Consider the following 57036-nt stretch of genomic DNA (forward strand, 5'->3'; position numbering starts at 1 on the left):
ACGAGCACGCGCGAGAGCAGTCCGCCGGAAGCGGGCTTCTCGCCGAGGCTCGGGGCGGTCCGGGGCGGTTCGCTGCGGACGCCGCCCGTGCACAGGATCAGCGCCCCCGCGAGCACGGCGCAGGCACCGAAGGCGTACGCGTAGTCGCCGGGACCCAGCCAGGCGACGAGCGCGGGGCCGAGCACCGCGCCGATGCCGAAGTGGGCGTTCAGGACGTTCAGCATGGCCGTCGACCGGTCGCCGAAACCGACCGCGAACAACTGGTTGAGGCCGTAGTCGATGCCGCCGAAGCCGAGCCCGCCGAGGAAGGCGGCGGCGAGGGCGAACGGCCAGTTCGGGGCGAACGCGAAGCCCGCGCCGCCCACCGCCATCAGGGCGTAACTCGCAGCGAGCAGAGCTCTGTTGGAGATACGGGAGTGGATCGCGTTGAACGTCAGGACGCCCGCGACACCGCCGGTGAAGTGCAGGCTCAGACCGAGGCCCGCGACGGAGGGAGTCAGGCCGTACTCCTCGCGCAGGCCCGGGACGGCCGGGCCGTAGAGCGCCTGGAGCATGCCGATGAGAACGAATCCGACGCACGACGCGACCGCGGCCGGTCGGCTGAAAAGCCGACCGGCCGCAGTCTTCGTGAGGGTGTCAGTCATGAATCTCCGAGAAGACGAACGTGAATTCCGTGGGAGCGGCCCGCAGTTGGTACTGGGGCAGCGCGCCCGGACCGCAGGACTGCGAGCCGATGCCCTGCTGGCCGTGGTCGAGGTTGACCCACACCGTGTCGCCCGCCGACAGGTCGGTCTGGTGCTCGGCGGTGTCGAGCTGCTCCGACGTCCAGCGGCGCGCGGTGAACCAGAACTCCGGCTCGCCCTCGACCCGCAGCCCGCCGATCTCCGCCCAGCGGACGTCGGGGCGTGCGCCGTTCTCCTGCGGACGGACGTACGGCGTCTGCAGCGCGTCCACCGTCGACTCCCAACGCCCCACCATCGAGGCCGCCTTGGTGTCCGGATAGCCCTCACCGGGTCCGCCGCCGAACCACTTCACATGGTTCGCCGAGCCCGCGAGACCGAGTCGGATCCCGAGCCGGGGCAGGGGCAGCGTCCAGTCGCCCTCGGGCGCCACGGACACGGTGAGCCGCAGCCGCGTCCCGTCGGACGTCCACCGGTACACCGTGCGCAGGCCCACCTCCCGGGCGGCGGGCGCCACCCGGGTCCGTACCGTCAGCGCGTCCTCGTCCAACTCCACCGCTTCCAGGCGGTGTTGCATGCGGTGCAGACCCAGCTCGCGCCAGAGCGGGCCGTACCGCAGATCGGGCTGCCACGCCGTGCCGTTGTCGTTGTCGGTCGGCGCCCGCCACACGTCCAGGCGCAGCCCGGTGACGTCGACCCCGCCGATCGTCCGCAGCGCACCGGTACGGGCGTCGAAGGCGGCCGGGCCCAGGGTGATCTGCCGCTCACCGAGCACCGGAGCGTCACTCTGCTTCACCGGCGTCGACGGGCGTGGTGAAACAGGGAGTTGAGCCCACGCCACCACATGTCCCTGTGGCCCCCACGCGGCCTCGGCCGCGAGCAGCGCCCGCACGGTCCACCGCGTCTCGCCGCCCCGCGTGTCCGCGGTGGGCGGCGGAAGCTTCACGTCCGCGGACTCGCCCGGGAGGAGCGGGGGCACGGACAGCGCGCCCGTCTCGACGGTCTCGCCGTCGACGTCGTAGGACCACTCGAAGGCCAGCGCGGACAGGTCGGCGAAATCGTACGCGTTCGTCACCCGTACGGTCCCGTCCGAACCGGCACCGTCGATCCGGACCGGCTCGATGACCCTCTTGTACTCGACGAGACCCGGCGACGGCGTCCGGTCCGGGAACAGCAGCCCGTCGCAGACGAAGTTCCCGTCGTGCAGCTCCTCGCCGAAGTCGCCGCCGTACGCGAACCCGTAGCGCTCGTCCTGGATGCCGTGGTCGATCCACTCCCAGATGAAGCCGCCCTGGATACGGTCGTACGACTCGAAGAGGTGCTGGTAGTCGGCGATCCCGCCGGGGCCGTTGCCCATGGCGTGCCCGTACTCGCAGAGGATGAAGGGGAGCCCGCGTCGCCTGTGGGTGCCTCCGTCCTGGCCCCGGCCGATCCGCTCGACCTCGGCGTGGTCGGCGTACATCCGTGAATAGACGTCCGTGTCCCGGCAGTCGATGTCGCCCTCGTAGTGGATGAGCCGCGAGGCGTCCCGGCCGCGGATCCACTCGGCCATGGCGGTGAGCCCGCGTCCGGTGCCGGCCTCGTTGCCGAGGGACCAGATGACGATCGACGGATGGTTCTTGTCGCGCTCGACCATGCGGGCCGCGCGGTCGAGCAGGGCCGGGGTCCAGCGGTCGTCGTCGACGGGATTGTCCCGCCAGTCCTGCTCGACGAAGCCGTGGGTCTCCAGGTCGCACTCGTCGATGACCCACAGGCCGTACTCGTCGCACAGGTCGAGGAAGGCGGGGTGCGGCGGGTAGTGCGAGGTGCGGACGGCGTTGATGTTGTGCCGCTTCATCAGCAGCACGTCCTCGCGCATGGTCTCCAGGTCGAGCGCGCGGCCCCGCTCGGGGTGCCACTCGTGCCGGTTGACGCCCTTGAAGAGGATCGCCTGGCCGTTGACCTTGATCAGCCCGTCCTCGAGCACGACCGTGCGGAAACCGATCCGCAGCGGCACGCGCTCGCCCTCCGTGGCCAGCACACCGTCGTACAGCCGCGGTATCTCGGCACTCCACGCCTCGACCGGCACGGTGACGGACTCGCCGGTCGCGACATCGATGTCCAGGGCGGGCACGGTGACCCGCCCGTCGACGTCGGAGTCGACGCGCAGGGTCCCCAGCCCTTCGGCAGGGTCGTACGAGGCGTGCACGAAGAAGTCGAGCACGCCGCCCGCCGGGCGGTGCAGCAGCGTGACGTCCCGGAAGATGCCGGGCAGCCACCACTGGTCCTGATCCTCCAGGTACGAGCCCGCCGACCACTGGTGGACGCGGACCGCGAGCACATTCCCGCTCGGTTGCAACAGATGGCCCACCGCGAACTCGTGCGGCAGCCGGGAGCCCTTGAACTCGCCGATGTCCGTGCCGTTCAGCCAGACGCGGGCACAGGACTCGACACCGTCGAAGCGGAGCACCGTGCCGCCGTCCGAGGGCCAGTCGGACGGCAGATCGAAGGTGTGCAGATGGTCGCCGGTCGGGTTCTCGGTCGGTACCCGGGGCGGGTCGACGGGGAACGGGTAGAGGTGGTTGGTGTAGATCGGTGCGCCATGACCCTGCAGCACCCAGTGACCGGGGACCGAGACCTCGGCCCAGTCCCCGGCGTCGTACCCCGCAGCCGCGAAGGAGTCGTCCTCGGCGTCCGCGGTGGGAGACAGACGCAAGCGCCAACTGCCGTTCAGTGACAAGGTTCTGGCATCGGAAGACGCGTACCGGGCGCGCGGCGGAAGCGCCCCGCTGCCGGGCGAGACGTCCTCGACATAGTCAATGGCGGTAGGTGCACGGAAAGACATCGGTCTCCTGTCGGCCCTTGAGGTGACTCAGCCCTTGATGCCCGTCTGCGCGATCCCCTGCACCAGCCAGCGCTGGAGGAAGAGGAACACGAACAGCAGGGGCAGGATGGAAATGGCCGTGGCCATGAAGATCAGGTGGTAGTTGACGGTCTGGTTGGTCATGTAGTTCGAGAGCGCGACCTGGACGGTCCACGCGCTCGGGTCCTGGCCGATGACCAGCGGCCACAGGAAGGAGTTCCAGCCGTTGATGAAGGTGATGGTCGCCATCGCCGCGAAGAAGTTCAGCGAGTTCGGCACCACGACACGCCAGTACGCGCCCCAGTAGCCGAGCCCGTCCACCCGCGCCGCCTCCTCCAGCTCCTTGGGGAACCCCAGGAAGTACTGCCGGAAGAGGAAGCAGGTGAAACCACTGAAGAGGCCCGGGATGATCAGACCGCGATAGGAGTCGATCCAGCCCAGGGACGAGACCAGCACGAAACCCGGCACGAAGGTGACGGCGGTCGGCACCATCAGGGTGAACAGGACCCCGTAGAAGATCTTGTTGGCGTGCTTGTACGGGATGCGGGCCAGGCCGTATCCGGCGAGCGAGCAGACCAGCAGGGTGCCGACGGTGTGCAGGACGCCGACGATCAGCGAGTTCACCATCGACTGGCCGAAGTCGGTCGTCGTGTCCTTGAACGGCTCGGTGATGTTGCCCCACTGGATGTCCGTGGGGAAGAGCGCCCAGTCCTCACCGGTGATCTCGGCGTCGGTGGAGAAGGCGTTGCGGAGCATGACGTAGAACGGGATCAGGAAGAGGAAGGCGGCGACGCCGGTGGCGGCGTACAGGCCGGCGGAGCTCATGACCCCCCGGCCGCGTCCGGCGCGGGGCGGTCGTCCGGCCGGGGCGGTTTTTGTCACCTCAGGTGCGGTCGTGGTCACTTGGACTCCTCACCCCTTCCAAAGCCCATGATCTTGCCCTGGAACAGGGTGATGACGACGATCAGCAGGGTCAGGATCACCGCGCCCGCGCTGCCCGCCCCGTAGTCCTGGCTGTCACCGAGGGCGGTGTAGTACAACTCGACGAGCGGTGGCCGTCCCCAGGTGGTCTTCGACAGCAGGTTGAAGAACTCGTCGAAGGCCTGGTAGGCGGCGATCAGCAGCAGCAGGATCACCGCCGTCGAGGTCGCGCGCAGTTGCGGCAGCGTGATGTGCCAGAAGGTCTGCCACCCCGGCTTGGCGCCGTCGATCGCGGCGGCCTCGTACAGCTCGCCGGGGATGTTCTGCAGTGCGGCGAGGAACAGGATCATGTAGAAACCGGACTGCAGCCACAGGCGCGCGGAGACGATGACCAGCCAGTACCACGGCGGATCGGGGTTGGCGAGCCAGGCGATGTTCTCGACGCCGAACCAGCCCAGCACGGTGTTCGCCAGGCCGAAGCGGACACCGTTGAAGAGGGACATCTTCCAGATGAGGGAGGCGGCGACATAGCTGCAGGCGGTCGGCAGGAAGAAGACCGACCGGAAGAACGCCCGCATGAACCGGAGCCGGTTCACCATCAGGGCCAGCCCGAGCGACAGCGCCCAGGTGGTGGGCACGATGATCGCGGCGAAGACGGTGAAGGTGCCGAGGGCGCCGGTGAAGTTGTCGTTCTCCAGCATGAACCGGTAGTTGTCGAAACCGACGAACGTGCTGGGTGTGACGGTGAAGCGGGCCTCGAAGAAGCTGAGCCAGACGCTCCAGCCGATCGGGACGTAGACGAAGATCAGCAGGCCGATGAGGAACGGCCCGGTGAAGAGCCAGAAGTTGAAGGTGCCGCTGCCCCGCAGCCCCCGCCGTGGCTTGGCCGGGGAGGCCTTCGCCGGGGCGGGGTGCGCGAGGTCGCGCGAGGTGGTCGTCGACATGTCGTGATCCGTCCGGCGACTATCCGAAGAGTTTCTTCAGCTCGGTGTTGACCGCCTTGTCGCACGTGTCGAGCGCGGCTTCCGGGTCACCGTCCTTGCGGACGGAGTCGGCGAACATATCCTCCGTCGCCTTGATCATGGCCTGGGTCCAGCCGATGTTGTCGAAGTGCCCGTAGTCGCTGAAGAGCTTGACGCCCTCGGCCGGCAGACCCGACTTGAGCTTCTCGGCGGACTCGGCGATCGAGGTGCGTGGCGGGATGTGGAAGCCGTAGGAGAGGGCCCAGTCCTCCTGGTACTCCTTCTGGTCGAGCCACAGCCACTTCACGTACTCCTTGGCCTCGTCGACCTTGTTGCCCTTGGCGTTGACGAACATCGACCAGCCGCCGTTGTAGACCGAGGGCTTGCCGGCGTCGCCGACCTTCGGGAAGGGGAAGATGCCGAGGTCGTCGCCGAGCGCCTGCTGCATCACCGGCATCGCCCACATGCCGCAGAACTGGATGGCCGTGAGGCCCTGGGTGAATGCGGACGGGTCCCAGTAGTCGGCCGGGGCGTCGAGGAGGAGGTCACCGCTGGTGAACAGCTTGCGCATCGCCTTGAGGCCCTCGACGACACCGTCCGTGTGATAGGCGGGTTGGTTCTTCTCGTCGAGGGTGTCGGCGCCGGCCGCCCAGATCATCGGGCGGATGACCGCCTGCAGCGTGTTGCCGAGGTAGAGGCCCTTGACCTTGTCCGTGGTGAGCTTGGCGGCGGCCTCGATCAGCTCGTCGAGCGTCTGCGGCACGCCGACGCCGGCCGCCTCCAGCATCGACTTGCGGTAGAAGAAGAACTGCGGGTCGTCGATCATCCGGACGCCGTATATCTTCCCGTCCACCGTGTGCGAGGCGATGTCGGCCTGGTTGAAGTCGTCCTTGACCGGATCGATGATGTCCGTCAGATCGGCCACCTGACCGCTCTTGATGAGCTGGATCTGCGGGTGGAACTCGAAGAGGTCGGGCGCGTTCTTGGTGAGCAGGCTCGCGAACAGCTTGCTCTCGAAGTTCGCGCCGGTGATCCACTGCGTGGTGACGTCGGCCTTGTCGTAGGCCGCCGCGTACTTCTTGATCGCCTGCTCGGTGCCCGTCTCGCCGTAGGCGTGGAAGTACTGGACGAGGCCGTTGCCCGAACCGCCACCACTGCGGCCGTTGTTGCTGCCGCACGCGGCGAGCGGGCCCAGTGCGGCCAGGCCCGCGGCGGCCCTCAGTACGGATCGACGGTCCCAGTTGTTGCTCATCGCCGACATGTTGACGTCCTTGTCTCGAGTACGGCTACGGCTCGAATTCGCTGTGCGGAGCGGGACGTTAACCTTCGGCTAAGGCTTCGGCAAGGGGTTGGACGAAGTCTGTTCGAAGCGTTGCTTCCGGTTCGGGGGGCCGAACGGTGCGGTGGGCGGGCGGGCTGCCCGGAGGGCTCACCAGCCCCCTCAGGGGGCTGACGTCACTGCCGTCATGAAGCTGGTGCGGTACGGCTCTTCGCGGCCGTGGTGCGCTTGGCGGGCCTCTGCCCGACCGGCTGGAGCGCCCCTTCCAGGGCGAACGTCGCGGCTCCGAGGCAGACCGGATCGGTCGGAATGGGGGAGAGGACGATCTCGGTGGCGGCCAGCGGACGCCTCAGCGCGTGCCGGGCGACCGCCTCGCGCACCTCATGGAGCAGCGGTTCGCCGAGCGTGGCGGCGACCCAGCTGCTGAGTACGACGACTTCGGGGTTGAGGAGGTTGACGAGGTCCGCGATGCCGGCGCCGAGGTAACGGGCGGTGTCCCGCACCACCTTGAGCGCCACCGGGTCGTGTGCGGCGACAGCGCGGGACAGCGCGTCGATCGTGGCGGTCTGGTCCTCGGGGTGCAGCAGCGGGCTCTCCGGGCTCGACTCGCGCAGGTTCAGCATGATTCCGGGCGCCCCGACATACGTCTCCACGCAGCCGTGATTGCCGCAGTGGCACGGCCGCCCGTCCAGCACCAGCGTCGTATGGCCCCACTCGCCCGCGCTGTTGCTGACCCCGCGATGCAGCCCGCCGCCGAGCGCGAGCCCGGCGCCGACCCCTGTGCCCAGATTGACGACGACGGCGTCCCCGCGTCCGCGGGCCGCGCCGAACCACAGCTCGGCCACCGCGCAGGCGCGCAGCGGATTGTCGAGGTAGAGCGGGTAGGCGATGTGCTCGGCGAGCAGATCCAGCAGCGGCACGTCGTGCCAGTCCCAGTTCGGCGCGTACTCGGAGATCCCGGTGTCGCGGTCCACCTGGCCGGGGACGCTGACGCCCACACCGAGCACGCGGGCGCCCTCGATCCCGGCCTGCGCGACCACCGAGCCGACGGCGGCGGCGACATGCCCGACGACCTGCTCCGGGCGGCTCTCGCCGGGGCGCATGTCCTCGGCGGCGCGGGCGAGCACGTTCAATGCGAGGTCGAACAGCTCCACGCGTACGTACGTCTCCGCGATGTCGACGCCGATCAACGCGCCCCCCGACGCGTTGACGGCCACGAGGCCCCGCGGGCGGCCACCCGCGGAGTCCTCGAACCCGACCTCGGTCAGCATCCCGAGCTCGAGCAGCTCTCCGACGAGCGTGGCGACCGTGGCGAGGCTGAGCCCGGTGGCGGCCGCCAACTCCTGCCGGGAGGTGGGCGACGCGGCGATGATCTGGCGCAGCACCCCATAGCGGTTCGCGGTGCGGATGTCGCGTGATGTGCGCTTCACGGGCCTTGCCACCTCGATTCTCCGAACCGCCGCGGGCCAGGGGCGGCTCGTTGCCGAACCGCGGCCATGACGAAGCTCGTCGGCCCCGGCGCGGCGCAAGGCTATGGCCTGGGACGGACATTCGACAAGGGGTTAGGAAATGGGCTGGAGAAAGCCTGTAATCGCCACTCGGTCGCTCACTCGATCGCCCACTCAGTTGTTCACTCAGCTGTTCACTCAGTTGGTCACGAAGGTGTTCACGAAGGCGTTGGTGAACTTGTGCGTCGGGTCAAGGGAGTCGACCAGTGTCCTGAAATCGCCCAGCCGCGGGTAGCGCCCGCGCAGCACCGCCGGCGCGGCCGTGAACACCTTGCCCCAGTGCGGCCGGGGATCGAACGGGTCCAGCGCCTCCTCGACCCGCCGCACCACCGGCAGTACGGCCGCCGTGTCCTCCACCCAGGTGAAGTGCAGGGCCACGGTGTCCCGCCCGTACGAGGGGCTCAGCCACTGGCTGTCGGCGGCCACCGTGCGCACCTCGCAGATCTGCAGCAACGGCGCGATGGTCTCGCGGATCGCGTCGAGGGCCTGGAGCGCCGCCAGGGCGTGCGGTCGCGGCAGCAGATACTCGGATTGCAGCTCGGCCCCGCTGCTCGGCGTGAACTCGGCCCGGAAGTGCGGCAGCCGCTCGTGCCAGGGGCCGGGGACGCCGAACTGTCGGGTGCAGTTCTCGGCGGGCATCCCGGGCACGGGGTGCATCGCCTCGGTGGCCGGCGCGGCCCATGGGAAATCGGCCGGCGGCTGGTCGGTGCGCCGCTTGAGCCATACCTGCCGGAAGCCGGGGCGCCCCCAGTCGGTGAAGAGACTCACGCTGTACGCCGTCGCCGCCACCGTCTCGAAGTCCAGCCCCGCCAGCGGGAGTTCGGTGAAGACGTGCTGGCTCACCTCGAAGTCGGGTTCCAGGTCGAGGGTGAGCGCGGTGACGACGCCCAGAGCGCCGAGGGAGGTCACGGCCCCGTCGAAGCGCTCGTCGCCCCGGGCGATCGTCACGGTCGAGCCGTCCGCCGTGACCAGCTCGACCTCGCGGACGGCCGAGGCGAGCGAACCGTTGCCGATTCCCGACCCGTGCGTGCCGGTCGCCACCGAGCCCGCCACGGAGATGTGCGGGAGGGACGCCATGTTGTGCAGGGCGAAACCGCGCTCGTGCACCCGGCGGGCCAGTTCCGCGTACCGGACGCCGCCCGCGACCCGTACCGTACGGGCCGTCGTGTCGACGTCGACGGTCGGCGGCAGCGCGGTCAGCGAGAGCAGGACGCCGTCCTCGCCCGGCTCGGCGATGGCGTTGAACGAATGCCCGCTGCCCAGGACGCGTACCCGCGCGCTGTCCGCGACCAGCGCCGCGAGCGCGTCGAGCGACTGCGGGCGGTGCAGCTCCTTGGCGGTGTACGTGATGTTGCCGGCCCAGTTGGTCAGGGTCTCTGTCATCCCTGTGATCCCTCCACGGGAAGTTTCCGTCGGCGGCCGTGCGGTGGCCCCCGCTGGAAACTACCTCGCCGGGCCGGCCGCCCCATCAGCGCGTCCATTGACCCTCTCGCGAGGCGGCAGCTAGCGTAGAAACCGGTTGCTATCGCGGTTGCCGTCACCGTGGAGAACGGTTGCTGCCAACGGACTCACCGAGCCGGAAGGTCACCTCCTTGCCCGAGCGCCCCGTGGCGATGTTCGCCATGACCGCCGAGAACGTGCCGCAGATCTTTCCGCCGGTGACACTGGCCCGGCTGCGTGACTTCGTGGACATCGATCCCGCTCTGGTGGCCGAGGACTTCACGGACGCACGGGTCCGTGACGCCCTCGCCGAGGCGGAGATCCTGATCACCGGCTGGGGCTGTCCCGCGCTGGACGCCGCGACTCTGGACGCGGCGCCGAAGCTGCGTGCCGTGCTGCACGCCGCGGGCTCGGTCAAGAGCTTCACCACGCCCGCGGTCTGGGAGCGCGGGATCGCCGTGTCGTCGGCGGCCGGGGCCAACGCGCTGCCTGTCGCCGAGTACACGCTCGCCATGATCCTGCTCGCCGGCAAGGACCTCTTCGCCCATCGCGACCTGCTGCGCACCCGGCGCGCCTTCCCTCACGAGGGGATCGTCCCCGGCATCGGCAACTTCGGGCGCCGCGTCGGCATCGTCGGGGCCTCCCGCATCGGCCGTCGGCTCATCGAACTGCTGCGGCCCTTCGACCTCGAGGTGAGCCTCGCCGACCCGTACGTCGACGAGGCGGGGGCCGGCGCGCTCGGGGTCTCCCTGCTGTCGCTCGACGATCTGCTGCGCACCAGTGACATCGTCACCGTCCACGCTCCGGCGACGGCGGAGACCCGGCACCTGATCGGGCGCCGTGAACTCGCCCGGATGGCCGGTGGATCGGTGCTCATCAACACCGCGCGCGGCTCGCTCGTCGACCATGGTGCGCTCATCGAGGAGCTGCGGGCCGGGCGGATCAGTGCGATTCTCGATGTCACCGAGCCTGAGCCGCTGCCGGCGGACTCTCCGCTCTACGACCTTCCGAACGCCTTCATCACCCCGCACCTCGCGGGCTCCCAGGGTAACGAGGTCGCTCGGCTCGGGCTGACGGTCGTGGACGAGATCGAACGGTTGCTGACCGGGAGGGAGTTGGCCTACCGGGTCGATCGCGAGGAGCTGGATCGGGCCGCTTGACCGTCGCGTTGGGGGTGTCGCGTGGGGTTTTTCGCCCCCGCCGCCCCTACCCGTCCCATCCTCCTGGGGCTTCGCCCTGGACTCCGCCAAGGGGCTTCGCCCTGGACTCCGCCAAGGGGCTTCGCCCCGGACCCCGCCAAGGGGCTCCGCCCCGGACCCCGCCAAGGGGCTCCGCTCTAGAGTCCCGCCGCGCAGATCGGGGACGAGCACGCGGTGCCGCCAGTAGGGGAGCGTGGGATCCCAGTCCCCGCCGCTGCCACCCCAGCCATGGACGAGGAGGAGGGTGGGGGCCGTGCCGGGGTGGTCCGTGTGAGGGAGACGTACCGGTGTCGTGGTCATGGGCGGGACTCTGGAGCGACGCCCGTGGCGGGCGCGGATGTGGGCCCCAAGGCGCGGCGCGTGGGGCCCCGGCACAGCTGACGCGCAGGCAGAGGCATACCGTGAGGAGTCGAACAAGGAGCCTGAAAGCCCGCGATGAAACGGGGCGAGCAGGGACGAGTCGGGAGCGAGGAGATCGGGATGGGCGGCAGCCGCACCGCGCTGGTCGAGGATTTGATGGAGCGGTTCCCGCATGTGCCGCGAGAAGCGGTTTTCAAGGAGGACCTGCTCCGCGGCGGTGTGGCCTTCGACGCATCGGCGCTGAGCGACAACGAGAACGGTGACGTCAAGCCGAAGTCGTACTTCATCTTCTCCTTCGACCACGGCACCCTGCCCGAGCTGGGCGAGGCGGCCCTGAGGCGCCCGCCCGAGGAGATCATCCTCACGGGCGGCCCGTACGACCTACGGCGGACCGTGGTGTCCGTGCGGGTCAATCCGGCGTCGCCGTACCGGGTGGCCGCCGACGAGGACGGGATGCTCGGGCTCTATCTCGACGGGAAGCGGATCTCCGACGTCGGCGTGCCCCCGATGCCCGAGTACTACCGGCACACCCTCTCCAACGGGAAGTCCGTGATGGAGGTGGCCCCGACCATTCAATGGGGGTACCTCATCTACCTCACCGTCTTCCGCGTCTGCCAGTACTTCGGGGCCAAGGAGGAGTGCCAGTACTGCGACATCAACCACAACTGGCGCCAGCACAAGGCGGCGGGCCGTCCGTACACCGGTGTGAAGGACGTCGACGAGGTCCTCGAAGCGCTGGAGATCATCGACCGGTACGACACCGCCAAGTCGTCCACCGCCTACACCCTCACCGGCGGCGCGATCACCAAGACGGTCGCCGGGCGCGACGAGGCCGACTTCTACGGGCACTACGCCAAGGCCATCGAGGAGCGCTTCCCCGGGCGGTGGATCGGGAAGGTCGTCGCACAGGCGCTGCCGCGGGACGACGTGCAGCGGTTCAAGGACTACGGCGTGCAGATCTACCACCCCAACTTTGAAGTGTGGGACCGCCGGCTCTTCGAGCTGTACTGCCCCGGCAAGGAGCGCTACGTCGGCCGCGACGAGTGGCACAAGCGCATCCTCGACTCGGCGGAGATCTTCGGCGCCCGCAATGTCATCCCGAACTTCGTGGCGGGCGTGGAGATGGCCGAGCCCTTCGGCTTCACCACGGTCGACGAGGCCATCGCCTCCACCACCGAGGGGCTGCGCTTCTTCATGTCGCACGGCATCACGCCCCGCTTCACCACCTGGTGCCCGGAGCCGACGACCCCGCTCGGCAAGGCCAACCCGCAGGGTGCGCCGCTGGAGTACCACATCCGGCTGCTGGAGGCCTACCGGTCCACCATGGAGGACTTCGGGCTCTCCTCGCCGCCCGGATACGGTCCGCCCGGACCGGGCCGAGCGGTCTTCTCCGTGAGCTCCTTCATGGACAGTCTCCCGGCACGGGAGTCCGCGGACGAGCCGTCCCGCCCGTAGAAGCGAAGGTCGCGTAAAGGTCGGCGGCGATCGATACTTCTCGGCGTCGCGTACGTACAGCATGAGGGGCGCCCGGAGCCGGGCGGAGGCACGATGGCGCAACCGCTTACCGCATCATTTGAATAGCTCGCTTGTCAGTTGTGTAAGAACCGTGAAAAGCTCGGGCCTCCGTCGTTGAGACGGCACTCAACTCCCTTGTTCCAAAGGCGAGTTGACATTGACATTGCTTGACGTTGCACATGGAAGCAGTTGATGCAGGAGCCCCCCATGCCTGACCTGCCGACCCCCCAGAACGCCGCCGAGGCCGCACTGCTCTCGGAGTGTTGGGACGCGGTCCTGTCCTACGCAGATCTCTGCACGTCCGGTTCGGCCGCGGCGACGCAGCTGGCGACCGAGGCGTTCACGCACGGCATCCAAGAGGCGCGCGCGGCCACATCCGGAGAGAAGAGTACGGGGCGCAGGATGCTGCGGCTGCCCCGGATACCCCTGCTGCTGACCTCGGTTCGGACCGCGGCCGCCGCCTGGGAGACACACGGGCAGGGCCATCGGCTCGACCCGGACCTGCGGCTGTGGCTCAACTCCGACAAGGCCGAGCGTTACACCGGGCCGCCGCTGAACCGCCCGCTCGCGCTGCGCGGCCTGCGGGACATGCAGGAGCCCGACGCGGCGCTGCTGTGGCTCGCCGAGGTCGAGTCCCTGCCACTGCCCGCGGTGGCCCGACGGCTCGGCCTCGATCCGGCGGCCACGTCCGCGGAACTCGCCCAGGTGCGGGCGCTGTTCCGGGACCGCTGCCACCGCAACCACCTCGACACGCCGATGGATGCCAACTGCCGCAGCTACGCGCGGCTCCTCGACGCGGTCACCCGCTCGCCCGGCGCCGAGACACCCGAGGACCTCTCGCGGCATCTCGCCCGGTGCGTGCAGTGCGCGGAGGCTGCCGCGTGTCTGCGGCTGCACGGCGGCGGACTGCCGGCGGCGCTCTCGGGTGGCGTGATCGGCTGGGGCGGCCTCGCGTACCTGGAGCGGCGCCGCCGGGCCGCCGAGGCGGGGCTGGCCGGCGGACGTACGGACGCGACCCTGGACACGGGCCTGGCCGAGGGCAGGGTGGTCCGGCCCCGGATCGGCCGGACCGGGATCCTGGTCGCGGCGGTCATCGTGTCCGCGCTGGCGCTGACGGTCTCGCTGATGCCCTTCGGGGCGAAGGACGGGGGCGCCACCGCGGGCGGCGAATCCGCGGACCCGCTGCCCGTGGTGGACCCGGGAGTCATTTTCCCGTCGGGTGTGGCGGGGTCGACCCAGACCGCGGACTCGACGTCACGGCCGGAGGTGAGCTCCGATCCGGAAGCCCAGGGCGAGTCCTCGTCACCCGCCGACAAGACAAGTGAGTCGGGTGAGTCGGATGAGCCGGGTGAGCCGGGTGAGTCGGGTGAGCCGGGGAAGGGCGCGGAGAGCGGGTCGGCGGTCTGTCAGGTGAAGTACGAGATCGTCAACGAGTGGCCGGACGGCTTCCAGGCCAACGTCACCGTCACCTCCACCAAGGCCCTCGACACCTGGCGCCTCGGCTGGACCTTCACGGACGGCCAGCGGGTCGGCCAGATGTGGGACGGCACCTTCGCCCAGGACGAAGCCGACGTCACGGCCACCGCCGCCGACTACAACAAGGCCGTCGCCGCGAAGGGCACGTTCGCCTTCGGCTTCCTCGCCTCATGGCAGGGCTCCAACTCGTCTCCGCGCAACTTCACGCTGAACAGCGCCAGTTGCAAGAGCGGATGACGTGACCGTGCGGACGGTGCCGGGCCGGAAAATCATGTGCGGATCAGGAATCGGCTTGACGGGCTGAGAACCATGAGCGATCAGCACGACGACGTCCCCGGCTCCGCCGCCGACCCCCGGCCGACGGACTGGATCACCACGCCCGTCACGGCGGGCCTCCTGCGCGGTGCGCTCGACCTGGAGCGCACCGAGCACGGGGGCTGCCGCACCGGCTGCCCGCCCGGGCCCGCGCACAGTGCGCCGACGGGCAGCCGGCCATGGCGGAGGCCCAGCCCTCGGGCGTGCGGCTGGTCTTCCGCACAGGCAGCCCGTTCGCCTTCGAGTGCGCCTGAGCAGGGCATCGACGCGATGGGGGTCCCCCCTGTTCGAGCGAAGCCGAGAACTTGGGGGAGTCGGCAACCGACGACAACGCCGCAGATCGGCGTGCCAGAACCCGCGTCTCCGGCATGATCCGCCGGACAGGCCCTAACCCTCGACGAACGTGACCGTCTCGGCGAGCGGCGCCCGGCCCGTACGGCTGTAACCCACCGTGACGTCCTCGAACCCGATGGACATGCCGCAGAAGAGGAGCAGCTCGTCCGGGGGTGACAGGACCTCCGCGACGGTCTTGTGATACTTCGCCCATGCCATCTGTGCGCAACTGTGCAGCCCTTCGGCGCGGAGCAGCAGCATGACGGTCTGCAGATACATGCCGACGTCGGACCACTGGGCCGGGCCCAGGTCGCGGTCGATGTAGCAGAACAATGCGGCGGGTGCGCCGAAGCAGTCCCAGTTCGCGGAAGCGGCTCTCTGGCGTGCCTCTATGTCCTCGCGCGGTATACCGAGTGCGCCGTAGCGCTGCTCGCCGAAGGCGGATCGGCGTTCGCGGTAGGGGGACTTCAGGGCGGGCGGGTACTGCTCGTACTCCGGCTCGTCCCAGGGGTCACCTGAGGCCACGCGCTCGCCGGCGAGTTTCTTGAGCTCGGCCAGCGGTGCGCCGGTCAGCACGTAGGCGTGCCACGGCTGGAGGTTCGATGCGGACGGCGACCAGGCCGCGGCGGACAGTACCCGCTCCAGCGTCTCCCTCGGGATACGCCGGTCGGTGAATCCGCGCACCGCCCGTCGGCTCGTGACCGCCTCATAGACGTCCATGATCGCCTAACTCCCATCTGCTCAACGCGTCTACTTCCGTTGCACTTGCGACGGTATCAGTCAATACTATTCGGGTGTATGAGCCCGCGCATCGTGAGGAAGGTCGCGTCGCGTTGTCACGGGTGAGCACTTGGACAGGCGCGGTCTCCTGGACGTGCCGCAGGCGAACCTCAGCCCCGGCCCCGGCGCAGGCCTCGGCGACGCCTTCGCGTACCTCGTCGACCGGCGCGAAAATTGTTTCCGCAGCGGAGCAGTAGCGGACGCGTCGTCGGCTACCTCAGCGAGGACGGCTGGATCCCCGGCGGCGACGAAGCCCTGACCGCCGCCCGAAGGCAGGACCGGCGCGTAGCGACGATGGCCGCAGCTCTCAAGGCCGGGTATGCCGCGAAAGCCGCATGAGTCGCAGCGCGCCCACGCGGCAGGCAACCGTCGCGCGGGCGCGCTTACGCCTCGCCGCCTGCGGGATAGGTGAACCGGGTCAGCAGATCCGTCAGCTGCTCGGGCTCGCCGGGCCCCAGTTCGGAGGCCAGACGCTCAGCCGGCAGATCCGCCGACGCATGGGCTCTGTCGAAAAGCTCGATGCCCTGAGGCGTGATCTCCACTGCCCGCACCCGCCGGTCCTCCGGAACGGTCTTGCGCACGGCCAACCCCTTACGTTCCAGGTCGTCCACGACCCGCATGATTCCCGCCTTGTCCGACCCCGTCGCCGCCGCCAGGTCCCGCTGCACCGTGGGCCCGCGGTCGACCAGCACGATCAGCACGGCAAAGTGCCGGCACTCGATGCCGAGCGGCCGAAGCGCCTCCGCCGTCACCGTGGCCGCGCGCCAGTGCGCCCGGCGCAGCAGCAGGCCGAGAGCGAAAGGCGAGGCATCCCCGGGGCGGTCGGTCGCGCGCGGGGTGATGGTTCCGTGAGGGATCTCGGCAGGCATGAACGCACGTTACCAGCCAAACATTCATTTGATACGGTATCGTCTGAAACTAAATCCGGCTCGGCCTTCGCCGAGCGTCGTCACACCACCGCTGCCACCATCAACGCCGAGGCCACACACCCCAGATGCGGTTGCAGTACTAACGAGGAGCCCCGATGCGGTTGCGCCACAACGTTGCGGCAGCCGGGAAGCCACGGTCTGATCAGACCGTGTTACGGGCTCGCAGCGGTGACACGCATCGTCACGATGCGGTCGGTCCTCAGGGTGCGACTCCTGCCCGGTGGCGTGAAACGCCGCTGCGCGGCGCGTCCAGGCCTCGCTGGACGCAGAACGGCCCACCTGTCAATCGACAACGTGTCAATGCTTTAATGTGCATCGCTGGGAGCGACTCCATGGTCTTTGGCTAAGAACTATGCGCGAACTGCTACCCGTATGAACCTTTTGCTCAGGGTGGATTTGATCCGATGGTCGGGCCGTGAGCCCGCGGAAACACTGTGTGTCTGCCTGATGCCTGCCGTCGTGGCGACGGCCGGCGGCACCGCGCCGCCCCAGCGCTGTCACAGGAACAGACCGATCCCGGTCTAATGCAACAGAGGCGATTGGAGCAGTCGTGACTTTCAGTGACCGCAGTCCCTGCAGCACCCGAGCAAGCCATGCAGCGCGTAAGGCCCGGCAACACCGTGGCCTCCAGGAGCGTGTCCTGGGTTCGGTTGTCGGAGCCGTCCGTGACCACGCGGTCGCCGCGTGGGCCCGCCCGTAGACAGCCGCAACCGGAGGAACGGAGACCGCAGAATCATGCATCCAGAGCCGTCCCCCACGACAAGTACCCTTGAAGAGGCCGTTGCTGTCTTTGTGCAGCACCGGCCACGTCTCTTCGGAATCGCCTACCGCATGCTCGGCAGCGCGGTCGAGGCTGAAGACGTGGTCCAGGAAGTGTGGCTGCGCTGGCAGAAGACCGACCGCTCCGTGGTGGTCAGCCCGGTGGCCTTCCTCTCGAGTACGACGACCCGCTTGGCCATCAACGTCGCGCAATCTGCGCGGGTGCGCAGGGAAACCTACATCGGACCGTGGCTGCCCGAGCCCATCGACACGAGCTCGGACCCGGAGGTGGGCGCGCAGCGTGCGGAGGCCCTGGAGCTGGCTCTGCTGCTGGTGTTGGAGAAGCTGAGCCCCACCGAGCGAGCCGCATACGTACTGCGTGAGGCGTTCGATTACGGCTATCCCGAGATCGCTGAGATCCTTCAACTCAGCCTCGTCAACGTGCGGAAGATCGTGAGCCGTGCTCGCAAGCATCTGTCGGACGAGCAGCGGGAGAGCGTGGACACGGCGGAGCACCGACGCCTTCTGAACGCCTTCGTCTCAGCGGCTCAGACGGGGGATGTGGCTTCGCTGGAAGCCCTTCTCGCCCCCGATGCCGTCAGTCTGTCCGACGGCAACGGTATCCGGGGTGCCGCTCGTATACCTGTGCTGGGCCGTGCACGCGTGGCCAACCTGGCGACCGCCAATCGGCGGTTCTGGCCCGGCGTGGAACCCAGGCTGGTCGACGCCAACGGCCGTTCGGGTGTGATGATTTACCGAGATGGCGAGCCCACCACGTTCATGACGATAGCCGCCTCGGAGGAAGGCATCTACAAGGTGATGTGGGTGTTCAACCCGAGCAAGATCGCCGCGTTCCTTGATTCGTGCTCTCGCTCCGCAGCGGTTCTCGGCTCCGCCGGAAGTGCTGTGACCCCGGCAGTGTGACGAAGAGACCCGGGGAGAACAAGGAAGGCACCCAACGGCGCTTTCCCACGGAACACCCTGTCCGGCTGACGAGCCCGTTCACTCCGGTCCCCCCGCCTGCACCCAGCGGGAGTACCCGCGCAGGGGGAGCGACCGCGTGCGGCGCTTCTGCACGAGCGCTGCCGCCGACCGAACCGGCAGGGCGCGAGCGGCGAGCGGCACTTCCCACAGCAAGGCTCGCCCGGCGACGCCAAGCAGTCCCTACCGCATGGACCGTAACTGCACCCCTCAGGTGCGATCAGGACCAGCAGGCACCCTGCTATGAGGGGCTCTGGTGCGAGCTGGCGCCGTCGGGGGTGGGGGTGGGTGGCTGGTTCCAGGAGTGCAGTTTGTCGGGGTTGAGTACGACCCAGACTTGTGCGATGTGGTGGTCGGCGATGTCGAGGCTGATGACGGCGGCGACCTGGTGGCCGTAGCGGGCGACGAGGCCGGTGCGGCCGTTGACGGAGTGGGTGGTCAGTGTGGTGCGCGGGCGGTGGGCGAGGAGTGTGAGCAGGGCGTGGGCGACCTGTCGGCTGCCGTGGACGGGCGTGCTCAGTGCCCTCACCTTGCCGCCGCCGTCGAAGAACGCCGTGGCGTCCGGGCAGAGCAGCGACGCGAGCCGGTCGGCGTCCTCGGTGACGCAGGCCTGGCGGACGGCGCGGGCGAGGGCGTCGTGCTGTTGCGGTGTCGTGGGGCGTGAGCGCTGCACGCGAAGGTAGTGGCGTGCCCGGTCGGCGAGTTCGGCGCACTGCGGCTCGGTGCGTCCCACGATGTCGGCGACCGTATCCGGGGGCAACCCGACGTTCTTGAGCACGAACGCCGCCCGCTCGGCCGGCGGCAGAGAGTCCAGAGCGTTCAGCAGAACCCGGCTGACCTCCTCCCCCAGCCTGACAGCAGGACGTTCAGCCTCCTGCCCCTCAGCGGCCCTTGCTGCGTAGCGGGCGTCATCAGCCCGGTCGGGCAGGGCGAGGTGGCCCAGACAGATCCCGCCCACGGTCTTCGCAAGCCAGGACCGGGGCACCGTGATCTGCCGGCGCGCCGCGTCGGACAGCGCGTACCACTGACGGTAGGTCAAATCGACAACGTGCTCCGCCTCACCGGGGCTGCCCAGCATCCAGTAGGCGACATCCAGCAGATACCGACGCTCGTCAAGCAACTCCGCGATCGGCACCGCGTCAGCATGGTCCATACGGCATCCTCCCTCTCGCACGGCACCCGACAACGCGGCCGCCGCGGCAGTCATCCAGGTAACAGGTCCGTGCACGGTGGGACATCAGTGTTCCCTCTTTGGCCCTACGCATGTAATTCAGCGACCCGTCCGGTGTGAGGAGACGTCGTAACAGTTCCCCACTGTCAGCTTTGGGTCTCGAGCCTGCGGGCCGCCACGTGCACATCACCACCCTTCAAACCGTCACCCCATGTCTACGGCTGCGCCGAAGGGTGATCCGGTCGTGTACCTGCACGGCACAACTCCCCGGCCCTGTTTGGCGGGAGTGTTCGGCAACGCAAGATTTTCGCGCACAGCACCCTCTTTTTCTGTTGGCTCGTCAGCTAGACCGGACACCGGCAGATGTTGTGACACGACCGCGTCTCGCCGGTCGGACCGCAGAGCGCCGCTGTCGTCCTGTTGAGCAGTGCCAACACCCGTGTGGCGGCCGGGCGTTCACCGCCCGTCGGTCATCTTGGCTGCACGGGCGGGGACCAGTCACGGAAGACGGCGGCCTGCCCTCGGCTGGTTCCCCCGAGAACGAGGAGGTCCCACATCGTCACGTCCTTGATCCAGAATTCTTCGCCGCTCTTGGTCCTGCGCAGCCCGGTGTAGCCGTCGGCGAAGCCGTGTTCGTGCACGGAGCGGACGAAGGCGTCTCGGTCGTCCTGGCGGTGGGATGAGGCAGACAGCCGGGACGGCATGTCGGTGAACTCTTCCCACGGGTAGCCGAAGCACTGCTGGGCTGTGCGGTTGGCGTAGAAGAATGTCGGGTCGGGGCCCGTGCCGTGGGCCAGCAGTCCAAAGGGCGCGTCGGTGTAGAGCCAGTGCGCCGCTTCGTGCAGCGATACCCAGCGCGGTGAGCACAAGGGGCGGCAGGTAAGGGCCAGATGACTGCTCAGCAGCAGTTCGGCGAAGGCAGCGCCGCCTGCAGCGGGAACGGTGTCCAAGAAGCTGTCGGCCATGGGGCTTACGCGTCCTCGTTGACCACCTGGTGAACAATTCAACCATGTGTGCGGTCGTGGCCTAAGGTGTGGCGCGGGCTGGCCGCTCAGCTCCGGAAAGCAACCGTGTGACGTCATGGAGCGGGCGGCGATCGGCACGGGCCCGGCCCGGTCATCACCTCATTCACCATGAGATGGAACGAGTATGCACACTCTGTCCCGTATAGGAGCCGTTGGCGCTCTGCTCGCCGGCCTGTCCCTTCCCGGGGTCGCGTACGCCACCCCGGGGGGTCCCGGCGTGACCGGCAAGGTCATCGCCCAGTACACCATCGGCGGGAACGACTACATTCTGCGGGAGGTCACCATTCCGCCGGGTCAGGCGACCGGCTGGCACTTTCACGACGGCACTCTGTATGCCCATGTCAAGCAGGGGATCCTCAGCCACTTCGATTCCACGTGCGCTGCCGACGGGGTGTACCCCCAGGGCAGTTTCCTGCAGGAGCCCTCCGGTGCCGACCGCGTGCACCTCGGCCAGAACCGCGGCGCCACGGACGTCGTGCTGGAGGTTCTCTACGTCCTGCCGCACGGCGCACCCTTCTCCCGCGACGCCCCCAACCCGGGCTGTGACTTCGAGTAGCCGTTCTTCGGGGCGGTGCCGGTGCGCTGCGCCCACGGCGCGTCGCTGATCAACACCGGCTCCCCCGGGCCCGGAGCGCCGCGGCCGCCGGATGCCTCGCGCTGCGAGCGAGGGCGTTCGTCGGCCGCGCCAGGCCCGTACGGGGCGCTGCATCCGCTGCGGGGTTGTCACACCTCCGGCGGCTGTTCGGTCAATGCGGGTGGTGGCTTGCGCGCCGCTCGCACAGGCCCTCGCAGCGAGGAAGGGAGCACGTATGGCCTCGGGATCCAGGGACCAACGACGCATCCGCGGGACAACTGCCCATGCTTTCCCCGGCCGGCCGGGCCGGCCTCAGGGCATCCGCATCTCCCTGCCCCAGCCGTCGCCCATGGCCGTCCGAAGGCCGCCGCCTGTGTGTCCCGTCCGGCGCTCGTGCACGCTCCCGCACCGCGGAGTGTCCTGATGCGGTGGCGCGCGGCTTGGTCGCGGTGTCGGTCGCAGGCCGTTCCCGGCAGAGAACGGCTGAGCCGCACGGTGCTCTTGTGCCCATTGGCACCCACTCCGGTTTCGTACGACTCCCGGCTTGAGCCGCAGAAAGACGCATGATGCCACGACGAGACCCTGACCAGCCCTCCGACCCGGCCGCCGCCAGTGTGTCTCTGGCAACCGAGGCCGCCCTGCTCGAGGCCCGTCTCCGCATGCTGCAGGAGGCAATTGACACTGTCGACGCACGCATCAAGGCAGTCTCCGACGCGCTGCACCTGCTGCAACGCGCACCCTCCGCCTCTGCCCAGGCCTCAGACAGTAAGAATCACCGCACATCAGCCGGCCGGCAGGATGCCGACGGTCTCACGGACGACGCGTGCCAGGAGAGGGCGGAAGGCTCCCTGCCCTGCTGGCCGTAAGGGGAAGTGCCGACCGGCAGCAGGACCCGGCCCGACGACAGCGGTGGGCGGCGTGGTTCGCCCACCGGTTTTGTCGGGTCTCGCTACCAGGACGGCGGGCAGAGAACCGTCGGTTGCTGACAGCGAGTGCCTACATACCCATTGCGTCTGCCGCGAACAGTGGCAATAATTGGTACGTTACTGATGAACACGTGCCGGACCATCCCCAGGATTCCCGGTGGATCGGCCGTTCCCGCCGCCTCCAGGGCAGCCTTCCGACACCACGGTGACCTGCCCTGTTTCGTGCTTCGCCATCAGTGAGGTCCGTCTCTTGCCGAAGCCATGGGGGTCCGTCTGGTGCATCTACATCCCGAATGGGCCACTGCATATGATGTCGGAGGGCACCCGTTCCCGCGTCCGGATCGAGCGGCACCGTAGGTGAGCCGGGGCGTGGCATGAAGGGTTGAGGATGAGAGGAACACATGGTCTCTGTAACCCGCACGGCGCATAACATTGAGATCACCGCCGAGGGCCTTCAAGAAGACCTGGCTCGTCTGCAGGTCCAGAAGCAGGCGCTGGAAAGGGAACTGGCTGCGGTCGTGGCGCATCTCGGCTCGGTGCAGCGGGCTCTCAGTGCCCTCGAGACCCTGATGCTCAACCCGGTCTCTGCGGCCTCGGCGGGCATGGCCGATGCTGCAACCGTGGAGCGGGGCCAGGCTGCGGCGCCCGTGGCACCGCAGACAGACAGTGCTTCTTCCGAGTCTGCGGACGTCCCAGCGAAGTCCGCGCTGCGGGCTCAGAAGCCGAAGAGCGGCGAGAACGCAGAACGTGCCGCCGCCGGCACCGACATGGACGGGCAGAAGAAATACGGCAAGCTCACCGAGCAGATCATGGAGTACTTCGCCGGCGTCGGCGATGTCGACGTGCGGGCCCGTGATGTTGCCGCGGCTCTCGGCCGTGACACCGACAGCGGAAGCATCAACGGAGTCCGCAGCACCCTCGACCGTCTTGTCGGTACCTCCCGTGTCCAGCGAAGCGGCCGGGGCCTCTACCGCGCCAGGCGTTCCTAGGCGTACCCCCTTGGCCGGCACAGCGTCGCGGTGCAACGGCGGGCGGTTTCCTCTGCCCCGGTGCAGCATGTGGGGCAGAGGAAGGTGAAGCACACCTTGTGCCCGCATGGCATCGAGGCATGGCTCGGTCGTTGCGCGAAAGCGGCGGGCAGCAGTCGCGTCCATGGGCTGCGCTGCAACCCGGCAAACCCTCGAGCTGGAGCCCCATGAACATCATCGCCCGCTGTCCTGCGCGCTTTCGCCAACTGGCGGCGCTGTGAGGACGGTGGCTCCCTTCGGCTCATGGCACTCCCCCATCAGCAGCCGAATCGCCACGGCAGGTCTGGCCGCCGGGCAGATCGCGGCACCCGCATACGTCGGCATGGTCGGCGACGAGGTCTGGTGGGTGCAACCGCGTCCCGAGGAAGACGGCCGTACAGCGCTCGTCCGCCGGCGCGCGGACGGTGTGACGCAGTCACTGCTGCCGGCCCCTTGGGATGTGCGCAGCCGGGTCATCGAGTACGGCGGCCGCCCCTGGACCGCCGCGCAAACCGGGGCAGGAACGCTTGTGGTCTTTGTCCACTGCGGGGACCAGCGGCTGTACGCCTTCCGGGTCGAGCGGGGTCTGCCCAGCGCTCCCCATCCGCTGACCCCCCTGTCGCCTGTAGGCACAGGCCTTCGCTGGGCCGAGCCGATGGTGGATCTCGAGCGGGGCGAAGTCCGCTGTGTGCTGGAGGAGTTCACCGGCAAGGGTGCCGGTGACGTCCGGCGGGTCCATGCCGCGGTGCCCCTGAACGGGGCGGCGGCCGCGGACCGCTCGGCCGTCCGGGAGCTGTCGCCCCCGGCACACCGCTTTGTCTCCCAGGCGCGGTTGTCGCCCGACGGACGCCGTGCCGTATGGCTTGGCTGGGATCACCCTTACATGCCCTGGGACGCGGCTGAACTGCGCATAGCCGAGGTGAGCGACGACGGGTTCCTGCGGCAGGTCCGGACGCTGGCGGGCGGGCCCGGCGATCCGGTGGCCCAGGCGGAGTGGTTGCCGGACGGCACTCTGGTCGCGGCCTGTGAAGGCACTGGGTGGTGGAACCTCTACGCGGTGGACCCGAACACTGGTGACAGACGGCCGCTGTACCGGGCCAGTGAGGAGTTCGCCGGTCTTCAGCGCTTGGGACTGCGGTGGTTCTGGCCGCTGTCCGATGGCCGCCTCGCCGTCCTGCACGGAGTGGGAGGGCAGCGGCTCGCCGTCCTGGACCCCGATCGCGGGGAACTCGTCGACGTACCGGGGCCGGCAAACGAATGGCTGCCCCATCTCGATGCCGCCGAGGAGCGGATCGTCGGCGTGGCCGCCGGACGTCACACCCCCTACGAGGTGGTGGAGGTGAACACGGCTTCGCTGGCAGTCCGGGTCGTGGGTCCTGAGCCCAGATTCACGGTGGGCGCCGAATACCTGCCGGCACCCGTGCCCCGTGCCTTCGCCGGCCCTGGAGGCCGAGCGGTCCATGCGCAGGTGCATTCCCCGCGCAACCCCGGCTTCACGGGCCCGCCGAACGAGGTGCCTCCGCTGGTGATCTGGGCGCACGGCGGTCCAGGTCTCAGAGCTCCCCTCGCGCTCAATCCGGAGATCGCGTACTTCACCTCCCGAGGCATCGCCGTGGCCGAAGTCAACTACGGGGGCACACCCGGATACGGACGCGCCTATCGTGAACGGCTGCGCGGGCAGTGGGGCGTGGTGGACGTCGAAGACTGCGCCGCCGTCGCGCAGGCCCTGATCGACGAAGGTACGGCGGCCGCCGGACGCGTGGCGATCCGCGGCGGCAGCGCCGGAGGGTTCACCGCGGCACTCTCGGTCGCGGCGGGCGATCTCTACGCCTGTGCCACCCTCTTCTATCCCGTGATGGATCTTCTCTCTCTCGCCGCAGGAGGGACCCACGACTTCGAGTCGCACTATCTGGACTCGCTCATCGGCCCGCAGCACCGCACGGACCTCTACCGTGACCGGTCCCCGATTCGTCACGCAGACCGCATCGGCGTGCCGCTGCTCCTTTTGCAGGGAACGCAGGACGTGGTCTGCCCGCCCTCTCAGGCCGAATCCTTCGTGCGTGCGCTTTCCCTGCAGCCGGGGCGGTATGAGTACCGCACCTTCGAAGGTGAGGGACACGGCTTCCGCCGGCAGTCGACCCTGATGGCGTGCCTGGAAGAGGAACTGCGGTTCTACGCCGGGGTGTTCGGCTTCGCGGTGTCCTAAAGTTCTGCCCCGCTGCGGTGGCCGCATGCGGGGCAATGGTCCCGGGCGCCACTCATCGGGGGATTGGCTGACGCCCGGGAACCGCACCTGCGGGCTCTAGTCGCAGGTGTTGCATTCCAGGCACTCTTCACGGGGGATGTGTAGCACAGCGCCCGGAACACTGTGATCAGCCTATCAAAGCTTTGCAGTTCCGGGCCTGGGCTGAAGACACTGTTCATGACGATGGAGGGGCGGCCGGCTGCCCCAGAACCCGGAGTTCTGCACCTGTATGGGATGGATTGCTTCGGGTTGAGGCGGGCGACGGGGACGGAGTTACGTGCGGGATGATCGTCTCGCCCGCGGGTCCCGTAACAGTGTTATGGCGAGTTTCACAATGTCTTGAGTGATCTGCGCGTCGTTTGATCTCCCGGTTCCCGCAGCATCGAGTCTGCTGTGACTCCCGCGGACTCGGCCCGTGCAGCGGGCCTTTCCGCGGGTGCGGGCCCTGGGGCGATTGCTGCTCCGCCAGGCCGGCCGTGTCACCATCGAAGGCGTCGATCTGCGGCAGACGCCGCGCTGCAGCGCCCAGGCACTGACTGCGGACCGGTGCCGGTGCCGGTGCCTGAGATCGTGTCCGCGGCCCGGCTCGGCAACCGCCTCGGCGCGGGGGCGAGGCTGACTGCGCCCATCGTTTTAGCAGGGGGATCCTCCACAGGCCGCTCTGTCACCGGCGAGCCGGGGAACAGACGTGCACCGAGCAGCACCAGGGGTTCAGCTCGACATCCCCATGATCACAGCGCCGCCGATCGTCGCGACGGTGATGAGGACCATCGCGGTCAGCGTTCCTCGAAGCCATCGCCCGAAGCGGATGTGGTGTTGCTCTTCCACCACGCTGATGCGGTCGGCAATGTGCTCAGTCACCATGTGGGCAACGTATCTCTGCTCTTCGAGATACCACCGCTCGATATCCGTCTTCTGTTCCTGGGTCAGCCCCAGCGCTCGTGCGGTGAAATCGGCTACGCGTCGATGTGCTGCTTGCAGATGAGCCTCCCGGTACAGGAATGTCTCGATGTCGGTCAGGCCGCGTGCGGCCTCCTCACTCGCGTCCATGGTGTGCTCCAGAGGGGAACAAGAAGCCCAGTTGCGGCGATGCCGGGTCCGGGCGGGTCGAATGCCGGGGATACGCAGCGAATCCCGGCGGACTGAGTTGCGCGGGGTCTGCCGGCGCAACGTCGCCTGCTCAAGCGAATTGCACACGGGGCTCGATCTGGCGGTGGAGCCGATCGAGCATGCTCCATCGTTTGATCAACGACCTGTCCTCTCTCACCGGGAGCTCCTCCGGTGAGCCGGCGGGTGCCCGCTCTCGTTGCCGTGGCGTTCCCGCCGGATTGGGCGGCTTGGAGCGCATGCGCCTGCACGTGCCTCAGTGTGCCCGCAGACAGCCGCATGAGCCTTTCCGGCATGCTCATGCGGCCTTATCGTCGCTCGCCCGGCTCTCGCCGGAGCGCTGCGGATTGCCGCTCGTGACGAACGCGTCCCGTGGGTGCTGAACGGAGGCGAGGGAGACGAGATCCCGGCTGAACAGGGCGGCGGTGAGCCAGACGGTGAGAACGCGGACCTTGCGCTCCCAGGTGGGCACGGCCAGGACGTGATAGCCCCGGTGCATCAGCCAGGCGGGAAGCCCCTTGATGACGATGCTCTTGTACTGGAAGATGCCGCGCCCCAGACCCAGCGTCGCCACCACTCCCAGACTGCTGTGGCGGTAGTTTCGGATTCTCCGCCCGTGCAGGCCGGCTGCGATGTTCTTTGCAAGGCGCTTGCCCTGCCGGACGGCGTGCTGGGCGTTCGGCACCGTGTGCGCGCCCGGTACGGGCGAAGCCAGGTCGGGAACGGCCGCATCGTCTCCGGCCGCCCACACATCCGGCACGGGCTCGCTGTCGGTGCCCACGCGAAGATCGGGGCGGACCACGAGCAGGCCCCGCTCGTCGATCGGCAGATCCGTGTGGTTGTGCACAACCGGGTTGGAGGCGTTGCCGGCGGTCCAGACGATCAGCCCCGAATCGAACTCCTCTCCGCTGGAAAGCACGACGTGCCCGTCTTCGACGGAGACGAGCTGCGTGTTCAGGTGGACGTGCGCGCCACGGCGTTCCAGGGAGCGCACCACCCAGGCGCCGGGCTTGTCGCCCACCTCGGGCAGGATGCGGCCCCGGGCCTCAACCAGGTGGAAGGACAGGTCGTCGAAGCTCAGTTCCGGATAGGACTTGAGCATCGCAGTCGCCAGCGACAGCAGTTCACCGAAGCCCTCGACGCCGGAGAACCCGCCGCCCACGAACGTGACGGTGAGCAGCTTTCGCCGCTCGGCGCCTGACGGCAGTGACGCTGCCTGGTCGAACGCGGTCATCAGCCGGTCGCGGATGGCCACCGCCTCCTCCACGTGCTTCAGGCCGATCGCCTGCTGCGCCAGGCCGGGTATGGGGAAAGTGCGGGTCACGGCGCCGGCGGTGACCACGAGAGTGTCGTAACGGAGTTCATAGTCGGCTCCGCTCACAGGCCTCACGGTGACCGTCCGGTCTGCATTGCTGATCTCGGTCACGCTCCCCGCGATCACCCGGGTTCCGCGCAGGTGCCGCCGCAACGACACGGCGGCGTGACGTGCCTCGACCGATCCAGCCGTCACCTCCGGCAGGAAGGGCTGATAGGTCATGTAAGGACGCGGGTCGACGACCGTGACCCGCGCCTCGCCCGCACGCAGCGTCTTCTCAAGGCCCCATGCGGTGTAGAAGCCCGCGTAGCCGCCACCGACAATCACAATCTCACGCATGATTCCCTCTGCTTGTAGTTCGACACCAGATAGACCGGGCGGGGCAGGCTGGTGTGACAGGCCATCACGACGTAGCCCCGCACGTGCGAGTGCCCGCTCAGCCCACGGATCATCCGCAATCGGGTGGCCGCCAGGAGCACACACGCTGAGCAGGTCGTGCGCCTCCTGAAGCGTCACCAGGGCCCGCCCTCGCCGGTGTGCTGCACGGGTAGGCAATGTCACCGGCCGTCGGCGGCTCACGGCGGGACAACCTGTGCAGCCCCGCGCGGCGAGAACACCGGTCAGGGCTGCACACGAAGGGGTGGTGGTGAAGGGCGGTCACCTACGCGGCGAAAGGCTCTGCAGGACTTCAGCCGAACGATCTTCCCTGCAGGCAATAGTTCTCCTGTGCCGGGACCTTGCCGAGGCGGTAGCTGTTGTCCATGGACGAGCGGTCTTCGTGTCCGAACGAGATGCCGAAGAACACAGAAACATTGATGACGCTCGCGAATCGACACGCTGTCACGCTGTGGCTCGTCGATCAGTCGGGCGTCTCGGCCGAGTCGGCCGACTCGGAGTCGTCAGTCGACGCGGACTGCTCGATTGCGTCAGTGGTCGCCGCCCAACTGGCCAGCAGGTTCAGCGCGTCCTGTGAAGGCGATGCGGGCTCGGCGGTGTAAGTGAGGAGGAACTGGCTGGGATCGGCGCCCAGCGGGAAGGTCTCGAACGGCAGGTCCAGGTCCCCGACGACCGGGTGGTGGAGGCGCTTCATGCCCGTGGTGTGGATCCGGACGTTGTGGGCGGCCCAGCGGCGTCGGAACTCCTCGCTGCGGGTGGACAGCTCCCCGATCAGGTCCGTCAGCCGCCGGTCGTAGGGATCGCGGCCGGCCTCGGCGCGCAGCATGGCGACCGTGTCGCCTGCGACCTCGTCCCAGTCACGGAAGAACTCAGCCGCATGCGCATGGAGGAAGACGAACCGGGCGTTGCTGGGTGGCCTCAAGGGGGCGGCGTAGAGCGGCGAGAACAGCGCGCGCCCGAGGGGGTTGGCGGCCAGGATGTCCAGGCGTCCGCTGAGTACGAACGCGGGCGTGCCGACCATCGAGTCGAGCACGCGCTGCACCGCGGGTCGGACGCGCTGCTGGGCCGGTCGGCGGCGCGGCGGACGGGTAGCGCCGGCGCCGCGCAGCAGGTCGAGCAGATGGGTTCGCTCTGCCTCGTCGAGCTGCAGCGCTTGCGCGATGCCGTCGATGACGCTCTCGGAGACGCCGGTGGCGTTCCCGCGTTCGAGCCGGGTGTAGTACTCGCTCGAGATGCCCGCGAGGAGGGCGACCTCCTCACGGCGCAGGCCGGAGACCCGCCGGCGGTCTCCGCCGTACAGGGGCAGTCCGGCCTGCTCGGGGGTGACCCTGGCCCGTCGTGTACCCAGGAATTCGCGGATCTCCGCGCGGAAATCGCCACGGATGTCGCGGTGGGCGCCGTAAGGGCCCTTTCTGCCTGTCATGTCCTCCACTCTACGAGCGCTGCCCTCTGGCTGGGGGTCCCTCTCAGTGACCCCCTCGTCAGGGCCTCCCATGCTCCCGCGCCAGCCGGTTCTGTAGGGGGTGTGCACCGCCGATGGCGGTGTGAACGGCCTGGATGCGGCGGCGCACTGCCTCCCGTCTCCAGCCCCTCCCCGCGGCGCCGTCGGCGCCGCGAACCCCCGAAACAAAAGGACGAACAATGCGTCGACGCACCAAGGCTGCCGTCGTATTCACGGTTCGGCATCCCGAACGACTCGGTGCGCGTCATCGCTCCGTTCGTCGGGGGCGCGTTCGGCAACTCGATGCGCGCCTGGCCGCACATCACCATCTCGGCCCTCGCCGCCCGCGAGACGGGCCGCCCGGTCAAGCTCATGCTGACCCGCAGGCAGCTGTACTTCGGGACCGGCTTCCGGCCTTCGTACAAGTACCAGGTGCGTCTGGGCAGCGACCGGAGCGGCCGGGTGACCGCCATGGTCCAGAACTTGAAGGCCGAGACCTCGACCTACGAGAACTTCACCGAGGGCGTCCAGCACGCCGGGCAGATGCTCTACAACACGCCCCACGTCCGCCAGGACTACCGGACCGTGCCGCTGGACGTGAACACACCGGTGTGGATGCGCGGCCCCGGCTTCGCCACCGCCGCCTTCGCCCTCGAGTCGGCGATGGACGAACTCGCCCACAAGCTGGGCATCGACCCGGTCGAGCTGCGCCTGCGCAACGAACCGGAGGAGGACCCGTCCAACGGGCTGCCGTTCTCCACCCGGCGGATGCGCGAGTGCCTGACCGTCGGCGCCCGCGAGTTCGGCTGGCACCGGCGCAGCCCCAAGCCCCGCTCCACCCGTGACGGCGACTGGCTGATCGGCACCGGCATGGCGGCCGGCACCTACGACGTCCTGCGCAGCCCCGCCCAGGCCCGAGTCAGGCTGGACGCCGACGGCACCGCCCTGGTCGAGGCCGCGACCAGCGACATGGGACCCGGCACCTACACCTCCCAGACCCAAGTCGCCGCCGATGCCCTCGGCCTGACGATGCGGAACGTGACCTTCCGGCTCGGCGACTCCACCATGCCGCCGACCCCGCCCCACGGCGGCTCGCAGACCATGGCCAACGTCGGTTCCGCCGTCCAGGACGGCTGTGACAAGTCCGCAAACAGGCGATCAAGCTGGCCGTCGAGGACGAGCGCTCGCCTCTGTACGGCGTCGACGCCGCCGTCATCGTTGTGCGTGCCGGACGGCTACATGTGAAGGACAACCCGGCGCGCGGGGAGACCTACCGACACCTCCTGGCCCGCAACAACCGCACCCACCTCGAAGTCCTCGGAACTTTCACCCCTGGCGAGTCCCGGTTCTCCATGTACACCTACAGCGCGACGTTCGCCGAGGTCGCCGTCGACGCCCGCCTGAGCCTCGTACGGGTGCGGCGCATGCTCGGCGTCTACGACGCGGGACGGATCATCAGCCCCAAGCTCGCCGACAGCCAGGCCCTCGGCGGGATGGTCGGCGGCATCGGCCAGGCCCTGCTGGAGCACACGGCCACCGACCACCGCGACGGCCGTAGCGTCAACGCCGACCTCGCCAACTACCTCGTCCCCGTCAACGCCGACATCCCCGACCTGCGGGGGATCTACCTCGACGGCGGCGAGGACCTGGAGGCCGACCCCATCGGTGTGAAGGGCCTCGGCGAGGTCGTCTACATCGGCGTGGCACCCGCCATCGCCAACGCGGTCTTCAACGCCACCGGACGCCGCGTACGCGAACTGCCCATCACCGTCGAAGCCCTGCTCTGAGGCACGCGGGCGCTCGCCCAGCCCGAGCTCTCAGGTGCTCGCCCGACCGTCCGACGGCCGACCGTGCCCGACCACCTATGCCGCCCTCACCGGAGAACCGCCCATGCTGAACATCGCGGACACGCTGTACGACTGGTGCCGCGAGGCCCGTCCCTTCGCCCTCGCCACCGTCATCCAGGTCAGCGGCAGCGCGCCCCTGCCACCCGGCACCGCCCTCGCCGTCGACGCCGACGGCGAGGTGGTCGGCAGCATCTCCGGCGGCTGCGTGGAGGGTGCCGTCTACGAACTGTGCCAGCAGGTACTGGCGGACAACGGCACCTCCGCACGAGCCCGGTTCGGCTACTCCGACGACGACGCCCTCGCCGTCGGCCTCACCTGCGGCGGCGAGATCGACGTCCTCGTACAGCGCGTAGAACCGACGGCCCAACCCCACCTCACCATGACCCTGGAAGATGCGGTGTCGGGACGGCCCACTGCAGTGGCCCAGATCGTCGACGGCCCCGAACACCTCCTCGGCCGCACCCTCTCCCTGCTCGGCGACGGCAACGCGTACGACGGAACCCTGGGCGGCGCACGAGAGGACCGGGCAGTGGCGGCCCAGGCCCGCGCACTGCTCAGGGCGGGGCGCACCGCCCGTATCGAGGTCGGCGGGGACGCCGACACCTGCCCCGAACGGCTCTCCGTCCTCGTCCACACCCACGCACCCCGCCCCCGCATGCTCATCTTCGGCGCCATCGACTTCGCCGCCGCCCTCAGCCAGACCGGCCACTTCCTCGGCTACTACGTCACCGTCTGCGACGCCCGCCCCGTCTTCGCCACTCCCACCCGCTTCCCCCACGCCGACGAGGTCGTTGTCGACTGGCCCCACCGCTACCTGGAACACACCGAAGTCGACGCACGCACCGCCATCTGCGTCCTCACCCACGACCCCAAATTCGACATCCCCCTGCTCCGTCTCGCCCTCAGCATGCCCGTCGGCTCCATCGGCGCCATGGGCTCCCGCCGCACCCACGACCACCGCGTGGACGCCCTGCGCGAGGCCGGCGTAACGGCCGACCGGCTCGCCCGCCTGCACTCCCCCATCGGCCTCGACCTCGGCGCCCACGCCCCCGAAGAAGCCGCCATCTCCATCACCGCCGAAATCATCGCCCACACCAACCACGGCACCGGGCAACTCCTGACCCGCAGCACCGGCCCCATCCACCACCCGGCCCCCGCCGCCGTCACATCGGCCACACGAACAGCCGTCCTGGTTCCGGCACGAAAGCGGTGTTGACGATGGGTCAGCGCAGCGGCAGAGGAGCCGCTGTGTGCCGCGCTCGCTGTGAACCGGGCACCCGCTCGCGAACTGGGCTCAGCGCCGACTGAAGTACGCCAGGCCGCCGCCGCCCGCTGGTGTGCTCTCGGCGGCGGCGACCCGGCCGGGTGCCCCGCCGCGGTGTCGGCGATGCTCTGCGCGAGGGCCCGGTACAGCGCGGTCACCGCGTCCCCGTCGGACTTCAGGACGCGACGTGCGGCTCCTCGGTGGTAACCCAGGTGACGTCCGAGGCGTCGACGCCGTAGTCCTCACGCAGGATGCCCCGCACCCACAGGCCGGCATCTGGCTGTAGGAGCGCACGCCGATCCACGTCCCGGCCAGCCACCTCGGGTCGAGCGCGGGGCCGTCCGGCAAGCGGGTGAGGAAGTGGTGGGTGCCGCCGATCATGACGACCGGGAGGAGGGTGACCGGCACGTCGGCCTCCCGCGCCTGGAAATAGGTGGCGCGGGCAATCTCGCAGACGTCGAACTCGAGGCTGCGGACCCTGCGGGGGAAGGCGGAGTACAGCGGCTCGGCCGTCGCGAACTGGCAGTCGGCCCCCTCGACCGGGGTGGCAGGACCCCATCAGCCCCGGGTTCTCGACGCTTCACCGAGGGCCCTTCCCCTCGGTGCGGGATCTCAACGCCGCCGGTGTCCACGTGCAGACCGCCTTCCTCGACGGCGGACACGAGTGGTAGGTGTGGCGCATCCTCCTGAGGGACTTTCTGACACGTGTGGCTTTTCTCCCACCGACCACCGCCTCCGCTGCCTGGGGTGCCTGACCTCCGAGCGAATGGTTCGAGGCTCGTGCACACCTCGGCTTCTCCTACGTCACGCGCGGGGAAGAAAAGCTCGCCTACGCGACAGCCCTGGGAGACCGGAAACCGGTCCGACGGCCTGCTTACAGAAGTGATCGCCGAAATAATCGCGGACGACGCGCAGGTTTTTGCGCCGTCTGCCTGTAGGTAGCGCTAGCGGTGTTCGACCCAAGCGATCGGGTCTCATTTCCCCCAGGACGCATCCGCATTCATCCGCCCGCCTCTGGGTGATTCCGTGACGAGCGTGTGGGGATAGTGTAGCCATCGGCCATGCGGTAGTGGTGTATAAGCCTGTCAGTACCGATTCGGGCCTCGGCAGGTCTTGAGGAAAGCTTGCGACAATATCTGTCGTGCAGTAATTACGTGAATCATGAAATTGTTCAACCGCGGTGCGTCCCTCCGCCTCTCGGAACCCCCCGTCGCTCCACAACTCCCCGTCGCCCCGTCGGCTTTCGCCCCTGCCGGCCTGCCGGATCCCACCCTGGCGGCGCTGACCGGAGAGTGGGAGATCGACCCGGCACACAGCCGGATCGGCTTCTCCGTCCGACATGCCATGGTGACAACGGTGCGCGGCGCTTTCACGGAGTACCAGAGCCGGCTCTACCTCGACGGCCGCAACCCCGCTCGCTCGCGGGCCGAGATCATACTGTCCACCGCCAGCGTGAACACTGGTGTGGAACAACGCGACGCCCACTTGGCCGGCCGTGACTTCCTGGACGCCGCGACCTACCCACGCATGCGTTTCACCAGCACCGCCGCGCAACTCGCGGGCACCGACGTCTACCGCATGACCGGCGACCTCACCATCAAGGACACCACCCGTCCCGTCGTCCTGGAGCTCACCTATATAGGACACGTCACCGACCCGTTCGGTTATGAGCGGGTCGGCTTCGACGGCACCACCACCATCAATCGTTCCGAATGGGGCCTGACGTACAACGCCAGACTGGCCGAGGGCGGCGCCATGGTGAGTGAGAAAGTGCGCCTCCAATTCGACATCGCCGCCATCCGCACCGTCCCCGTCGGCTGACGGAGCTTTACTTTGCCGCTCCGTAAGGCTCCGGCTGCTGTGGCGCGGGCATCCGCGTCTGCGAGGGCGCAGCTGCGAGGCGTCGAGCAGGCAAAGTCAAGGGGTGCCGCCTGGGTGACATCGCTCCCCAGGAGGACGGAGGCCACCCTGGGGTCCGTCGGTGGCGCGCATCAGTGAGATCCGCTCCTCGCGCCGCCTTGCGGGGCCGGGCCGCGCCGCTTCACAGGTGTATCGATCCCCCCGTCCTCGTATGCGGTGGTGCCCGGAAACCGCGCGCCCACGATACGCAGCGCCATGTCGCCGTACTGATAGGCGAGTTGGCCCACGGTGAACTCCCCGCCCTCGCGGAACCAGCTGGCCACACCGATGCCCATGTCAAGGATCGAGTACGACGCGATCCTGGCCGACTGCACGCGGAAGGCGCCCTCGGCCGTGCCCCGCTCGATCAGTTCGCGAAAGCGGCGCTCGTAGTCGCTGCGGCGGGCGAGCACCCGGTCCTGGTCGGGCTGTTCAGGCTGCCGATCTCACGGTTGCCGACGAAGGCTTCCAGGCGGTGGCGCGCGTGGTAGCGGATGTGCGCCTCCACGGAGCGGCGCAGCTGTTCCCGTACCTCGCCGGTGTCCGCGACAGCCGCCGTGGCGACGCTCGAGCTTGCCACCGACGTTCTGCGTCCGGGTGGCGAGCTCGCGCTGGTCGGCAGCGGCGGCGGCCAGTTGACGGTACGCAAGCCGGGCTTCCTTCCCCCGGGCTTCCGGCTCTCGCTGCCGTTCTGGGGCACCCGGCCCGAGCTCGCCGAGGTCATCGCGCTGGCCCGCTCAGGGGCGCTCCCTGTCGAGACGGAGGCGTACCCGCTGTCGGCCGCGACAGAGGCAGTCGGCCGACTGCGGCGCGGCGAGGTCCGGGGGCGGGCCGTGCTGGTGCCTGACTGACGGACGTGGACACGAATTCGTGCGCAGGGGTGAGGCGTTCGACAGTGGGCGCCCATCGGCCGGCGAAAGTCGGAATGACCCGAGCAGCGTCTCTCCCTGGGGCTCTGAGCAGGCTGTTCAGATGACGTGGCCGGCCTGCAGACCGGCGACTTCGGCCGCGCTGTACCCGAGTTCGGCGAGGATTTTCTCCGTGTGCTCACCGGCGGCGGGCACGGCGTCCATCCGCGGTGCGGTTCCGGCCAGGTCCGCCGGTGGCAGCAGCGCCGGCACCATGGCTCCGCCGGGAATGGGTACGTCCCGCCAGCGGTCCCGGGCGCTGAGCACGGGGTGCGCCAGGAACTCTTCGACGTCGTTGACTCCGGCGTTGGCGATGCCCGCCTCGTCCAGCAGCTTCATCACTTCCGCGCTGTCCGACCGCGCGAACCGCTCGGCCACGACCGCGTTCAGTTCCTCCCGGTGGGCCACCCGCGCGGAACCGGTGGCGAAGCGCACGTCCGCGACGAGGTCGGGACGCTGGAGGAACCGTTCGCACAGCGCGACCCATTCGCGTTCGTTCTGGATGGAGAACAGGACGTCCTTGCCGTCGGCCGCGGTGTAGGCGCCGTAGGGCGCGATGGTCGCGTGCTGGGTGCCTATCCGTGGGGGCTGGGTGCCGCCGTGGCGGGTGTAGTACGCGGGTTGGCTCATCCACTCGGCCAGCGCCTCGAACAGCGACACCTCCACCGCACGGGCCACACCCGTGGTCGCCCGCGTGAACAGCGCGGTGAGAATGCCCGAGTAGGCGTACATGCCGGCGGCGATGTCGGCGACCGACACCCCCGCCCGGGCGGCTCCGTGCTCGTTCCCCGTCAACGAGACCAGCCCCGTCTGGCACTGCACCAGCAGGTCGTACGCCTTCCGGTGGGCCCACGGGCCGCTCGATCCGTAGCCCGAGATGGAGCACGGGATCAGCGACGGAAACCGCTCGGCGAGGGCGTCGGCGCCCAGGCCCATCCTGGCCGCCGCGCCCGGCGCCAGGTTCTGCACGAACACATCGGCTTCGCCCAGCAGTCGCTCCAGGATCTCCCGCCCCCGGTCCGATTTCAGGTCGAGGGTCACGGACTCCTTCGAACGGTTCAGCCACACGAAATAGCTCGACTCACCGTGCACCGTCGTGTCGTACCGACGGGCGAAGTCGCCCCCGCCCGGGCGTTCCACCTTGATGACGCGGGCGCCGAGATCGGCCAGCTGGCGCGTGGCGAAGGGAGCCGCCACCGCCTGTTCGACGCTGACGACCGTGATGCCGGAGAGCGGAAGTTGTTCGGAGAGTGGTGATCGTTCGGGGAGTTCGGTCATGCGGGGACCTCCAGGAGCCTGCGGGCCCCTGTGGGTCCCGTACCAGGATTACCATCATGAGCGCTCATGAATTTTCGAGCGCCGCGAGGTGTGGACGTACGGCCGCACGTGCCCTGGTCGAGCTCGGACCGACCGGTCAGGCGTCGAGGTCGTCGGCGAAGTGGCGGAACCCGTGCCGGTCCTGGTGCAGGCCCCACAGGGTGTCCGCGAGCACGGCCGGGTCCTTCCTTCGGTGTCCGGGGACGATCGCGCCGGGGATGATCAGTTGCGCGACATGAATGCCCTCGGCGGCGAGCGTGTCGTGCAGCAGATGGCCGTAGGCACTCTCGGCGGCGAACGCGATCGACGTGCCGGCGCGATCGGGATGGGGGACGACGGCGGTGCCGCCGTTGACGAAGAGGACGGTGCCGTGGCCCAGGGCCCGCATGCCCGGCAGTACCTGCCGCACGGCGGCGACCGGGCCGTAGACGGAGAACTCGATCGGACCGAGGAGGTCGGCGGCTGCGGTCTCCAGGACCGGCCGCATGAAGTCGCGGTGCGGGAGCGGGCTGTACTGCAGCACCTCGATCGGGCCGAGCGCCGCGGCCGCCGCTTCGAGGGCCCCTTCGAGGGCTTTCGGGTCGCGTACGTCGGCGGCGAAACCGCGCGCGGTGATGCCCTCACCGACCAGGTCGGCGGCCAGGGCTTCCACGCGGTCCTGGCTGCGGGAGATCAGGGCGATGTCGAAGCCCTCGCGGCCGAAGCGCCGGGCGACGGCTGCTCCCAGGCCGGGTCCGGCTCCGATGACGGCGAAGGTGGTCATGGCATCTCCTTGAGCGTGCGTGGTCTCGGGCCGTGGTTCAGCCCAGTATCGCCCTATCGATCACAAGCCGATCACGCATGCCGGGACCACCCGAAGGAGTGCGTTTTCTGACCCGTTCCCGAGTAGTCGGCGCACAGCCACCGCCTCGGGCACCGCAGTCTGGTGCAATCCCTTTGAGTCCTACGGCAGTTGACGAGACTTCAGGGGGCACTGTGACGCGTCGTGACGGACAGTTCAAAACTGTACGGCTCAGAACGGTACGGCCCGGAACGGTACGGCTCAGAACCCTATCGACGGTTCTCGTGGCCTGGAGTGCGCTGGCCGGTACGACCCTCGTCGGGGCCGCACCGGCCAGCGGCGCGGCGGGCACCACCGCCGTCGCCCCCGGCATCACGTACACGGAGTTCGACATCCCCGCCGCCCAGGGTGTGGCGCACGCGCACGTACTGAGCGTCGATCTGCGCAATCCCCACGTACAGGTCGACCTGCTCCACCCCGGAGCCGTGGCGTCCCGGGCGACCGTCTCCCGACTGGCCGACTCGCGGGGTGCCGTCGCGGGCGTCAACGGCGACTTCTTCAACATCACGGAGACCCAGCACCCCGGGGTCGAGGCGACGGGCGCCACCGTGGGCCCGGCGATCGCGAGCGGGCACACCCTCAAGGCGGCGGTTCCGAACGGCCAGCGCTTCGGCCCCGCCCTGCCTCCGGGCACGACGACCAAGGACGTGTTCGGGGTGGGCCTCGACCGCCGGGCCCGACTGGACAGCCTGGCGCTCGACGGTGCGGTGCGCAGCCCCGAGGGGCGGTGGCCGCTCGGCGGGCTCAACCAATACGCGCTGCCGCAGGGTTCCATCGGCGCCTTCACCTCGGACTGGGGCAGTGTCTCCCGCGTCCGGGCCACCTGCGGCACCGACGCCGACCGGGCCGCGCCCTGTAGCGCGGACACCTACGAGGTGACGGTCCGCGGCGGCCGCGTCGCATCGGTGGCGAACACACCCGGCAGCGGTCCCATCGTCCCCGGCACCACCGTCCTGGTGGGCCGTGAGGCGGGAGCCCAGCAGCTGCGGAAGCTGGCGCCGGGCGAACCGGTCCGGGTACGGCACCGGCTGATCTCGACCGCCACCCGGATCCGGTACCGCTTCGCAGTCGGCGGCTACCCGGTCCTCACCGACGGTCAGCCGCTGCCCGGCCTGAACAACACGACCGCGGCCGTACGGACCGCCGTGGGCGTCTCCGGCGACGGGCGGCGGATGCTGCTGCTCGGCCTCGACGGCGCGCCCGCGTACCGCAGCGGTCTCACCATCGCGGAAGTGGCCGAGATCATGCGGAGGTTGGGCTCCGTCGACGCGTTCAGCCTGGACGGCGGCGGCTCCACCACGCTGGTCGCCCGCAAGCCGGGAGCGAACGCCGTGAGCGTCCTCAACCACCCCAGCGGCGGCGCCGAGCGTCCGGTCCCGAACGGCATCGGCGTGTTCTCACGTCCCTGACGTGCCGGCACGTCAGGGACGCAGGCTGCTCACGATGTCCGCCGTCGCCGTGAGTCCCTCGTGAATGGTCGGCGCCATGTGCGAGCTCGCCAGATAGAAGCCGAGCAGCACGCAGACCAGGGCGTGCGAGGGCTTCAGTGCGCCGTTGCGCAGGAAGACCACCGCGAGGATCAGGAGCAGTACCACCACAGAGATGGAAATGGCCATCGTCAACCTCCTCCGCCACGTCGACACCGCGGCTTTCGGCCGCAAGTGTGGCGTAGCGGAGGGTTCGTCCGGGCGGCTGACGTGTCCTCCGAACGTGTGGTGTCCGAGCCCAGTCGTACGTGCGAGCTACCGCGACCGCTTGTGGGCGTCCAGGAACGCCTGGAGGCCCGCGAGGTCGTCGGTGTTGAAGTAGTCGACGTCGGCGGCGAGGAGTTCGCCCCACAACGCGTCGCGGGCCGGGCCCGCCAGATCGGGCGTGGCCCAGAACCGCACCTTCTGTCGCCGCCCGTGCGCCGCCGCGATGATGCTCCGCAGCTTCGCGCGCTCGGCGTCGGGGAACGGGCCGACCCCGAGCCAGGTGAAGTTGAGTGTCCAGTTGTCGCTGATGAGCGGGATGAAGGAGGCGCTCGCCGTGCTGCCGAGGTCGGCGAGCCGGCCGTCGTAGAAGGCGCGCCGCACGGTCTGCGCCTCCATGGGCGTACGAGCGGCGCGGTCGCCGGAGATGACGGCCGTGACCGGCCCCGGGTGGACGCGGCCGTGGGCGTACGTCGTGAACAGGTGCCGGTAGCGGCGCAGATGGCGGTCGAGTTCGAGGTACGTCGACGCACCCTCGGTCTTGATGTCGATGAGGAGTTGCAGGGGCGTGCGGTAACCCCGGTACACCGAGCCGTGGTGGGCCTTGACGCGGGCGGCGAGGGGGGCGAGGTAGAGGGATTCCAGGGTGCGGGTCGGGTCGAGATCGACCGGGTCGTGGGCGACGAGGAGCTGGTCGCCCACGAGGTAGATGTCGGCCTCGACGCTGCCGAAGCGGTGGTCGAGGGCGTCGAACAGGGGCCTGGGGTGGTCGTAGTCGTTGTGCGCGTGGGCGCGCCACAGCGGGCTCGGGCCGTGCTTTTGCTCGCTCGCCCCCGCGTACGCGGCGGGCAGTGAGATGTAGCCCGCGAGGGCGGCGCCGAGGGTGCCGAGGGCTCTGCGACGGGTGGTAAGGGCCATGTGCTCTGCCTCCCTGGAAGTGCCGGACGAAGAAACCATGGGGGTCCCTCCCGGTCGAGCGAAGTCGAGACTGGGGGAGAGTATGGAGGCCGGGGGCACTCAAGGAGCAGTCCCGTGGAGGGAGTTGGCCGGACTGCCGCCGTTCGTTCACTTCGTCGGTGCGGAGCACACCAAAAAGCCCGCCCCAGGTGGGGCGGGCTTCTTGAGGGGGCGCGTCAGGGCGCCTGCAGATCCACCAGCCCGGCCAGCGCCTCACGATGCGCGCCCGCCGTGCCGTACGCGATCGAGTCCGCCTTCGCGCGCTTCAGGTAAAGGTGAACCGGGTGCTCCCAGGTCATACCGATGCCGCCGTGCAGTTGCAGGGCCTCCTCGGCGGCATGGACGGCGACGGGTGCGGCGTACGCCTGGGCGACGGCGACCGCCACCTCGGTGTCCGCGCTGCCGGTCGCGAGCGCGTCGGCGGCGCTCCTGGCCGCGGCACGGGTGTTGACGACCTCCAGCCACAGCTGGGCGAGCCGGTGCTTGAGCGCCTGGAAGCCGCCGACGGGCCGGTTGAACTGCTTGCGCTCCTTCAGGTAGCGGACCGTCTCCGTCAAGCACCAGTCGGCGAGGCCGAGTTGCTCGGAGGCGAGCAGCCCGGCGCCGGTGCGCAGGGCACGTCGTACGGCCGGTTCGGCAGCGCCCAGGTGGCGTGCCCGCACCCCGTCGAAGCCGACCGTCGCGAGCGGCCGGGTGAGGTCGAGGGACACCTGTGGCGTGACCGTCACGGCGTCCCCGTCCACCGCGTACAGCGCGCCGTCCGCCGCGGGAACCAGCAGCACATCGGCGACCGCCGCGTCCGCGATCCCCGTCAACTCCCCGTACAGGACACCGTCTTCGGCCCGTACGGTCTTGTAGGCGCCGCCTGCTGCCACGGACAGGGCGACGGCGAGCGCGCCCACCTTCCGTCCCGACGCCAGCTCCGCCAGCAGGTCGGCGGCCGCCTCGCCCTCGCAGGCCAGCAGTGCCTCGGTCGCGACGACGGCGCTCGTCAGATACGGCACGGGGGCGACCGCCCGGCCCAACTCCTCCAGCACCACGGCGGCTTCGCGGTGGGTGGCGCCCTGGCCGCCCTGCGACTCGGGTACCAGGAGACCCGCCAGGCCCATCCCGTCCGACAGTGCCTTCCACAGCTCGGGGTCGTGCGGCGCGTCCGACTCGGTGCGGGCGATGACGCCCGCCGCGTCGCAGTGGTCGGTGAGGAGGTCCCGGACGGCGGCGCGCAGCGCGTCCTCCTCTTCCGCGTACAGAAGGTCGGGCTGTGTACTCATCGGGCGAGGTCCTTCCAGGCGACGTCCTTGTCGGTGCGCGGCTCGGAGGGCAGGCCCAGCACGCGTTCGGCGACGATGTTCAGCAGGACCTCGCTGGTCCCGCCCTCGATGCTGTTGCCCTTGGAGCGGAGGTAGCGGTAGCCGGCGTCGCGGCCGGTGAAGTCGACGAGCTCCGGCCGGCGCATGGTCCAGTCGTCGTACAACAGGCCTTCCTCGCCGAGGAGTTCGACCTCCAGGCCGCTGATCTCCTGGTTGAGGCGGGCGAACCCGAGCTTCATTCCGGAGCCCTCGTGGCCGGGCTGGCCGGCGGCGAGCTGCTGGCGCAGCCGCTCGCCGGAGAGCCGGGCCACCTCTGCCTCGACCCACAGTTTCAGCAGCCGCTGGTGCAGGTCGTGGGTGCGCAGTTCGGGGCGCTCGCGCCAGGTCTTGGAGACGGGGCCGATCATGCCGCCCTCGCGCGGGATGCGCATACCGCCGATGGACACGCGCTCGTTCATGAGCGTGGTCTGCGCGACCCGCCAGCCGTCGCCGATCTCGCCGAGGCGGTGCGTGTCCGGGAGGCGTACGTCGGTGAGGAAGACCTCGTTGAACTCGGCCTCGCCGGTGACCTGGCGCAGCGGCCGCACCTCGACGCCGGGGTCGGTCATGTCGCAGATGAAGTAGGTGATGCCGCGGTGCTTGGGCAGGTCGGGGTCGGTGCGGGCGATGAGGATGGCCCAGCGGGCGAGGTGGGCGCTGGAGGTCCACACCTTCTGTCCGTTGATCACCCAGCTGTCGCCGTCGCGGACCGCGCGTGTACCGAGCGCGGCCAGGTCCGATCCGGCGCCGGGCTCGCTGAAGAGCTGGCACCAGACCTCCTCGCCGACCCAGAGCGGCCTGAGGAAGCGCCGTTTCTGCTCCTGGGTGCCGAAGCCGAGGATCGTCGGCGCGGCCATGCCGAGGCCGATGCCGATGCGCCGCGGGTCGTTGTCGGGCGCGCCCGCGGCCTCCAACTCGGCGTCCACGACGGCCTGGAGGGTACGCGGGGCACCGAGTCCGCCGAGGCCCTCGGGGTAGTGCACCCAGGCGAGTCCGGCGTCGAACCGGGCCTTGAGGAACTCGGTCCGGTCGGTTTCCAAGGGCGGATGGGCCGCCAGCAACTCCTGGGTGCGGCGGCGCAGTTCGGCTGCGTCGGTCATGCGGCTGCTCCGTTCTCGGATGAGGGCACCACGGCGACCCGCCCCGTGGTGACACCGTCGGCGACCCGCTGCACGGCCGCGGCGGCACCGCCGAGCGGCACGCGCTCGCTGACCAGCGGCTTGATGGCGCCCCGCGTGGCCAGCTCGGTGAGCTGCTCGTGGCAGTGCTGGATCAGCTTGGGGTTCTTGGTGTTGTACAGGCCCCAGTGCAGGCCGAGGATCGAGTAGTTCTTCACCAGGGCGTGGTTCAGCCCCGGGCTGGGGATCGACCCGCTCGCGAAGCCCACGACGACGATCCGGCCCTCGAAGGCGACGACCTTGGTGGACTGGGTGTAGGCGTCGCCACCGACGGGGTCGTAGATCACGTCGGCGCCCCGGCCGCCGGTGGCTTCCTTCACGGCGGCGATGACGTCCTGCGCACGCCGGTCGATGACGACGTCGCAGCCCAGCTCGCGTGCCACGGCGGCCTTGTCGGCACCTCCGACGACACCGATGACGGTGGCCCCGGCAGCCTTGCCGAGCTGCACGGCGGCGCTGCCGACGCCTCCGGCGGCCGCGTGCACGAGCAGCGTCTCGCCGGCCTCGAGGCGGGCGCGCCGGTGCAGACCGAACCAGCCCGTCTGGTAGCCGATGTGCAGGGCGGCGGCCTCGGTGTCGTCGAGGGCCTCGGGCGCGGGCAGCAGAGCGGCGGCATCCGCGACGGCGTACTCGGCGAAACCGCCGGACGGCAGTACGGGGTTCGCGAGTACCCGGCGCCCGTCCGCGGTCTCGCCGCAGATCTCCACGCCGGGCGTGAACGGCAGTGGCGGCCTGACCTGGTACTGCCCGCGGCACATCAGCGCGTCCGGGAAGTTGATGTTCGCCGCGCGCACCTTGAGCAGGACCTGGCCCTCGCCGGGCACCGGACGCGCCACGTCCTCCAGCCGCATCACCTCGCTCGGCTCGCCGATCTGGTGCACTTGCCATGCCTGCATGCGGGGCCTCCACGGGACTGCTCTGTCTGACCGGGCTCGACCGCATACTAAGCGGTCGCTTGCCGATCAGGGAACAGTCGCGTCCATCACGGACGGGTGGGGCGTGCCCGCACATGTATCCGCTCCCCCTGCGGGCCGAACAGACTCAGGAACTCCGCGGGCCCCTCGCCGGTCGAGCCGAACCAGTGGGGGACACGCGTGTCGAACTCGGCGGCCTCCCCGGCGGTCAGCACCACGTCGTGGTCGCCGAGCACCAGCCGAAGCCGCCCGGCAAGCACGTACAGCCATTCGTAGCCCTCGTGGGTCCGGGGTTCCGGCTCCTCCTTGCGCTCGGGTTCGAGCACCTTGAATGCCTGGAGCCCACCCGGCTGCCGGGTGAGCGGCCAGTACGTGCGGCCGTGCCGGACGATCGGCTGGGCGCGGACCCGGGGATCCCCGACCGGCGGCGCTCCGACCAGTTCATCGAGCGGCACCTGATGGGCGCGGGCGATGGGCAGCAGCAGTTCCAGGCTGGGCTTGCGCAGCCCGGACTCCAGCCGCGACAACGTGCTCACGGAGATGCCGGTCACCTCGGACAGCCCCGCGAGGGTCGCGCCCCGCTCCTTGCGGATCCGCCGCAGCCGCGGCCCGACCTCGGCCAGCACCTCATCGGTCGGTGTGTCTTCACTCATACACGTATTGCAGAATCAGCAAAGCCGTTTGTCAATACGGGCCCGGTCGGGCGACCTTCTCGGTGGAGGTGGTCACCATGACCGAGAGGTACGCAGCGGTTGTCATCGGCGGCGGCGCGGCGGGACTGTCCGCGGCGCTGGTCCTCGGCCGGGCACGGCACAGCACACTCGTCGTCGACGCGGGCGAGCCGCGCAACGCGCCCGCCGCGCACATGCAGGGCTATCTGTCCCGGGACGGCATGCCGCCCGCCGAGTTCCTCGCCGAGGGACGGCGGGAGATCGAGGGGTACGGGGTCGAGCTCGTCCGGGACCGGGTGGTGGACGTCACCCGCGGTGCGGACTTCGCCGTGGTCCTCGCCGGCGGCCGGGCCGTGCACGCCCGCAGGCTAGTCATCGCCACCGGCCTCAAGGACGAGCTGCCCACACTGCCCGGCGTCGCCGAGCGCTTCGGGCGGGATGTGCTGCACTGCCCGTTCTGCCACGGCTGGGAGGTGCGGGACCAGCCCTTCGGTGTGCTCGCCTCGACGGCGGCGAGCGTGCACCAGGCGTTGTTGGTCTCCCAGTGGTCGAAGGACGTGACCCTGTTCCTGCACACCGTCGCCGAGGACGAGCTGCCGGACGAGGACCTGCGGCGGCTCGCGGCCGCCGGGGTCGCCGTGGTGCCCGGCGAGGTCGCGGGGCTGATCGTCGACGGCGACCGGCTCACCGGAGTGCGGCTCGCGGACGGCACGACGCACCGGCGCTCCGTGATGTTCGTCGCGCCCCGCCCCGTCACACAGACCGGCCTGTTCGAGCGGCTGGGCGCCGAACTGCGGGAGACACCGTTCGGCACGTATCCCGTGGTCGACCCGACGGGCCTGACGACCGTGCCCGGCGTGTGGGCGGCGGGCAACGCGATCGGGTTCACGGAACAGGTCGTGCACGCGGCGAGCGGCGGCTACCGGGCGGCGACCGCGATCGTCGCGGACCTGCTCTTAACGGACCTCGACGCGGCCGTCAGGAAGCAGACGGGGAGTGGAACGGCCGCCGTCCGGGTGTAGAGCGGCCGCCTCCGTTGCACCATGGCTGCATGCTGCTGAGCCGGCTCGCCCAGGTGTCCCAGGAGGTCGCCGCCACCTCGGCGCGGTCCCGGAAGATCGGCCTGCTGGCCGAGTTGTTCCGGGAGGCCGACGCGGACGACGTGCCGATCGTGATCCCGTATCTGGCGGGACGCCTGCCGCAGGGGCGGCTCGGCATCGGCTGGAAGCTGCTCAGCCGGCCGGTGCCGCCCGCGGCGGAGCCCGCGCTCACGGTGCGGGAGGTGGATTCCCGGCTGACGGAGATCGGCGCGGTCACGGGCACCGGCTCGCAGGCCGAGCGGGGGCGTCTGACGGGCGCTCTGATGGCGGCGGCCACCGGCGACGAGCAGCGGTTCCTGCTGGGGCTGATCAGCGGCGAGGTGCGGCAGGGCGCGCTGGACGCGGTCGCGGTCGAGGGGCTCGCGGAGGCGACCGGCGCGCCCTCGGCGGACGTACGGCGGGCGGTGATGCTCGCCGGGTCGCTGCAGACGGTGGCGCGGGCGCTGCTCGCCGAGGGCCCCGAGGCCCTGGGCGGCTTCCGGCTCACCGTCGGCCGCCCGGTGCTGCCGATGCTGGCGCACAGCGCCACGTCCGTGTCCGAAGCCGTCGCCAAGCTGGGCGCGTGTGCCGTCGAGGAGAAGCTCGACGGCATCCGCGTACAACTCCACCGCGACGGCGACGACGTACGGATCTACACCCGCACCCTCGACGACATCACCGACCGTCTACCAGAACTCATTTCTGTCGCAATGGAGTTGAAGGACTCCAGATTCATCCTGGACGGCGAGGTCATCGCGCTGGACGAGGACGGGCGGCCGCGCTCCTTCCAGGAGACGGCCGGGCGCGTGGGTTCGCGGGTGGACGTGGCCACGGCCGCGCGGAGCGTGCCGGTCTCCCCCGTCTTCTTCGACGCGCTGTCCGTCGACGGGCGGGATCTGCTGGATCTGCCGTTCGCCGAGCGGCACGCGGAGCTGGCGCGGCTGGTGCCCGAGCCGATGCGGGTGCGGCGCACGCTCGTCGCCGGCCCCGAGGGCGTCCCCGCGGCGGAGCGGTTCCTCGCCGACACCCTGAAGCGGGGCCACGAGGGTGTCGTGGTCAAAGCCCTCGACGCGCCCTACAGCGCGGGCCGACGCGGCGCCTCCTGGCTGAAGGTCAAGCCCGTGCACACCCTCGACCTGGTGGTGCTGGCGGCCGAGTGGGGCCACGGCCGGCGCACCGGCAAGCTGTCCAATCTGCACCTCGGGGCGCGCACCGCTGACGGCTCCTTCGCCATGCTCGGCAAGACCTTCAAGGGTATGACGGACGCGATGCTGACCTGGCAGACCGCGCGGCTTCAGGAACTGGCCGTCGAGGACAACGGGTACGTGGTGACCGTACGGCCCGAACTCGTCGTCGAGATCGCGTACGACGGTCTGCAGAAGTCCACCCGCTACCCGGCCGGCGTCACCCTGCGCTTCGCCCGCGTGGTGCGGTATCGCGAGGACAAGACCCCGGCCGAGGCCGACACGGTCGGGACGCTGCTGGCCGCGCACCCGGAGGTGACCCCGTGAGCGGGAAGCGCAGCGCGGGACTGCTGTTGTTCCGGCGCACCGACAGCGGCCTCGAGGTGCTGCTCGGCCATATGGGCGGTCCGTTCTTCGCGCGCCGCGACGCCGGGGCCTGGACCGTGCCCAAGGGCGAGTACGAGCCCGACGAGGCCGGCTGGGCGGCCGCGCGCCGCGAGTTCCAGGAGGAACTGGGGCTGCCGCCGCCCGACGGGGAGGCCGTTCCGCTCGGCGAGGTGCGGCAGACCAACGGCAAGATCGTCACAGCCTGGGCGATCGAGGCGGACCTCGACCCGACGACCGTGCTCCCGGGCACCTTCGAGATGGAGTGGCCGCCGAAGTCGGGCCGCCGGCAGGAGTTCCCCGAGTTGGACCGGGTGGAGTGGTTCGGCCTGGACCGGGCGCGGGCGGTTGTCGTTCCGGCGCAGGCGGCGTTTTTCGACCGGCTGGCGGAGCACTCGGGCTGAAGAGCGCCCGCCGCGTTGCGCCGTACCGCGCCGCGCGGGAGGGTCGAGGAACAGCCCGCTTTCAGGAGGTCGGCCATGCCCATCGCAACGGTGAACCCGGCGAACGGCGAGACACTCAAGACGTACGAGGCCCTGGGCGCCGAGGAGATCGAGCGCAGGCTCGCGACGGCCGAGGCCACGTTCCGCGTCTATCGCACCACGTCCTTCGCCGAGCGGGCGCGGCTGATGCACCAGGCCGCCGACCTCCTCGACGCGGACCAGGACTCCATCGGCCGGGTGATGACCACGGAGATGGGCAAGCCGGTCAAGCAGGCCCGCGCGGAGGCCGCCAAGTGCGCGAAGTCGATGCGCTGGTACGCCGACCACGCCGCGGAACTGCTCGCCGACGAGGAGCCCCCCGACTTCGACGTGAAGGACTCCGGCGCCTCCCGCGTCCTGGTGCGCTATCGGCCGCTCGGCCCGGTGCTGGCCGTCATGCCGTGGAACTTCCCGCTCTGGCAGGTGATCCGCTTCGCCGCGCCCGCGCTGATGGCGGGCAACGTCGGGCTGCTCAAGCACGCCTCGAACGTGCCGCAGACCGCCCTCTACCTGGAGGATCTGTTCCGCCGGGCGGGCTTCCCCGAGGGCTGCTTCCAGACCCTGCTGATCGGCTCGGGCGCCGTCGAGGACATCCTGCGCGACCCCCGGGTCAAGGCTGCGACGCTCACCGGAAGTGAACCGGCGGGGCGTGCGGTCGCCTCGGTGGCCGGGGACGAGGTCAAGAAGACGGTCCTGGAGCTGGGCGGCAGCGACCCGTTCGTCGTGATGCCGTCCGCCGACATCGACCGCGCGGCGAAGACCGCGGTGACGGCACGCGTCCAGAACAACGGACAGTCGTGCATCGCGGCCAAGCGGTTCATCGTGCACGCGGACGTGTTCGACGCCTTCGCCGAGCGCTTCACGGCGGGCATGCGGGCCCTGAAAGTCGGCGACCCGCTGGACGAGGACACCGACATCGGCCCGCTCTCCAGCGAGCAGGGCCGCGGTGACCTGGAGGAACTCGTCGACGACGCGGTGGAGAACGGCGCGAGCGTCCTGTGCGGCGGCGAGCGCCCGGAAGGCTTCACGGACCGGGGCTGGTACTACGCGCCGACCCTCCTCGCCGACATCACCCCGGAGATGCGCATCCACCAGGAGGAGACCTTCGGGCCCGTGGCCACGCTCTACCGCGCCGCCGACCTGGACGAGGCCGTCACCCTCGCCAATGACACGCCCTTCGGGCTCAGTTCGAATGTCTGGACCCGCGACGAGGCCGAGGTGGACCGGTTCGTACGTGATCTGGCGGCGGGTGGCGTGTACGTCAACGGGATGACGGCGTCGCACCCGGCGTTCCCGTTCGGCGGGGTCAAGCGGTCCGGCTACGGGCGTGAGCTGTCGGGGCACGGAATCCGAGAGTTCTGCAACATCACCACGGTATGGCACGGAGCGTGAGCGTTCCGCAGCTACGATCCCTTCTGTGAACCGCGAAGTGACCCTGCCTCTGATCGTCGACGACCGCGGCACGTTGCAGGTGGCGGCCGCCGACGTCAGCAAACTGCTGCGTACGTTGGGCGGCCGATGGCTGCATCTGGTGGAGGCCGGTCAGGAGGGGCTCGACGAGGACACGGTGGCGACGCTGGCCATCGAACTCGCCAAGCTCGCCGACCGCATCGACGTGGCCTGCATCGCACACAGCAGTGGGACGACCTCGGGCTGACCGACGCCCGGTCGGCCCGGCCGCTGGTCGAGCTCCCACAGGGCGTGCCAGAACGTCGCCTCGTAGCTCTGCAGCCACCGCCCGTACCGGTGCACCTCATCCTCCCTCACCCGCCCGCACAGCGGCCGGCGCCTTGTGCTCCAGCTCCGGCGCGGGCTCGGCGAAGAGGTCGAAGAACCCGCAGGCCTCGTCGTCGAAGCCGTAGTGGCGGCGCAGAGCCCCGGCGATCGCCGCGCAACAGCCGCCGCACGTCCCGAAGTTGGCGCTCAGCGCGAGGACCACGTCGACCGGTGAACCGTTGAGGGCCGGCCAGGCCCACGTACGCGGGATGGGCCTGGCAGTCCGCGAGCGGCTCGTACGCGGCGGCCCGCGCCTCGTCCGCACCGCACGCGGCGACGTACGCACCCAGCCGATCCTGGGCCACGGCCTCACCCTCCGGGAGCATCGCGAAGAAGGCGGCGCTCTCCGGCCCGACATCCGGCCGTTCGGCCATCCGGCCATCCGGCCGTTCGGCCAGATGCCGGAACGCGCGGTGGTCCGCGGCGATCACATGGCGCTGTTCGAGGGCGAGGGCGGCGAGGGCGGCGAGAGTTGGAGCGCCGCGCCGGGCCCCGGGCGACCAAGGGCAACAGCCGGTTGGCGCGGGGGTCAGGGGCGAGCTTCCCGGAGGTGCGTTCCCGCAGGTCCCTGGCCGTTCTCGTCATCGCGCACCCCTTGGGTTCTGCGGTCCAGGAGCCCCCTCGACCGGGGTGCCACGCCCGACGCCGGGTCACCGGAACGGAGTAATCCGACGCGATATCCCCGCGCTGCCGAGTGATCGTGGGTTTACCACCCGTCGCATCGTGGGTGAACCACCCTTCCGCCGGGGGACGAAGTGTCCCCCGGAAGGCGAAAGTAGGCGCGTTCCATGGCGACTTTGTGCAAACCCTCGGTCTCCGTCCCGGAACATGTGATCACGATGGAGGAGACGCTGGAGCTGGCGCGGTCCCGGCACGAGGACCACCCCAACCTGCCACTGGCACTCCGGCTGATCGAAAACACCGGCGTCCAGACCCGGCACATCGTGCAGCCCATCGAAGAAACGCTGAAACATCCGGGCTTCGAGGCGCGCAACAAGGTCTACGAGAGTGAGGCGAAGGCCCGCGTCCCCGCGGTCGTACAGCGTGCGCTGGACGACGCCGAGCTGCTCACCACCGACATCGACGTGATCATCTACGTGTCGTGCACCGGGTTCATGATGCCCTCGCTCACGGCCTGGCTGATCAACTCGATGGACTTCAGCAGCGACACCCGGCAGATACCCATAGCCCAGCTGGGCTGTGCGGCCGGCGGCGCCGCGATCAACCGGGCGCACGACTTCTGCAAGGCCTACCCCCAGGGCAACGCGCTCATCGTGGCCTGCGAGTTCTGCTCGCTCTGCTACCAGCCGACCGACCTCAGCGTCGGCTCCCTGCTGTCCAACGGACTCTTCGGTGACGGCATCGCCGCCGCCGTCGTCCGCGGCAAGGGCGGCACCGGCATCCGCCTGGAGCGCAACGGCTCGTACCTGATCCCCAAGACCGAAGAATGGATCATGTACGACGTCCGGGCCACGGGCTTCCACTTCCTGCTGGACAAGCGGGTGCCCGGGACGATGGAGCCCCTCGCTCCCGCCCTCCACGCCCTCGCGCAGCAGCACGGCTGGAACGCCTCCGAGCTGGACTTCTACATCATCCACGCGGGCGGCCCCAGGATCCTCGACGACCTCAGCAAGTTCCTCGAAGTCCCGCCGGACGCGTTCCGGTTCAGCCGGGCCACCCTCACCGAGTACGGGAACATCGCCAGCGCCGTCGTCCTGGACGCGCTGCGCCGACTGTTCGACGAGGGCGGCGCCGAGCAGGCCTCGCGCGGACTGCTCGCGGGCTTCGGCCCCGGCATCACCGCGGAAATGGCCCTGGGCCGCTGGAACAACGACGAGACGACGTGACCGAGATGACCGAGAAAACGATCACCGAGGCGATGCCCCCGGTGCGCCACTGGCCCGCCCTCGACCTGACCGGCGTGGACTTCGACCCCGTCCTCACCGAACTCATGCGCGAGGGCCCGGTCACCCGGATCCAGCTGCCCAACGGCGAGGGCTGGGCGTGGCTGGTGACCCGCCACGACGACGTGCGCATGGTCACCAACGACCCCCGGTTCAGCCGTGAGGCGGTCATGGACCGGCAGGTCACCCGGCTCGCCCCGCACTTCATCCCGGCCCGTGGCGCGGTGGGCTTCCTGGACCCGCCCGACCACACCCGGCTGCGCCGCTCGGTGGCCGCCGCCTTCACGACGCGCGGGGTGGAGCGGGTGCGCGAGAGATCCCGGCGGATGCTCGACGAACTGGTCGACGAGCTCCTGCAGGACGGCCCGCCCGCCGACCTCACCGCGACGGTCCTCAGCCCCTTCCCCATCGCGGTGATCTGCGAGCTGATGGGCGTCCCCGCCCTCGACCGGCAGAGCATGCACGCCTGGACGCAGCTGATTCTGTCCTCCTCGCACGGCGCCGAGGTCAGCGAGAAGGCCAAGGACGAGATGAGCGCGTACTTCTCGAAGCTCATCGGCGAGCGGAACGGCAGCACCGGCGAGGACGTCACCTCGCTGCTCGGCGCGGCCGTGGGCCAGGACGAGATCACCCTGGAGGAGGCCGTCGGACTCGCCGTGCTCCTCCAGATCGGCGGTGAGGCCGTCACGAACAACAGCGGGCAGCTGTTCTACATCCTGCTGACCCGCCCCGACCTGGCCGAACAGCTGCGGGCCGAGCCCGGCATCCGCCCGGATGCCATCGACGAGCTACTCCGCTACATCCCCCACCGCAGCGCGGTCGGGCTGTCGCGGATCGCGAGGGAGGACGTGGACATCAAGGGCGTACGGATCCGGGAGGGCGACGCGATCTATGTGTCGTACCTGGCCGCGAACCGCGACCCGGACATCTTCCCCGACCCGGAGGTCATCGACTTCTCCCGCAGCCCCAATCCGCACGTGGCGTTCGGCTTCGGCCCGCACTACTGCCCGGGCGGGATGCTGGCGAGGCTGGAGTCGGAGCTCATGGTCGACGCGCTGCTGGACCGGATGCCGGGGCTGCGGCTCGCCGTACCACCGGATCAAGTCCCCTTCCGCAAGGGCGCGTTGATCCGCGGCCCCGAGGCCCTGCCCGTGACGTGGTGAGCAGCAGATGACCGCGTCCGAAGGGCTGCTCGTGCCGCCGGGACACGGCCGCGTGGTGCGGACGCCGGCCCAGCACGTGACGTTCAAGGTGACCGGCTCGCACTCGCGCATGGCGTCCACCTTCGAGGTGCTGGTGCCACCCGGCTTCGATGTGGGCGCCCATGTGCACACGCGCAGCGAGGAGCTCTTCTACGTGCTCGAAGGCGAGCTGGACGTGCTCGCCTTCGAGCCTCGGGTGCGGACGCCCGACAATTGGCAGAGGTGGGAGTCGAGTTCGGGCAAGCGGGTGGTGCGGGCCACACCAGGCACCGTCATCGTCGTCCCCCCGGGATGCCCGCACGCTTTCTCCAACCCCACGGAGACCCAGGCAAAGATGTTCTTCCAGGCCTCCCCGCCCCCGGATCACGAACGCTACTTCGAGGAGTTGCTGGAGATCCTGGGGGCGGGCGGCCCGCCCGATCATGCGGCAATCGAGGAGCTCAGGGCGAGATACGACATCGAGCAACTCACACCTCTGCAACACCGCTGACTGCAGCGCCCCTTCAGGGGCGCGATGTTCCGCCGGACAGGCCCTAGCGAATCGGCATCCCGGACAAGGTCCGCGCAATCACCAGCCGCTGAATCTCGCTCGTTCCCTCAAAAATGGTGTAAATGGCGGCATCTCGGTGCATACGCTCTACCGGGTACTCCCGGGTGTACCCGTTGCCGCCCAGGATCTGAATCGCCTGCCCCGTCACCTTCTTCGCGGTCTCACTCGCGAACAGCTTCGACATCGACCCCTCGGCCGCAGTGAACGGCTTGCCGCTGATCGCCATCCAGGACGCACGCCACACCAGCAGCCGCGCCGCGTCGATCGACGTCCGCATGTCGGCGAGCTGGAAGGCGACTCCCTGGTTGTCGATGATCGGCCGCCCGAACTGCTCACGGGTCATGGCGTAGTCGAGGGCGACCTCGTACGCGGCCCGCGCGGTGCCCACCGCCATCGCACCCACCGCGGGGCGGCTCGCCTCGAACGTCGCCATCGCGGCGTTCTTCACCCGCTCGCCGCCCCCCGCCTTTGCACGCTCCCGGGCACGGGCCAGGCGCTCGTCCAGCTTCTCCTTGCCGCCGAGCAGGCAGGAGCCGGGGATGCGGACGTCCTCCAGGACGACCTCGGCGGTGTGCGAGGCGCGAATGCCGTGCTTCTTGAACTTCTGGCCCTGGGACAGTCCGGGGGTGCCCGGCGGGACGATGAAGGAAGCGTGCCCCTTGGACCCGAGCTCCGCGTCGACGACAGCGACGACGACGTGGACATTGGCGATGCCGCCGTTGGTGGCCCAGGTCTTGGTGCCGTTGAGGACCCACTCGTCCTTGGCCTCGTCGTAGACGGCGCGCGTCCGCATGGAAGCGACGTCGGAGCCGGCGTCGGGCTCGGAGGAGCAGAACGCGGCGACCTTGACGTCGTTGGCATCGCCGTACATCTGGGGAATCCAGGTGCCGATCTGCTCCTCGGTGCCATTGGCGAGGACACCCACGGCGGCGAGGCCGGTGCCGACAATGGAGAGGGCTATGCCCGCGTCGCCCCAGAAGAGCTCCTCCATGGCCATCGGAATCCCGAGGCCGGTGGGGTCGAAGTACTGCTGGGCGTAGAAGTCCAGGGAGTAGATGCCGACCTTCGCGGCCTCCTGGATGACCGGCCAGGGAGTCTCCTCGCGCTCGTCCCACTCGGCGGCCGCGGGGCGGATCACATCGGCGGCGAACCCGTGGAGCCAGTCCCGGACTTCCTTCTGTTCGTCGTTGAGCTCCATGGTGAACTCGGCCATGTCCCCTCCAGCACTGCACTAAAGTGTTACTTGCGGTAACGGAGTCTGTTACCGACGAGTAGGAAAAGTCAACTCCCGAGCCCCGCTCGGCTGCCCGTTCGATACGCATGAGCCGATGAGTGTTACTTTGCGCAGGCGTCACCGAATCAGCACGGGTGGGGAGAGAACATGGACACCACACAGCGGACCGACCAGCAGAGTTCCGCCGACCGCCGCCGGCGCGAGCTGCTGGAGGCCGCCGACCGGGTGGTGCTCCGCGACGGCCCGGGGGCCTCGATGAACGCCATCGCCGCCGAAGCGGGCATCACCAAGCCGATCCTCTACCGCCACTTCGGCGACAAGGGCGGACTCTACGCCGCACTCGCCAAACGGCACACCGACGCCCTGCTCGGAGCGCTGCGGGCCGCGCTGGACGCGCCCGCGGAGCGCCGGGAGCGGGTCGAGTCCACGCTCGACACGTACCTCGCTGCCATCGAGGCGCGGCCGCAGGTCTACCGGTTCCTGATGCATCCGGCGGAGGGCGGCAACCCCGGCGACCCGGGCTTCGACGTGGGCAAGCATTCCGCGCCGTTGCTGCGCCGCATGGGCGAGGAGTTGGCGGAGGTCATCGAGGAGCGGGTCGATCTCGGGCCGGGCAGTCAGCAGCTGGCACGGGTGTGGGGGCACGGGATCGTCGGCATGATGCATGCCGCCGGGGATTGGTGGCTCGGGGAACGGCCGTGTTCTCGGGCCGAGTTGGTACGGAGCCTGGCTGACCTGCTGTGGGGCCGGCTGGCGGCGGCCGGGGATCGGGCCGGGGGCCCCGGGTTCTGAGGCCGTATGTCGGCTGCAGGCCCCCCGCGCCCTTTCAGGGGCGCGGGGAACTGCGCGCTCAGCCACATACAACCCGCAGCCAACAGACGATCTCAGCCACCCCAAGACGCTCGCGCCGCCTGCCTCAGCACCCGGCGGCGGCGCCAGCCGCTCAGCCGGTCCACATAGACCCCGCCCTCGAGGTGATCGCACTCGTGCTGCAGACACCGGGCGAACCACCCCGTGCCATGGACCCGCATCGGCTCGCCGTCCACCGTGAAACCCTCGACGACGGCATGGTCGTACCGCTCCGTGCCCGCCTCCAGACCCGGCAGGGACAGGCAGCCCTCCGGGCCGCGCAGGACCACACCGTCCGCCTCGACGAGACGTGGGTTCACCACATGTCCGAGATGGCGGACATCCTCGTCGTCCGGGCAGTCGTACACGAAGACCCGCAACGGTACGCCGACCTGGTTCGCGGCGAGGCCGACGCCCTCGGCGGCGTACATCGTCGCGAACATGTCCTCGACGAGCCGGGCGAGTTCGGGACCGAAGTCCGAGACATCCTCGCACGGCGTGTGCAGAAGCGGGTCGCCGAGCAGAGTCACCGGGCGGACGCGCCCTCGGGTGCCGGGGATGGAGCCATGTCGCATGGCGGCAAGGGTACGGTCCTGGGTGGCGCGCGCATGTCGCGCGGGCACCGTGACGGTGCCGCGATTCGGGCACCTGAGTGGATCTCGATAGGCTGAGGCCCACACGGTGCCGGGGGCAGAGGCGCGGCGCGTACGCAAGGAGGATCGAGAAACGATGTCAGGCAACTCGGACCCGCTGACGCCGCGGGCCAAGCTGGCCGTGACGGCGGGCAAGGCGGCGGCGGCCGTCTCGCGGGCCGCCGGACGCGGCAGCGGATCGGTGATCGGCGGCCGGGTGGCACTCAAGCTCGACCCCGACCTGCTGGCCCGGCTGGCCACACACCTGGACGTGATCCTGGTGTCGGCGACCAACGGCAAGACCACGACCACCCGGCTGATCGCGGAGGCACTGCGCGCCGCGGGCCCGGTCGTGTCCAACGCGCTGGGCGCCAACATGCCCGCGGGTATCACCTCGGCGCTGGCCGGTGGCTCGGACTCCAAGTTCGCGGTCATCGAGGTCGACGAGAAGTACCTCGCCGGTGTCGCGCGCGACACCGACCCGAAGTGCATCGCGCTGCTCAACCTCTCCCGCGACCAGCTCGACCGGGCCGCCGAGACCCGGATGATGGCCGAGCACTGGCGCGAGGGGCTGGCCGGGTCCAAGGCCGTCGTGGTCGCCAATGCCGACGACCCGTTGGTGGTGTGGGCCGCGTCCTCCTCGCCGAACGTCATGTGGGTGGCGGCCGGACAGATGTGGAAGGACGACGCCTGGTCCTGCCCGTCCTGCGGTGGTGTGATGCAGCGCCCCGGCGACGACTGGTTCTGCGGCGACTGCGGCTTCCGTCGTCCGACGCCGACCTGGGCGCTGTCCGGCGACCACGTACTCGACCCGCACGGCTCCGCGTGGCCGATCCACCTGCAGCTGCCGGGGCGGGCCAACAAGGCGAACGCCGCCTCGTCGGCCGCCGTCGCCGCCGTCTTCGGGGTGCCGCCGCAAGTGGCCCTGGAGCGCATGTACCAGGTCCAGGCGGTGGCCGGACGCTACGACGTGGTGCAGTTCATGCAGCGCGACCTGCGTCTGCTGCTCGCCAAGAACCCCGCGGGCTGGCTCGAGACGTTCTCCCTGATCGACCCGCCGCCGACCCCGGTCATCCTGTCCGTGAACGCCCGTGGCGCCGACGGCACCGACACCTCCTGGCTCTGGGACGTCGACTACACCCGCCTCACCGGGCACCCGATCTTCGTCCTCGGCGACCGCAAGCTCGACCTCGCCGTGCGCCTGGAGGTCGCCAACCAGTCGTTCCAGGTGTGCGAGAACCTCGACCAGGCCGTGCAGCTCGCGCCGCCGGGCCGCATCGAGGTCATCGCCAACTACACCGCGTTCCAGGATTTGAGGCGTCGTGTCGGCAACTGAGCAGCCACGGAGGACGAAGAGAATGAGTGACAACAGCTTGCGTCTGGTGTGGATCTACCCGGACCTGCTGAGCACCTACGGCGACCAGGGCAACGCCCTCGT

At 69.6% G+C, this 57036-nt stretch carries 49 protein-coding genes and 2 pseudogenes (2 of these 51 only partly in view); 24 read left to right on the forward strand and 27 right to left on the reverse strand.

Annotation, left to right across the window (positions count from 1 at the left end):
- The 7 genes from ACX28W_RS19545 to ACX28W_RS19575 all read right to left on the reverse strand — a co-directional run.
- Positions 1-644 carry the 5' portion of an MFS transporter gene (locus ACX28W_RS19545; protein WP_459000269.1) on the reverse strand. Its footprint begins 529 nt before the window's first position, so only the first 644 of its 1173 coding nucleotides appear in the window; it begins with the start codon at positions 642-644; the stop codon falls past the left edge of the window.
- A complete protein-coding gene (locus ACX28W_RS19550; protein ID WP_459000270.1) occupies positions 637-3504 on the reverse strand; it encodes a glycoside hydrolase family 2 TIM barrel-domain containing protein in 2868 nt (955 codons plus the stop codon). Before ACX28W_RS19550 ends, ACX28W_RS19545 begins: the two co-directional genes overlap by 8 nt.
- Before the next feature lie 27 nt (positions 3505-3531).
- Positions 3532-4425, reverse strand: a complete 894-nt coding sequence (locus ACX28W_RS19555) for a carbohydrate ABC transporter permease (protein ID WP_459000271.1) — start codon at positions 4423-4425, stop codon at positions 3532-3534.
- On the reverse strand, positions 4422-5387 hold the full coding sequence (locus ACX28W_RS19560) for a carbohydrate ABC transporter permease (RefSeq protein WP_459000272.1): 966 nt from the start codon (positions 5385-5387) through the stop codon (positions 4422-4424). Before ACX28W_RS19560 ends, ACX28W_RS19555 begins: the two co-directional genes overlap by 4 nt.
- A gap of 19 nt (positions 5388-5406) precedes the next feature.
- Entirely contained in the window at positions 5407-6666 is a 1260-nt protein-coding gene (locus ACX28W_RS19565) for an ABC transporter substrate-binding protein (RefSeq protein WP_459000273.1), read from the reverse strand.
- A gap of 203 nt (positions 6667-6869) precedes the next feature.
- Positions 6870-8114 carry an ROK family transcriptional regulator gene (locus ACX28W_RS19570; protein ID WP_459000274.1) on the reverse strand — a complete coding sequence of 415 codons (1245 nt, stop codon included), beginning with the start codon at positions 8112-8114 and terminating at the stop codon, positions 6870-6872.
- A 216-nt stretch (positions 8115-8330) separates the two neighbouring features.
- The gene (locus tag ACX28W_RS19575) at positions 8331-9575 is read right to left on the reverse strand and encodes an FAD-binding protein (protein WP_459000275.1); all 1245 of its coding nucleotides are present in this window, start codon (positions 9573-9575) and stop codon (positions 8331-8333) included.
- A 209-nt stretch (positions 9576-9784) separates the two neighbouring features.
- On the opposite strand from ACX28W_RS19575, the gene ACX28W_RS19580 reads away from it, so the two are divergent.
- The 4 genes and pseudogenes from ACX28W_RS19580 to ACX28W_RS19595 form a co-directional block, all read left to right on the forward strand.
- Positions 9785-10792: a hydroxyacid dehydrogenase gene (locus ACX28W_RS19580; RefSeq protein WP_459000276.1), complete on the forward strand. Its 1008-nt coding sequence runs from the start codon at positions 9785-9787 to the stop codon at positions 10790-10792.
- A gap of 474 nt (positions 10793-11266) precedes the next feature.
- Positions 11267-12646 (forward strand): radical SAM protein, encoded by a 1380-nt coding sequence (locus ACX28W_RS19585; protein ID WP_459000277.1) that lies wholly within the window; start codon positions 11267-11269, stop codon positions 12644-12646.
- A 267-nt stretch (positions 12647-12913) separates the two neighbouring features.
- The gene (locus ACX28W_RS19590; protein WP_459000278.1) at positions 12914-14419 is read left to right on the forward strand and encodes a cellulose binding domain-containing protein; all 1506 of its coding nucleotides are present in this window, start codon (positions 12914-12916) and stop codon (positions 14417-14419) included.
- Between the two features lie 72 nt (positions 14420-14491).
- A pseudogene (locus tag ACX28W_RS19595) lies at positions 14492-14721 on the forward strand (lipase); the annotation flags it as partial.
- Between the two features lie 163 nt (positions 14722-14884).
- On the opposite strand, the gene ACX28W_RS19600 reads toward ACX28W_RS19595, so the two are convergent.
- Positions 14885-15550, reverse strand: a complete 666-nt coding sequence (locus ACX28W_RS19600; protein WP_459000279.1) for a nitroreductase — start codon at positions 15548-15550, stop codon at positions 14885-14887.
- A gap of 443 nt (positions 15551-15993) precedes the next feature.
- The gene (locus ACX28W_RS19605; protein ID WP_459000280.1) at positions 15994-16479 is read right to left on the reverse strand and encodes a MarR family winged helix-turn-helix transcriptional regulator; all 486 of its coding nucleotides are present in this window, start codon (positions 16477-16479) and stop codon (positions 15994-15996) included.
- A 795-nt stretch (positions 16480-17274) separates the two neighbouring features.
- Between ACX28W_RS19605 and ACX28W_RS19610 the strand changes: the two genes are divergently transcribed.
- Positions 17275-18222 carry an RNA polymerase sigma-70 factor gene (locus ACX28W_RS19610; protein ID WP_459000281.1) on the forward strand — a complete coding sequence of 316 codons (948 nt, stop codon included), beginning with the start codon at positions 17275-17277 and terminating at the stop codon, positions 18220-18222.
- 298 nt (positions 18223-18520) lie between these two features.
- Here ACX28W_RS19610 and ACX28W_RS19615 read toward each other — a convergent pair whose 3' ends face one another.
- Both ACX28W_RS19615 and ACX28W_RS19620 read right to left on the reverse strand, forming a co-directional pair.
- On the reverse strand, positions 18521-19432 hold the full coding sequence (locus ACX28W_RS19615; RefSeq protein ID WP_459000282.1) for a sigma-70 family RNA polymerase sigma factor family protein: 912 nt from the start codon (positions 19430-19432) through the stop codon (positions 18521-18523).
- Positions 19433-19920: 488 nt separating this feature from the next.
- Positions 19921-20415, reverse strand: coding sequence for an MEKHLA domain-containing protein (locus tag ACX28W_RS19620; protein WP_459000283.1), 495 nt, complete (start codon positions 20413-20415; stop codon positions 19921-19923).
- A gap of 184 nt (positions 20416-20599) precedes the next feature.
- On the opposite strand from ACX28W_RS19620, the gene ACX28W_RS19625 reads away from it, so the two are divergent.
- The 3 genes from ACX28W_RS19625 to ACX28W_RS19635 all read left to right on the forward strand — a co-directional run bounded on the left by ACX28W_RS19625 (position 20600) and on the right by ACX28W_RS19635 (position 25188).
- On the forward strand, positions 20600-21031 hold the full coding sequence (locus tag ACX28W_RS19625) for a cupin domain-containing protein (protein WP_459000284.1): 432 nt from the start codon (positions 20600-20602) through the stop codon (positions 21029-21031).
- Between the two features lie 1345 nt (positions 21032-22376).
- A complete protein-coding gene (locus ACX28W_RS19630) occupies positions 22377-22964 on the forward strand; it encodes a hypothetical protein (protein WP_459000285.1) in 588 nt (195 codons plus the stop codon).
- 256 nt (positions 22965-23220) lie between these two features.
- On the forward strand, positions 23221-25188 hold the full coding sequence (locus tag ACX28W_RS19635; RefSeq protein WP_459000286.1) for a S9 family peptidase: 1968 nt from the start codon (positions 23221-23223) through the stop codon (positions 25186-25188).
- A 750-nt stretch (positions 25189-25938) separates the two neighbouring features.
- Here the strand turns inward: ACX28W_RS19635 and ACX28W_RS19640 are convergent.
- The 3 genes from ACX28W_RS19640 to ACX28W_RS19650 all read right to left on the reverse strand — a co-directional run bounded on the left by ACX28W_RS19640 (position 25939) and on the right by ACX28W_RS19650 (position 29468).
- Positions 25939-26277: a hypothetical protein gene (locus ACX28W_RS19640; RefSeq protein WP_459000287.1), complete on the reverse strand. Its 339-nt coding sequence runs from the start codon at positions 26275-26277 to the stop codon at positions 25939-25941.
- 355 nt (positions 26278-26632) lie between these two features.
- Complete coding sequence (locus ACX28W_RS19645; protein WP_459000360.1) at positions 26633-27988, reverse strand: NAD(P)/FAD-dependent oxidoreductase; 1356 nt, start codon at positions 27986-27988, stop codon at positions 26633-26635.
- A 520-nt stretch (positions 27989-28508) separates the two neighbouring features.
- The gene (locus tag ACX28W_RS19650; RefSeq protein WP_459000288.1) at positions 28509-29468 is read right to left on the reverse strand and encodes a helix-turn-helix domain-containing protein; all 960 of its coding nucleotides are present in this window, start codon (positions 29466-29468) and stop codon (positions 28509-28511) included.
- 255 nt (positions 29469-29723) lie between these two features.
- On the opposite strand from ACX28W_RS19650, the pseudogene ACX28W_RS19655 reads away from it, so the two are divergent.
- A pseudogene (locus ACX28W_RS19655) lies at positions 29724-31273 on the forward strand (xanthine dehydrogenase family protein molybdopterin-binding subunit); the annotation flags it as partial.
- 103 nt (positions 31274-31376) lie between these two features.
- Entirely contained in the window at positions 31377-32549 is a 1173-nt protein-coding gene (locus ACX28W_RS19660; protein ID WP_459000289.1) for an XdhC family protein, read from the forward strand.
- A gap of 223 nt (positions 32550-32772) precedes the next feature.
- Here ACX28W_RS19660 and ACX28W_RS19665 read toward each other — a convergent pair whose 3' ends face one another.
- Positions 32773-32901 (reverse strand): hypothetical protein, encoded by a 129-nt coding sequence (locus tag ACX28W_RS19665; RefSeq protein WP_459000290.1) that lies wholly within the window; start codon positions 32899-32901, stop codon positions 32773-32775.
- A gap of 857 nt (positions 32902-33758) precedes the next feature.
- Between ACX28W_RS19665 and ACX28W_RS19670 the strand changes: the two genes are divergently transcribed.
- Positions 33759-34418 (forward strand): YceI family protein, encoded by a 660-nt coding sequence (locus ACX28W_RS19670; protein ID WP_459000291.1) that lies wholly within the window; start codon positions 33759-33761, stop codon positions 34416-34418.
- Between the two features lie 170 nt (positions 34419-34588).
- On the opposite strand, the gene ACX28W_RS19675 is transcribed toward ACX28W_RS19670, so the two are convergent.
- Positions 34589-34909 (reverse strand): hypothetical protein, encoded by a 321-nt coding sequence (locus ACX28W_RS19675; RefSeq protein WP_459000292.1) that lies wholly within the window; start codon positions 34907-34909, stop codon positions 34589-34591.
- Positions 34910-35035: 126 nt separating this feature from the next.
- Here ACX28W_RS19675 and ACX28W_RS19680 point away from each other — a divergent pair, with 126 nt between their 5' ends.
- Positions 35036-35347, forward strand: a complete 312-nt coding sequence (locus ACX28W_RS19680) for a zinc-binding dehydrogenase (RefSeq protein ID WP_459000293.1) — start codon at positions 35036-35038, stop codon at positions 35345-35347.
- A 117-nt stretch (positions 35348-35464) separates the two neighbouring features.
- On the opposite strand, the gene ACX28W_RS19685 is transcribed toward ACX28W_RS19680, so the two are convergent.
- Positions 35465-36682 (reverse strand): CaiB/BaiF CoA transferase family protein, encoded by a 1218-nt coding sequence (locus ACX28W_RS19685; RefSeq protein ID WP_459000294.1) that lies wholly within the window; start codon positions 36680-36682, stop codon positions 35465-35467.
- A 136-nt stretch (positions 36683-36818) separates the two neighbouring features.
- Positions 36819-37484, reverse strand: a complete 666-nt coding sequence (locus ACX28W_RS19690) for an SDR family NAD(P)-dependent oxidoreductase (protein WP_459000295.1) — start codon at positions 37482-37484, stop codon at positions 36819-36821.
- A gap of 302 nt (positions 37485-37786) precedes the next feature.
- Here ACX28W_RS19690 and ACX28W_RS19695 point away from each other — a divergent pair, with 302 nt between their 5' ends.
- Entirely contained in the window at positions 37787-38971 is a 1185-nt protein-coding gene (locus ACX28W_RS19695) for a phosphodiester glycosidase family protein (protein WP_459000296.1), read from the forward strand.
- Between the two features lie 12 nt (positions 38972-38983).
- On the opposite strand, the gene ACX28W_RS19700 is transcribed toward ACX28W_RS19695, so the two are convergent.
- The 6 genes from ACX28W_RS19700 to ACX28W_RS19725 form a co-directional block, all read right to left on the reverse strand.
- On the reverse strand, positions 38984-39178 hold the full coding sequence (locus ACX28W_RS19700; protein WP_362086799.1) for a hypothetical protein: 195 nt from the start codon (positions 39176-39178) through the stop codon (positions 38984-38986).
- A gap of 126 nt (positions 39179-39304) precedes the next feature.
- Complete coding sequence (locus ACX28W_RS19705; RefSeq protein WP_459000297.1) at positions 39305-40171, reverse strand: phosphatidylinositol-specific phospholipase C/glycerophosphodiester phosphodiesterase family protein; 867 nt, start codon at positions 40169-40171, stop codon at positions 39305-39307.
- A gap of 215 nt (positions 40172-40386) precedes the next feature.
- Positions 40387-41481 (reverse strand): acyl-CoA dehydrogenase family protein, encoded by a 1095-nt coding sequence (locus ACX28W_RS19710; RefSeq protein WP_459000298.1) that lies wholly within the window; start codon positions 41479-41481, stop codon positions 40387-40389.
- A complete protein-coding gene (locus ACX28W_RS19715) occupies positions 41478-42659 on the reverse strand; it encodes an acyl-CoA dehydrogenase family protein (protein ID WP_459000299.1) in 1182 nt (393 codons plus the stop codon). Before ACX28W_RS19715 ends, ACX28W_RS19710 begins: the two co-directional genes overlap by 4 nt.
- Positions 42656-43633, reverse strand: coding sequence for an NADPH:quinone oxidoreductase family protein (locus ACX28W_RS19720; protein WP_459000300.1), 978 nt, complete (start codon positions 43631-43633; stop codon positions 42656-42658). The genes ACX28W_RS19715 and ACX28W_RS19720 overlap by 4 nt, the downstream gene beginning before the upstream one ends.
- An 86-nt stretch (positions 43634-43719) precedes the next feature.
- Entirely contained in the window at positions 43720-44304 is a 585-nt protein-coding gene (locus ACX28W_RS19725; protein ID WP_459000301.1) for a helix-turn-helix domain-containing protein, read from the reverse strand.
- A gap of 77 nt (positions 44305-44381) precedes the next feature.
- Between ACX28W_RS19725 and ACX28W_RS19730 the strand changes: the two genes are divergently transcribed.
- From ACX28W_RS19730 to ACX28W_RS19750, 5 genes are all read left to right on the forward strand, one after another.
- Entirely contained in the window at positions 44382-45344 is a 963-nt protein-coding gene (locus ACX28W_RS19730) for an NAD(P)/FAD-dependent oxidoreductase (protein WP_459000302.1), read from the forward strand.
- 29 nt (positions 45345-45373) lie between these two features.
- Entirely contained in the window at positions 45374-46912 is a 1539-nt protein-coding gene (locus ACX28W_RS19735; protein WP_459000303.1) for an ATP-dependent DNA ligase, read from the forward strand.
- A complete protein-coding gene (locus tag ACX28W_RS19740) occupies positions 46909-47373 on the forward strand; it encodes an NUDIX domain-containing protein (protein WP_459000304.1) in 465 nt (154 codons plus the stop codon). The genes ACX28W_RS19735 and ACX28W_RS19740 overlap by 4 nt, the downstream gene beginning before the upstream one ends.
- Positions 47374-47448: 75 nt before the next feature.
- Complete coding sequence (locus ACX28W_RS19745) at positions 47449-48843, forward strand: NADP-dependent succinic semialdehyde dehydrogenase (protein ID WP_459000305.1); 1395 nt, start codon at positions 47449-47451, stop codon at positions 48841-48843.
- A 25-nt stretch (positions 48844-48868) separates the two neighbouring features.
- Positions 48869-49108, forward strand: a complete 240-nt coding sequence (locus tag ACX28W_RS19750) for a DUF6213 family protein (RefSeq protein WP_459000306.1) — start codon at positions 48869-48871, stop codon at positions 49106-49108.
- Between the two features lie 96 nt (positions 49109-49204).
- On the opposite strand, the gene ACX28W_RS19755 is transcribed toward ACX28W_RS19750, so the two are convergent.
- Entirely contained in the window at positions 49205-49513 is a 309-nt protein-coding gene (locus ACX28W_RS19755; RefSeq protein ID WP_459000307.1) for a hypothetical protein, read from the reverse strand.
- A 502-nt stretch (positions 49514-50015) separates the two neighbouring features.
- Here ACX28W_RS19755 and ACX28W_RS19760 point away from each other — a divergent pair.
- Genes ACX28W_RS19760 through ACX28W_RS19770 form a run of 3 tightly spaced genes read left to right on the forward strand, consistent with a single transcriptional unit; the run spans position 50016 to position 52823 of the window.
- On the forward strand, positions 50016-51074 hold the full coding sequence (locus tag ACX28W_RS19760) for a type III polyketide synthase (protein ID WP_459000308.1): 1059 nt from the start codon (positions 50016-50018) through the stop codon (positions 51072-51074).
- A 5-nt stretch (positions 51075-51079) separates the two neighbouring features.
- Complete coding sequence (locus ACX28W_RS19765; RefSeq protein WP_459000361.1) at positions 51080-52294, forward strand: cytochrome P450; 1215 nt, start codon at positions 51080-51082, stop codon at positions 52292-52294.
- A 7-nt stretch (positions 52295-52301) separates the two neighbouring features.
- On the forward strand, positions 52302-52823 hold the full coding sequence (locus ACX28W_RS19770) for a cupin domain-containing protein (RefSeq protein WP_459000309.1): 522 nt from the start codon (positions 52302-52304) through the stop codon (positions 52821-52823).
- A gap of 43 nt (positions 52824-52866) precedes the next feature.
- On the opposite strand, the gene ACX28W_RS19775 is transcribed toward ACX28W_RS19770, so the two are convergent.
- Positions 52867-54096, reverse strand: a complete 1230-nt coding sequence (locus ACX28W_RS19775; protein ID WP_362086759.1) for an acyl-CoA dehydrogenase family protein — start codon at positions 54094-54096, stop codon at positions 52867-52869.
- A gap of 168 nt (positions 54097-54264) precedes the next feature.
- Here ACX28W_RS19775 and ACX28W_RS19780 point away from each other — a divergent pair, with 168 nt between their 5' ends.
- Positions 54265-54909, forward strand: a complete 645-nt coding sequence (locus tag ACX28W_RS19780; RefSeq protein ID WP_459000310.1) for a TetR family transcriptional regulator — start codon at positions 54265-54267, stop codon at positions 54907-54909.
- A gap of 92 nt (positions 54910-55001) precedes the next feature.
- On the opposite strand, the gene def is transcribed toward ACX28W_RS19780, so the two are convergent.
- Complete coding sequence (gene def / locus ACX28W_RS19785; RefSeq protein ID WP_459000311.1) at positions 55002-55541, reverse strand: peptide deformylase; 540 nt, start codon at positions 55539-55541, stop codon at positions 55002-55004.
- A gap of 154 nt (positions 55542-55695) precedes the next feature.
- Here def and ACX28W_RS19790 point away from each other — a divergent pair, with 154 nt between their 5' ends.
- Both ACX28W_RS19790 and ACX28W_RS19795 read left to right on the forward strand, forming a co-directional pair.
- Positions 55696-56934, forward strand: coding sequence for a MurT ligase domain-containing protein (locus tag ACX28W_RS19790; protein WP_168506668.1), 1239 nt, complete (start codon positions 55696-55698; stop codon positions 56932-56934).
- A 22-nt stretch (positions 56935-56956) separates the two neighbouring features.
- Positions 56957-57036: the beginning of a type 1 glutamine amidotransferase gene (locus ACX28W_RS19795; protein WP_362086747.1), read on the forward strand. It continues 649 nt past the right edge of the window; 80 of the gene's 729 nt are visible here — the first part of the coding sequence; its start codon is at positions 56957-56959; its stop codon lies off the right edge, out of view.

This window comes from Streptomyces sp. SD15 (assembly GCF_054462255.1).

Bases quoted from the DNA above. Each gene is read 5' to 3' on its own strand.
- ACX28W_RS19550 (WP_459000270.1), bottom strand. From the start codon at position 3,504: ATGTCTTTCCGTGCACCTACCGCCATTGACTATGTCGAGGACGTCTCG.
- ACX28W_RS19560 (WP_459000272.1), bottom strand. From the start codon at position 5,387: ATGTCGACGACCACCTCGCGCGACCTCGCGCACCCCGCCCCGGCGAAG.
- ACX28W_RS19565 (WP_459000273.1), bottom strand. From the start codon at position 6,666: ATGTCGGCGATGAGCAACAACTGGGACCGTCGATCCGTACTGAGGGCC.
- ACX28W_RS19575 (WP_459000275.1), bottom strand. From the start codon at position 9,575: ATGACAGAGACCCTGACCAACTGGGCCGGCAACATCACGTACACCGCC.
- ACX28W_RS19585 (WP_459000277.1), top strand. From the start codon at position 11,267: ATGAAACGGGGCGAGCAGGGACGAGTCGGGAGCGAGGAGATCGGGATG.
- ACX28W_RS19590 (WP_459000278.1), top strand. From the start codon at position 12,914: ATGCCTGACCTGCCGACCCCCCAGAACGCCGCCGAGGCCGCACTGCTC.
- ACX28W_RS19600 (WP_459000279.1), bottom strand. From the start codon at position 15,550: ATGGACGTCTATGAGGCGGTCACGAGCCGACGGGCGGTGCGCGGATTC.
- ACX28W_RS19605 (WP_459000280.1), bottom strand. From the start codon at position 16,479: ATGCCTGCCGAGATCCCTCACGGAACCATCACCCCGCGCGCGACCGAC.
- ACX28W_RS19610 (WP_459000281.1), top strand. From the start codon at position 17,275: ATGCATCCAGAGCCGTCCCCCACGACAAGTACCCTTGAAGAGGCCGTT.
- ACX28W_RS19615 (WP_459000282.1), bottom strand. From the start codon at position 19,432: ATGGACCATGCTGACGCGGTGCCGATCGCGGAGTTGCTTGACGAGCGT.
- ACX28W_RS19620 (WP_459000283.1), bottom strand. From the start codon at position 20,415: ATGGCCGACAGCTTCTTGGACACCGTTCCCGCTGCAGGCGGCGCTGCC.
- ACX28W_RS19625 (WP_459000284.1), top strand. From the start codon at position 20,600: ATGCACACTCTGTCCCGTATAGGAGCCGTTGGCGCTCTGCTCGCCGGC.
- ACX28W_RS19630 (WP_459000285.1), top strand. From the start codon at position 22,377: ATGGTCTCTGTAACCCGCACGGCGCATAACATTGAGATCACCGCCGAG.
- ACX28W_RS19640 (WP_459000287.1), bottom strand. From the start codon at position 26,277: ATGGACGCGAGTGAGGAGGCCGCACGCGGCCTGACCGACATCGAGACA.
- ACX28W_RS19645 (WP_459000360.1), bottom strand. From the start codon at position 27,988: ATGCGTGAGATTGTGATTGTCGGTGGCGGCTACGCGGGCTTCTACACC.
- ACX28W_RS19650 (WP_459000288.1), bottom strand. From the start codon at position 29,468: ATGACAGGCAGAAAGGGCCCTTACGGCGCCCACCGCGACATCCGTGGC.
- ACX28W_RS19660 (WP_459000289.1), top strand. From the start codon at position 31,377: ATGCTGAACATCGCGGACACGCTGTACGACTGGTGCCGCGAGGCCCGT.
- ACX28W_RS19670 (WP_459000291.1), top strand. From the start codon at position 33,759: ATGAAATTGTTCAACCGCGGTGCGTCCCTCCGCCTCTCGGAACCCCCC.
- ACX28W_RS19685 (WP_459000294.1), bottom strand. From the start codon at position 36,682: ATGACCGAACTCCCCGAACGATCACCACTCTCCGAACAACTTCCGCTC.
- ACX28W_RS19690 (WP_459000295.1), bottom strand. From the start codon at position 37,484: ATGACCACCTTCGCCGTCATCGGAGCCGGACCCGGCCTGGGAGCAGCC.
- ACX28W_RS19700 (WP_362086799.1), bottom strand. From the start codon at position 39,178: ATGGCCATTTCCATCTCTGTGGTGGTACTGCTCCTGATCCTCGCGGTG.
- ACX28W_RS19705 (WP_459000297.1), bottom strand. From the start codon at position 40,171: ATGGCCCTTACCACCCGTCGCAGAGCCCTCGGCACCCTCGGCGCCGCC.
- ACX28W_RS19710 (WP_459000298.1), bottom strand. From the start codon at position 41,481: ATGAGTACACAGCCCGACCTTCTGTACGCGGAAGAGGAGGACGCGCTG.
- ACX28W_RS19715 (WP_459000299.1), bottom strand. From the start codon at position 42,659: ATGACCGACGCAGCCGAACTGCGCCGCCGCACCCAGGAGTTGCTGGCG.
- ACX28W_RS19720 (WP_459000300.1), bottom strand. From the start codon at position 43,633: ATGCAGGCATGGCAAGTGCACCAGATCGGCGAGCCGAGCGAGGTGATG.
- ACX28W_RS19725 (WP_459000301.1), bottom strand. From the start codon at position 44,304: ATGAGTGAAGACACACCGACCGATGAGGTGCTGGCCGAGGTCGGGCCG.
- ACX28W_RS19730 (WP_459000302.1), top strand. From the start codon at position 44,382: ATGACCGAGAGGTACGCAGCGGTTGTCATCGGCGGCGGCGCGGCGGGA.
- ACX28W_RS19735 (WP_459000303.1), top strand. From the start codon at position 45,374: ATGCTGCTGAGCCGGCTCGCCCAGGTGTCCCAGGAGGTCGCCGCCACC.
- ACX28W_RS19745 (WP_459000305.1), top strand. From the start codon at position 47,449: ATGCCCATCGCAACGGTGAACCCGGCGAACGGCGAGACACTCAAGACG.
- ACX28W_RS19760 (WP_459000308.1), top strand. From the start codon at position 50,016: ATGGCGACTTTGTGCAAACCCTCGGTCTCCGTCCCGGAACATGTGATC.
- ACX28W_RS19765 (WP_459000361.1), top strand. From the start codon at position 51,080: ATGACCGAGAAAACGATCACCGAGGCGATGCCCCCGGTGCGCCACTGG.
- ACX28W_RS19770 (WP_459000309.1), top strand. From the start codon at position 52,302: ATGACCGCGTCCGAAGGGCTGCTCGTGCCGCCGGGACACGGCCGCGTG.
- ACX28W_RS19775 (WP_362086759.1), bottom strand. From the start codon at position 54,096: ATGGCCGAGTTCACCATGGAGCTCAACGACGAACAGAAGGAAGTCCGG.
- ACX28W_RS19780 (WP_459000310.1), top strand. From the start codon at position 54,265: ATGGACACCACACAGCGGACCGACCAGCAGAGTTCCGCCGACCGCCGC.
- def (WP_459000311.1), bottom strand. From the start codon at position 55,541: ATGCGACATGGCTCCATCCCCGGCACCCGAGGGCGCGTCCGCCCGGTG.
- ACX28W_RS19790 (WP_168506668.1), top strand. From the start codon at position 55,696: ATGTCAGGCAACTCGGACCCGCTGACGCCGCGGGCCAAGCTGGCCGTG.